We start from the raw sequence: 52,821 nt of genomic DNA on the forward strand, positions 1-52,821 counted from the left end.
GGGGGGGGGATCGCATATCAGCGCCACGCGGTGCTCGGTGGCCTCTGGGTGGACAAGGCGGAAGGTTTGGGTGACCAATTCGCCCAGATCAAAGGCGGCCTTGGTGCCGCCATCCTTGCGTACAAATCCACGCAGGGCACGGATGATATCTGCACCACGATGCGCCTGTGCGTCCAGCTCGGTTAATATCTGGCGCAGCTCTGGGTTTGGGTCTGATTGATCCTCTAGGGTCAGGAGGGCGGCATCGGCGTTTTGGGTGATGGCGGTCAGCGGCTGGTTTAGCTCGTGTGCCAGACCAGAGGCCATCTGGCCCATCATATTCACCCGCGCGAAATGCGATAGCTCTTGGCGTAGGGCGCTGATTTTTTGCTCGGCCTCTTTGTGCTGGGTGATGTCATCGATGCTGGCGATGATATGCAGGGGGTTGCCCTGTGGATCGCGCAGCAGGATTGCGTTTAGCCGCAGCCAGATTTCCCCGCCTGCGTGGTGCAAGAAGCGGTGTTCGTGGTCATAGGCATTGCCTTGGTGCAGGGCGGCGCGCAGGGCGATCTCTTGGGCGGGGGTATCGGGGTGCAGGATATCGCCAAGGCGCATGGCCAGCATTTGGTCGTTGTCATAGCCCAATATATCGCACAGCTGTTGGTTTATGCGGGTGAATTGGCCGGTTTCTGGGTCTATTTGTGCCATGCCCTGTGCGGCCATATCGAATGTCAGGCCGAATTCGCGTTCGAATGTTTTGCGCCGCGTGATCTCTTGGATCAGGGTTTGGTTGGCCTCGCGCAGCTCTGGGTAGGTTTTGCCTAGGGCGTGATCGGCGGGCAGGTCGCCGCGCACCACCTGTGTGGCGCGTTTGGCGAAATTGCGCACGGGGCGGTTAATATATTGTGCCAGCTTTAGCCCTGCGGCGCCGCTGATCATGGCGATAACGGCGGCGATCCAGATGTTGCGGGTGCGGTTGTCTTTGATACCGCCAATGAAATCATCCTCGCGGGCATAGATGGCAATTGTCCATGGCAGGGATTGCCCATGCGCGGGGATCAGGGTCGAGACATAGTTGTCGCCGCTGTGGTGGAAATCTGATTGCACCTCTTGGGTTAGGGCGCCGATATCTGATGGGGTCAGGGTGCCAAAGGCGGTTTGGGCGATGTCATCGGGGATATCGCTGATGCTGACAAAATCTAGATTACCATTGGGGCGTTTTATTTTTATCAGATTGGGGTCTGGGTGGGCGATAACATCGCCGTTGCGATTCAGGATCATCGCCGCCCCTGATGCGCCGATTTTCAGCTGTGCCAGAAATTCCGATAGGGCCTGAATTTCGATATCCACGCCGATCACCCCGCGCAACAGGCCATCGGTGCCGATTACGGGGGTGGCGGTGGTGATGCCCGGGCGTTGTGACGAGAAGAATATATAGGGGTCTGTCCAGATGATATCGCGGCTGGATTTGGCGTGGGTATACCACGGGCGGCCGCGCGGGTCGAATGTGTCATGTGGGTCTGACTGGCGTTTGACCACGTTAAAATCCGCATCGCGCCAAATGTATTCTGTATGTCTGAGGGTATCGGATTGGCGGATGAATTTGGTGCGGTAGGGGGCGGTGGCCTCGGTGCGGCTAACGAAGACGAAATTGCCCTGTTCATCGCCAAAATATACGCCAGAAAATTTAGGCGCCAGCAAGAGCTGCTGGAACAGCAGGGCCTCTAGTTCTTCTGGGTTGTCGCTGGCGATGATTTGGTTTTCGGCCAGCCGCTTGGCCAATTGTGCGGTGCCAAGGGCGGGATCTAGGAAGCCTTTGGAATGTAGGATGGCGTTTTGGCCCAGATCGGACATCTGTGCGCGGGCGTGATCGATCAGCACCCTTTGCGAGGTGAAATAGGACAACAACACCACGGTGAGGACTGCGATAAATTGCAGGCCAGCGAGACAGATTGCAAGCAGTGCGCCGAGCGAGAGTTTCATGCTGTGCCCTGATCTTTCTACGGGGTTATGGGTGGTGAAGAAGTCTAGTGCAGTATCTGTAAAAATTGAATTGGGTAAATTGGTAAATTTGCCTAAGGGGCGGTGGCGGGCAAATACGTATATTTGCCTTGTAGTGCGCGTGGCGGGCGTGGTGGCGGGCAAATACGTATATTTGCCTTGTGGTGCGTGTGGCGGGCGTGGTGGCTGGCAAATACGTATATTTGCCTAGGTAACCCTGCGCATAGAAATTTTGGCGAGGTTGGAACATGGTTACCAAGCGTGGGTTCCGTGCTGTTTACGGGGCCACGACGAAATTTATACATATGGGAGAAGTATAATGTTAAAATCTCTATCAGCTGTTGCTGCTGTTTTGGCCGTAACGGCACCTGCCGCGCATTCAGAAGAGTTTATCACCATCGGTACCGGTGGTGTTACGGGTGTGTATTACCCAACAGGTGGCGCGATTTGTCGTCTGGTGAACAAGGGCCGCAAAGAGCACGGCATCCGCTGTTCTGTGGAATCAACAGGTGGTTCTGTTTACAACATCAACACCATCCGCGAAGGCGAGCTGGAATTTGGTGTGGCCCAATCTGATTGGCAGCACCATGCCTTCCACGGTACATCAAAATTCGAAGAGGCTGGTGCATTCGAGGGTCTGCGCGCAGTATTTTCTGTACACCCAGAGCCGTTTACCGTGGTGGCACGTGCCGATGCAGGCATCGCCAATTTTGATGATCTAAAGGGCAAGCGCGTAAATATCGGCAACCCAGGGTCTGGTCAGCGCGGCACTATGGAAGTATTGCTAGAGGCCAAGGGCTGGACAACCGGTGATTTCGCATTGGCAACAGAGCTGAAGGCCGCCGAGCAATCAGCCGCCCTATGTGATAACCAAATTGATGCCATGGTTTACACCGTTGGTCACCCATCTGGTTCTATCCAAGAGGCCACCACCGCATGTGATTCCGTATTGGTTACCGTTGACGGTGATGCGGTTGCCTCTTTGGTTGGGGATAACCCGTTTTATCGTACCGCCAACATTCCGGGCGGCATGTACCGCGGCAATGATGCGGATACCGCAACATTTGGTGTGGGTGCCACATTTGTAACATCAGACAAAGTATCAGAAGAAGCGGTGTACCAAGTTGTGAAATCAGTGATGGAAAACATCGAAGATTTCCGCAAGCTGCACCCAGCGTTTGCGCATCTTCAGCCTGCGGATATGGCCACAGCTGGTCTATCAGCCCCTCTGCACCCTGGTGCGGCTAAATACTATAAAGAAGCTGGTTTGATCAAATAATCAAATCATGGGGGTGCGCGTTGCGCGCCCCTTTGCCCATGGGGGCATTATTAAAAAAGGGGAGAGGTTATGGCGGAGAATTCAAGTGAGAATCGCCCATTAAGCGAAGAAGAGCTACAGGAACTGGTGGCATCAACGGATGCTGGCGCGCGTGCGCCTGCGGGGTCTGTGGGCATGTTCTTGGCGATTATTGCGGTGGTTTGGTCGGTGTTTCAGGTGATCTTGGCATCACCCTTGGCAAATTATATTTTGCCCGGCGATATTATTAATAATTCACGTCAGATCCATCTGGCCTTTGCAATATTCTTGGCCTTTATGGCCTATCCTGCGCTGAAATCCAGCCCGCGGGATTATATCCCGATCCAAGATTGGGTGATGGCGGGCTTGGGCGCGTTTATCGCGCTGTATGGGTTTTTCTTTTACCAAAAGATCGTAGATGCGGGTGGTTTGGCGGATAACACCGACAAATGGTTTGCGCTGGTTGGTTTGATCCTATTGTTCGAGGCGGCGCGCCGTGCGCTGGGGCCTGCGATGGCGATCATTGCTACGATTTTCTTGTTGTATGTTTTCTTTGGCTCTTCGGAAATTGTGCCTGATGTAATCCGTTGGAAGGGCGCATCATTGAAGAAGGCGATGAGCCATATGTGGATCACATCCGAGGGTGTGTTTGGCATAGCCCTGGGGGTTTCTACCAAATTTGTGTTCTTGTTCGTGTTGTTTGGCGCATTGCTGGATAAGGCCGGTGCGGGGAATTATTTCATCAAGATGGCCTTTGGTGCCTTGGGCCACCTAAAGGGTGGGCCAGCTAAGGCGGCTGTGGTTGGCTCTGCGGCTACTGGGCTGATCTCTGGATCATCTATTGCCAATGTGGTGACCACGGGGACATTCACCATACCGTTGATGAAACGGGTTGGGTTCAGTTCCGAGAAGGCCGGCGCGGTCGAGGTGGCCAGCTCGGTCAACGGGCAGATCATGCCGCCCGTGATGGGGGCTGCGGCGTTCTTGATGGTGGAATATGTGAATATTTCCTATGTCGAGGTGATCACACACGCATTTCTACCCGCCACGATTTCCTACATTGCATTGGTGTACATCGTGCACCTAGAGGCGGTGAAATCCAATATGCCCACCCTTGGCAACCGTGTGGTTTCCATGGGGCGCACCATTGGCGGTATGATGGCGTTTTTCGTAGGTTTTGCGGCCCTGTGTTACGGGGTGCAATATCCGGTGCGCGCGATCATTTCTATGGTGCCTGATGGGTCTGGAATTATTCTGTCCTTGCTGTTGCTGGCCACCTATGTGGGTCTGCTAAAGCTGGCGGCATCGGTGCCAGATCTGGCGGTGGATGATCCAAATGCCAAGGACGTGGAATTGCCCGTGGTTGGCGAGATTTACCGTGCCGGCCTGTATTATCTGTTGCCGATTATCGTCTTGGTCTATTTCCTAATGATCGAGCAGAAATCCCCTGGCCTGTCGGCATTCTGGGCCACATCGCTGTTGTTTGTGATCCTGTTGACGCAACGCCCGCTAAAGGCGCTGTTTCGCGGCGAGGAAAACCCCATTAGCCGCTTTAGCGATGGTGTTGCGGATTTGATCCAAGGCTTGATTGATGGCGCGCGCAACATGATCGGTATTGGTCTGGCCACGGCCACGGCCGGTGTGATTGTGGGTACGGTAACATTAACGGGTGTTGGTCAGGTTATGGCCGATCTGGTGGAATTCCTATCGGGTGGTAATCTGGTGTTGATGCTGGTGATGGTTGGTTTGCTAAGTTTGATTTTGGGCATGGGTCTGCCGACCACGGCGAATTATATCGTGGTGTCATCCTTGATGGCGGGTGTGGTTGTTGAATTGGGGGCGCAATCTGGTTTGATCGTGCCGCTGATTGCGGTGCATCTGTTTGTGTTCTATTTCGGGATTATGGCGGATGTGACCCCGCCTGTGGGGCTGGCCAGTTTTGCGGCGGCCGCTGTTTCTGGTGGGGATGCGATCAAGACGGGGTTTGTGGCGTTTTTCTACAGCCTGCGCACCGTTGCCCTGCCGTTTGTATTCATCTTTAACACCGATCTGTTGTTGATCGATGTGGGCTGGGCGCAGGGGATATTGGTCTTTGTGATTGCCTCGATTGCGATCCTGACCTTTACGGCCGGTACTATGGGCTGGTTTGTGACCAAATCGCGTATCTACGAGAGCGTGGCCTTGGTGTTGATTGCCTTTGTTTTGTTCCGTCCTGATTTTGTGATGAATCGCATTCAGCCGCCGTTCGAGGATATTAAACCTGCGGCATTTTCCGAGGCGCTGGCGGGTGCAGAGGCGGGGGGCGAGATGCGCTTGATCGTTTCTGGGCCTGATTTTGACAGCGGTGAAATCAAGGAAACCACGCTGGTTCTGCCTGTTGCGGGCGATGCATCGGCGCGTCTGGATGCCACGGGGCTGTTGTTGATACCCGAGGGCGATGTGGTGAAAATGGACGAGCCTTCGTTCAGCTCGCCATTTGCGACATCTTTGGGCAGCTTTGATTTCTATGGGGATCAGCCGGTGCAGATCGCATCGGTCAAGGCCCCCGCCGATCAAATGGCCAAGGAATGGGTGTTTATCCCTGCATTGATCCTCTTGGTATTGGTGGGTCTATTACAACGTGCCCGCGTGGGCCGCACAGGAGAGGTATCATGAGCAGTTCAGTTCTGGTTGCAGTCGACATCAGCAACAGCGGCGAAGACGCCAAGGTGATAAAAATTGCCGCCCGTCTGGCCGAGATGGAGGGGGCGAATTTGGATGTGGTGACGGTGGTGCCTGATTTTGGCATGAGCGTTGTTGGCTCTTTCTTTAGCGAGGGGCATCACGACAAGGCACTGGCCGAGGCCAAGGCACGCCTAAAGCAAGAGGTGATCGATGCCTTGGGCACGGGGGGGGATATCAAAATCCGCCATATCGTGGCCACGGGCAATGCTTATGACGAGGTGCTAAAGGTGGCCAAAGAGGCCGGATCGGATTTGATCGTGGTCGGCGCGCATAAGCCTGATTTCAAGGATTATTTGCTGGGTCCGAATGCGGCGCGCATTGTGCGCCACTCGGGCTGTTCGGTTTATGTGGTTCGTTAGGGGCCCCCAATCCCCCTAATGCAGGCGCGGGGGTACACGCCCCCGCGCCTTTTTTATCCGCTGTTGCGTAGACCAGCGGCGATGCCATTGATCGATAGCTGAATGCCGAGCAGGATGTTCTCGTCGTTTTCATTCTCGCGGTACTGGCGTAGCAGATCCACCTGAATATGGTTGATCGGGTCAAAATACGGCGAGCGGTTTTTGATCGAGCGCTCTAACAGCGGGTTGGATTCCAACAGCCGCGTTTGGCCCGTGATTTTGAACAGCATCTCGATGGTCAGCGCATGTTCGGCGCTGATCATGTCAAACACGGTCTTGGCCAGATCTTGATCCGGTACCAAATCCGCATAGCGCCGCGCGATGCCCAGATCGGTTTTGGACAGAACCATATCCATGTTCGACATTTGCGACTGGAAGAATTGCCACTCTTTGAACATGCCTTGAATTTGGGCCAGACCTGCATCGCCATGATCGGCTAGGTATTGGTGCACGGCGGTGCCAAACCCATACCAGCCCGGTACCATCAGGCGGCATTGTGACCAGCTGAAGACCCATGGGATGGCGCGCAGATCTTCGACTGCGCGTGTTTTCTTGCGCGAGGCGGGGCGCGAGCCGATGTTCAGCCCGGCGATTTCATTAATCACGGTGGCATTCCAGAAATAATCCACAAAATTTGGTGTCTCGTAGACCAGCCCGCGATATTTCTTAAACGCATTGGTGGAGATTTCATCCATGGCCGATAGGTAGTCGGGCAATGGATCTGGGCGTGATTTTTGCAGCAGCGATGCCTCTAGGGTGGATGCGGCCAATGTTTCCAGATTGCGCCGCCCCAATTCTGGGTTGGTGTATTTGCTGGAAATGATCTCGCCCTGTTCGGTCAGGCGCAATTGGCCGTTCACGGCGCCATTTGGTTGCGCCAAAATGGCATCATAGCTGGGCCCGCCGCCGCGCCCGACGGTGCCGCCGCGCCCGTGGAACAGGCGCAATTTCACGCCGTGTTTTTGGAACACTTTCACCAGCTCTATCTCGGCCTTGTAGACCTCCCAGCTAGAGGTGATGAAGCCGCCGTCTTTGTTGCTGTCGGAATAGCCCAGCATCACCTCTTGGGTGCCGTCGGTGGCATCGATCAGGCGGCGAAACTGTGGGTTGGACAGCAGCGCATCCATAATGCCAGGACAGGCCTGTAGATCGCCGATGGTTTCAAACAGCGGGATCAGGTGCATGCTGGTGTCGCCATTTGGGCGCACAAGGCCGACCTGTTTTAGGATCACGGCCAATTCCAGCAAATCGGATGCGGATTGTGCATTGGAAATAATCGCGTTCTGGATGCACTGATCGCCAAATTTTGCGCGTAGGGCGGCGGCGGTTTGGAAAATTTCCAATTCTTTGGTGGTGGCATCGTCATAGGTGAAATCGGGGCGCAGCAGCGGGCGGGCGTTTTGCAGCTCGGCTGACAAGAGCGCAATGCGCGCGTCCTCGGAAAGGGATGCATAGTCCGATGTGTTGTCTAGGGCATTGAACAATGCCGCCACCACATCCTGATGCACCGACGAGTTCTGGCGCATATCAAGGCTGGCCAAGTGAAAGCCAAAGCAATCAACCGCGCGCAGCAATTGGTGCAAACGCCCCTGTGCCAACAAGGCAGAGCCGTTGTCGATCAGGGAATCCTTGATGATGTTCAGATCATTGGTGAAATCCTGCGCGGTGGCATAGCCTGATTGCCCCGCGCGCCGTTTGGCGGGGCCATCTAGGGATTTCAGGGTGGCGGACAGGCGGGCCTTGATGGTTTTTAGCGCCTTGCGATAGGGTTCGGTGGCGGTGTGGATAGAGTTATCCTTGGATTGGCCGACCAAGTCTTGCAAAGCATCGGATACATTGATCAGGCGCGAAGACAGCGACAACTCGTCGTTCAGTTTGCCCACCTGTTCGATGTAATAGCCAAGGGCCTTGCGGCTTTGGGTGTTCATGGTGCCCTGCATGACGGTCTTGTCAATAAAGGGGTTGCCGTCGCGATCGCCGCCAATCCATGCGCCGGTTTTAAGGAAGGATGCCAGATTGTGGGCATCCTTGGCACCCATTTGCGTCAGGCTGGTTTCGATTTCGGAATACAGCTTGGGCAGTTCTTTGAAGAAGGTGTAATCGTAATAGGCCAGCCCGTTGGAGACCTCGTCTGACACGGTCAGTTTGGCGGGGCGGATGATATTTGTCTGCCACAGCACCAGAACCGCGCGGCGCAGTTTGGCCTCGACCTCGGCCTGTTCGCTGGGGGACAGCTGGTTGCGGCTGCGTTTGGCCAGCAATTTGGCCATGGCGATTTCGCGGCGCATGGTGGATTGGCGGCGCACCTCGGTTGGGTGGGCGGTCAGCACGGCGCGAACGGTGGAATTGTTAAAGAAGTCCAGCAGGTCCTGCACGCTGGATCCTTCGGTTATGGCGCGCTGGAATGCCTTGGCCAGTGATCCATCGCGGGGGGGGGATTCTGCCAATTCATGGGCGCGGTTGCGGCGGATGTGGTGCTGATCCTCGGCCATATTGGCAAGGTGGGAAAAATAGCTAAAGGCGCGGATCACCACCACGGTTTCCTCTGGGGTCATGCTGGCCAATGTTTTTTCCAGCGATTGTTTGGTATCGGCATTGGCATCGCGCACAAAGGCGATGGAATTGGTGCGGATTTTTTCCACCAATTCGTATGTTTCGGGGCCTGCTTGGGCCTTTACGGTATCGCCCAGCAATTTGCCCAGAAGGCGGATGTCTTCGCGCAGGGGTGCGTCTTTGTCTTGGGTGCTCATGTTTGAACCTTTTTAGTGGGGGGCGATGCGCAGGTGCACGCCGGCGTTTGTGAGGGTCTCTTGGATTTCGGGGGTAGGGGGGCGAGAGGTGATGACCTGCTCGAATGAATTGAGGTCTGCGAAATAGTGCAGGGCGGTGCGGGTGAATTTCTGGTGATCCACCAACAAACAGCTGCTGTGGGCGGCGGCCACCATCAGGCGCTTGGATTGGATCACCTCTTGGTCTTGGTGGAAACATTTGCTGCCGACAATGGCGGATGAGGACACCAGCGCCAGATCAACGCGCAATTCGCGCAGGGCGGCCTCGGTCAGCAGGCCAAAAAATCCGTTGAATTTGCGTGAATAATTCCCGCCCAAGGTGATCAGGTTTATGCCATCCACCTGGGCCAGCTTGGTCACCACCGACAGGTTATTGGTGATCACCGTTAACGGACGGATTGTGGCGAGGTGATCGGCCACCATGCCGGTGGTTGATCCATCATCCAACAGGATGCACATGCCCGGCTCTATCAAGGCGGCGGCGGCCTGTGCGATGCGCTGTTTATCCTGAATGGCGCGCCGCTCGCGATAGCGAAAGCCGCTTTCGAATTGGGCGCTGGGTTCTATGGATGCGCCCCCGCGAATTTTGCGCAACAGGCCTGCGGATTCCAATTCGTCTAGGTCGCGGTGGATTGTCATCTTGGACACCGAGAACGAGGCGGCCAGCTCTTCGACGCTGGCGCGGCTTTGCTCGACCAACAGATCAATGATGCGGTTTTTGCGTTCCTGAGCTTTCATGGGGATTGAATATAACATTTCGCTGTGATTTTCAACATTTTGATGTTATTTTGTGAGATTTTTATGTTCTTTTCGCGACTTAGCCCTGTCGACCTGCGTCATTTTTAGGGTTCAGCGGATCCTGAGGGCGGCATGTGCGCTGTAGGGTTTTGAAAATTTGGGGGATGATTCGGTTTGCGTTTGCACGATATCGTGATGAATGTGGGGAATGTCGTATAGATAGCCCCGCGGCGATAAAAATTGCCAAACCACCCGCTGATACGTACAGTCGATCCAATCCATAGCACAGACAGGCGCACGTATACATCCATGGCACAGATACAGGACATCAATGAATGGATTGTGCGCACGGGTCTGGGCGATAGAAAAGCCTTTAACCTCTTATACGATGCCACCTCGGCGAAACTTTTTGGCGTGTGTCTACGTGTCTTAAATAATCGGGCCGAAGCAGAGGATGCATTGCAAGAGGCATTTATTCGTATTTGGCAAAGGGCGGATCGCTTTGCCGCTAATGACTACAGCCCGATGACATGGTTGATCACCCTGACCCGCAATCTGGCCATAGACCGGCTACGGGCCAGAAAGGCGCCAAGCGAAGATATCAGCGAGCGCGGCGATATTGCCGACACTGGCCCGACGCCAGAACAGGCCGCGCTGGATGCATCAGAGCGCGCCCGGATCGAGCAGTGTCTAGACGAACTAGACGACCCAAAGGCAGGTGCCGTGCGCGGGGCTTATCTGATGGGCGAAACATATGATGCGCTGGCGCAGAAATACGGCGTGCCTGTGAATACGATGCGAACCTGGCTTCGGCGAAGCCTACTAAAGCTAAGAGAGTGTTTGATACGATGAGCGTGGCGGACAAAAATGACCCAGACGACAATGCCCTAGCGGCGGAATATGCGCTGCATCTTCTGTCTGCGCAGGATCGCGCGGCATTCGAGACCCGGATGCGTGAGGATGCGGGGCTGCGTAAATTGGTGCGCGATTGGGACCATCATTTTCACCCGCTGTCTGATGATTTTGCGCCGACGACCCCCCCCGCGCGGCTAAAGGCATCGATCGATGCGGCCCTGTTTGCAGAAACCACAAAACCCAATACGTTTTCTGCGCTGTGGCGTTGGGTTCTGGGGGGGGGCGCAATGGCGGCCATTGCGGGGCTGTTTATTGTTCTGACGTTGTTTAATGACCCGTTAAGCATCACACCTACCCATAGCACCAGCATCAGTACCGCCGATCAATCCATCATCATCACGGCTGAATTTTCCGCAGATCAGGGTGTTTTTGTGGTGCGCCGCCAGCAGGGCGCCCCCGCCGCGGGGCGTGATCACGAGATGTGGCTGATCCCCGAGGGCGCCCCGGTGCCTATCTCATTGGGGGTTATTCCAGATACGGCCGAGGCGCGCATAGAAATCCCACAGGACCTGCGCCATCGGTTAACCGCAGCGGTGTTCGCGATCAGCGACGAGCCGCTGGGTGGGTCACCGACCGGTCAGGCCACAGGCCCGGTTTTGGCGGCGGGGCCGATCGAGATGCTATAGGGCGCGGTTAGGCGCCAGAAACATACCAATTTCTAGCCCGGTCTTTGGGGTGGATGGTAAGGGCCTGTCTGGTGCGACAGTGCCTAGATGTATTGGGCTGTGAAGCGCGCAGCCCGCCCACCATTGTTTATCCAGATTTCGCGGGCCCCAGCGGGGGATGATTCTGGGGGTTGGTGTTATTCTCGGGGTTAAATTCCATATATTATTAATAGAAATCAATGCGGTAGAAAATAATTCAAAAAGAGTGAAACTTTTTTGAATGCGGATACGTGGTTTCATTATCTCCGGGCAAAAAGCCCGGCTGAAATCGAAAGGATATAACAATGACTAAATTCAACTTCCTTGGCACGGTTGCCGCGATCACACTTGCGGCTGGTGCTGCTTTTGCTGAAAACCCTATGGTTGGCGGTGCGGCGATGTATGAGGCCAAGAATATTGTCGAAAACGCCGTTAACTCTGCGGATCACACAACATTGGTTGCTGCGGTAAAGGCGGCTGGTTTGGTAGATGTTTTGCAGTCCGCTGGCCCATTTACGGTGTTTGCCCCGGTGAATGATGCCTTTGCTGCATTGCCAGAGGGCACGGTGGAAACCTTGCTAAAACCAGAAAACAAGGATACATTGACCAAGGTTCTAACCGCGCATGTCGTTGCTGGTGACATCACAGCCAAAGACATCATGAGCAACATCGGCGCAGATGGTTTTTACCACATGCAGACCGTTTCGGGCGATGCGCTCTCTGCCAAAGTAGATGGCAATGCGGTATACATTTTTGACGAAAGCGGTAATGCTGGTCGGGTGACGATTTCGGATGTAAACCAATCTAATGGTGTGATCCACGTTGTAGACAAAGTGTTGTTGCCCAAATAATTAGGTGGCTCCAGCCCCCAAGTGGCCTGTGTGATGGGCGATCAGGCAGGCCAATTTTGAACAAGGAGATTATTATGAAACGTCGCGAATTTATCTATCTGGGCTCTGCTGCTGTATTTTCCAGCGGTGCCTCTGCGGTCTCTGCGGGTACGTTTGAAATCACGCGCAGCCCTGCGCAATGGCGCAAGATGTTGTCCGAGGCCGAGTATCTGGTCATGCGCGAAGAGAAGACCGAGCGCAAATTTTCCAGCCCCCTGAATACCGAAAAACGCGATGGGTTGTATCATTGTAGGGGGTGTGATCTGGCGTTATATTCATCGGATAAAAAATACGACAGCAAAACAGGCTGGCCCAGCTTTTGGGATGTATTGGACAATGCAATTCGTACCAAAAATGACGATACATTGTTCACGCGGCGCACAGAATGCCATTGCCGCAGATGCGGTAGCCACTTGGGTCATATTTTTAACGATGGCCCAAGACCAACCGGCAAGCGCCACTGCCTAAATGGCGTAAGCTTGGTGTTTAAACCGGCATAATGGCGCCTGAACTTTGCCCCTATGGCCGGATGCTGTAGGGGTTTATTAACATAATCACAGTTATTGGGGGTGTTGACGACCCCGATCCGCCAAAATATCCGCCATGCTGGCAATCAGATCCGCCTTTTTCATTGGCTTGCCTAGGTGGGAATCAAACCCCTTGCTTAGATACTCTTCGACCTGTTGTTTCATAGTATTGGCCGTCAGCGCACAAATCGGCACCCGCGGGGTCTTGTGGGTTTTTTCCAATTGGCGAATGGATTGGGTGGCCTCTATACCGCTGACCGCGGGCATATTGATATCCATGAACACAGCATCAAAGGCCCCGTCCTGATAGGCCTGAACAGCCTTGGCGCCATTATCCACCACGACAATATCCAAATCATAAGCCCCCAGCAGCTTTTGAAACACGATTTGGTTGGTGCGGTTGTCCTCTGCCAGCAAAATCCGCCACCGCTGTTGGTTTAATATTGATATCGCGCCTTCTAGAACCTTGGTCGTTTCTTTGGGCTTTGCCGAGATATGCACCGGCATTGTTACGCTAAATTGCGTGCCCTGGCCGACGGTGCTGTGCACAGAAATTGTACCGCCCAGCAAATCGCAGATCTGTTTGGAAATCGACAGGCCCAGCCCCGTGCCGCCATATTTGCGTGCGATCGAGGAATCAACCTGTGAAAATGGCTTGAATAGCCGATGCAGCCGATCCTCTGGGATGCCTTCTCCGGTATCTTTAACATCGATGGTCAACAGAAATTGGCCACCGCCCTGCTGGATCAGATCTACCAGAATTTGCACGCTGCCGGCAGTTGTAAATTTGATCGCATTTGAAACCAAATTCCCCACCACCTGCCGTAGCCGCGTCGCATCCCCCAATATCCATTGATCCACCTGTGCGCCCATGCGCAGAGCCAGCTCTAGGTTTTTTTCGCGCGCCTTGGGGGTGTAGAGCTGTTCCAAAGAGGCGAATAATTTGGCCAAGTGAACGGGCGCCTTTTCGATCTCCATTTGGCCTGCCTCGATCTTGGAAATGTCTAATATGTCATTCAACACAGACATCAGCATCTGCCCAGAGTCCGCTATAATGCCCAGCATTTTAGTTTGCTCGGCACTTATCGGGGTATCCATCAGCGCCTCGGCCATGCCCAGCACCCCGTTTAGGGGGGTTCGGATTTCATGGCTCATGCTGGCCAGAAAAGTGCTCTTGGCGGTACTGGCGGCCCTAGCGGCCTGTAGGGCCACCCCTAAATCTTGGGTGCGGGCATTTACCAGCTCTTCTAGGTTTTCCGCCTGTTGTTGTAGTTTTTGGTTGGCCTCCCACAGCTCACGGCTTTTGCTATCCAGCAGAGATTCGGCCTCTTGGCGTGCGCGGGTGGCGCGCTCGTACCTTCGGCGCGTTACGGTATCTGATTTGGGGGCAACGTTGGCAGGGGGTCTGTTCACTGGGCCATCACAATGTTAAAATCAGAATAGTATTTACCGTTTTCTGTCCGATCTTTGTGGGTGATGGTGGCGGGGGTGCCAAAATGGTCGACACAGGCCTGTATCATGCCTAGGCAAAATGCCACCAAGGGGCGCTCTGATGAATAGATCATCATCAGCTCGCTGTCGCTGATCCTTTCGGTCTTAAAGCTGGGCAGCTCTGCCTCTGGGTACAGTTTGCGCACCTCTACGTGCACCTCGTTTTCGATGGATTCTAGCATGGTAAAGGCATCGTTTTTGCCGGCGAAAAACATCGGATAGCCATCGATAAATTTGGTAAACATCCACTGGCCAAATTTGGATTGCAAATCCTCTACCGGTGCATTCAGCGCCTGACCGAAGGCCTGAACCAGCGTCATCAGCTCGCCACAGGGATAATTGCCCACCGCGGTAAAGGCCCCGCCGGATTCCAGATCGCAAGAATCGATAATCTCATCGACCAACTCTTCGCCTGCAATTGATTCCGCCATTGCGATTAGCTCTACAAAGACAACACCTTTCATATCGGCCTCCATGATTCTAGACGCCCTGATTTTCATGAAATTTTGTAACCAAACCCTTAAATATATCCTAGGGTTGCATCATGGGTGTTGTCACATCCTTGGGGCGTATTTTCACCCCGACCCCATCGTTGCCAGAACCTCTTCCCAGAGGATATTCAATTTCGGCTTTTGGTTTTGCCGTGAACGATAGAGGCGGATTTCTAAGGGTACTGTGAAATCATCCCCCCCCGCCTGTGCAAGGGATTTATCATTCAGCCCACCTTCGCAAACCTTCTGCGGTAGCCACCCCATCCCAAATCCCTCTTGGATCAGGGCCATGACTGAATTTGACAGCGCGTTCTGGCTGACCAATAGGGTCGAGGATGTGCCGCTGTGCACGGCCAAAATCTCGTCGACCACTGGGCGCAAAACAGAGGCAGATCCATAGGAAATAAGCGGCACCCGCGATTTGTCTGCATTGGGCAATTTAAACGTCGGCGCGCCCAATTGATTGGTTTTGGAAACGGGGATCAATACATCCTGTGCAACCGTTACATATTCGAATTGGCCCTTGGAAATAGAGGACAGAAACCCCATCGAGGGATGCCAATAACACAGCATCAAATCACAGCTGTTTTGTTGCATTTTGCTGACGAATTTCCCCGCGGGCCAAGAGACGGAGTCCAGCTCTACGCTCAACATGCCGCGCTCTACAAAGGGCTCGATCAGGGTGCTGTGATAGGTGGTATACAGGGATTGGCTGGCGGCAATGCGCAGGATGTTTTCATCCTCTACCTCGATCACACGGCATTGCTCTAGCGTTTCTTCTAGGGAGGCCAGCATAGATTTGGAATGTTCAAGGAACAGCGCCCCCGCAGGTGTAAGGCTTAGGGGCAGTGTATCGCGATTGATCAACCGCGCACCAACATAGGTTTCCAGTGCGCGAATGCGGCGAGAAAAGGCAGGTTGGCTAACATAGCGGTTCTCTGCCGCACGTGAAAAATTCTGGGTTGATGCCAGAGCAATAAAATCCTTGAGCCAGTTGATTTCCAAAACGTTGCCCTACACCCAATCCAGCGCATCTATTCGCTTTTCCTCGACCGCATGGCAAGCCACGATTGATCCGTCGTCTTTCTGTAGCGGCATTGGTTTTTCCGCGGCGCATCTGTTGTCCGCCAAGGGACAGCGCGAGGCAAAAGGACAACCCGCCGGCAGGTTGATCGGGGTGGGTATTTCGCCCTTTAGGCGGATGTGATTTGGGCGGTCATCTTTTAGCTGGGGCACCGCAGACAACAGCGCCTTGGTATAGGGGTGCTTGGGGTTAGAAAACAGGGTGCGCGTATCCGCCACCTCGCAGATTGATCCCAGATACAGCACGATCACCTTGGTGCCAAAATGCTCGACCACGCTTAGATCATGGGTGATGAACAGATAGGTCAGCCCATGGGCCTCTTGCATCTCTAGCATCAGGTTCAAGACCTGTGCCTGAATAGAAACATCCAGTGCTGATATCGGCTCGTCGGCCACGATAAATTCAGGATCCACCGTAAGGGCGCGCGCTATGGCGATGCGCTGGCGTTGCCCACCAGACAGCTCGTGCGCATAGCGCGCCGACCACGCAGGATCGATGCCCACAGATTTCATCACGGCAATGGCCTTGTCCTGTAGCTCGCCCTTTGACTTGCCGGGGTTATGATAGCGCAGCGGCTCGGCCAGGGTCTGTCCGATGGTCATGCGCGGGTTCAGCGATGCATAGGGGTTTTGGAATATCATCTGGATCTTCTTGCGCAGGGGCAACAGATCCTTGCCGCGCAGCCCATCTATGCGTGCGCCACCATAATGAATTTCGCCGTTGCTGGGGGAAATCAGCCCCGCCACCATGCGCGCCACCGTCGATTTGCCGCATCCGCTTTCGCCAACCACACAGACGGCATCACCCTTGTTCACATCAAAGGTGATGTTGTTCACCGCATGCACCGCGCGGGTTTGGCGCGTGATTTTTCCACCCGAAAATTTCAGGCTCTCTAGCAGACCCTCATCAAGATCAAAACGTTTCTCAAGGCCGCGAACCCTAAGCAGCGGGCCTGTCTCTAAATCCCAGCTCATTGCGCCACCTCCTTTGGCAGATCTCTTTGCAGGCGGTGCACCTCGTGGCAGGCCACTGCGGTATCGCCAAATTGGCTAACCTCTGGGGCGGTGCGTTTGCATTCATCCGTTACATGAGCACAGCGCGTGTGAAATGGACAGCCCGTGGGCATGGCGGATAGGGTCGGCATGGCCCCTGGGATTTGTTTTAGCCGCTGTCCGGGGGGGGTCTGTTGTGGCAAGGCATTGATCAGCCCCTGCGTATAGGGGTGCTGGGGATCATTGATAATAGAACGCGTGGCGCCTGTCTCGATAATGCGCCCCGCATACATCACCATGGTGCGTTCTGTTACCTGAGAAACCACACCCAGATCATGGGTGATCAGGATCAGGCCCACTTGGTTAGATTGGCACATTTCCAGCAACAGCTCCATGATATCGGCCTGAATGGTCACATCCAATGCGGTGGTTGGCTCGTCTGCGATGATCAGTTTGGGATCCAGCAATAGCGCCATGGCGATGATAATACGCTGGCGCATCCCGCCGGACAATTCATGCGGGTATTGGTCTAGGCGCTCGTCTGGCGAGGGGATATAGACCTCTTTCAGCTTCACCAAGGCAATCTGGCGCGCCTCTTCAAAGGATAGGTTGCGGTGTGCGCGCAGGGTTTCCACCATCTGCTGGCCAATGGTCAAGACAGGGTTCAGCGTAACCATAGGATCCTGAAAGATCATCGCCATACGATTTCCGCGCATATCGCGCACCTGCTTGGGCGACATCTGCGTCACATCTTCGCCCTCGAATAAAATCTCGCCACCATCAATAAAGCCGGGCTTGGACAGCAGGTTCATCAGCGCAAATCCGGTGATGGATTTGCCCGCGCCAGATTCCCCCACAATGCCAAGGCGCTCGCCGCGGGCCAGATCAAAGGATATCCCATTTAGGGCCGCCATAGCCCCATCACGGCTGGCAAATTTAACCGTTAGGTCACGTACAGATAACAAAGACATGGATTACCCTTTGTAGAGTTTGGGGTTCAGGACATCGCGCATCCAGTCACCTAGTAAATTAATAACCAGCACCAGCACCACCAGTACCAAGCCCGGGATCGCCGTGATCCACCAGCTGCCCGAGAAGATATAATCAAACCCAGAGGAAATCAGCGAGCCAAGCGAGGGCTGATTGGGCGGCATGCCCAGCCCAAGAAAGCTAAGAGAGGCCTCGGATATAATCGCATTGGCCACCTGTACCGTCGATATCACAAAAATCGGAGATAGCGAATTTGGCAGGATATGGCGCACCATAATCCGCATCGGCCCAAAGCCCATGACACGGGCCGCATCCACATATTCCTTCTTCTTTTCCGCCAGAACCGTGGCGCGCACCGTGCGGGCATATTGCGGCCATTCCGCCACGCCAATAACCCCCACCAGAAACAAAACCGCATAGCGGCTAAAAACCTCTGATCCAAACAGCGCCTGCGTAATGGCCAGAAAGATAATGGCAACCATCAGCGTAGAAAACGACAGCTGGATGTCCGCCAGCCGCATCAACAGGCTATCGGTGCGCCCGCCAACATAGCCCGAGATCAAGCCGATCGATATCCCCAGAAATGCCTGCAGCGCCACCGCACATAGCCCGATGATTATCGACAGGCGTGTGCCGTATAAAATGGTGGACAAGAGATCACGCCCCTGATCATCGGTGCCAAGGCTGAATTCCGGCAAAGATCCATCAATCCACACCGGGGGGTATTCGCTGTTTAGAATATCAATCTGGGATGGGTCATAGGGATTATAGGGCGCCAGCACCGGCGCAAAGAATGCCGCCAATGTGATCAGCCAGAACACCACCATAGATATAATCGCCACCGGATTCCGGCGAAAAGAATAGCCGATATTGCTGTTCCACATCAGCGAAAGGCGCGACGGGGTGGCAAGGGGTGGCGTGCCCGTATCAAAGGTAGAATTGCTCATGCGCCCATCCTCGCCAGATTGATCGTTGGATTCACCAACCCATAGATCAAATCCACAATCGTATTGGTCAGCACAAAGATAAACCCAACCACAATCAGATAGGCCACGATCAGGGGGGTATCCACGCGGTTAACCGCCTCTAGGAACATAGCCCCCATCCCCGGCCAGCTGAAAACGGTCTCGGTTAGGATGGTATATGCCACCATTGTGCCAATCTGCACGCCCCCCACGGTGATCACCGGCAACAGTGTGTTTTTCAGCGCATGCACGAAATATATGCGCCAGGGGGCAATGCCCTTGGCCTGTGCGTAACGGATGTATTCGCTTTGTAAGACATCAATCATCTCTGCGCGGATTAGGCGGATGAACATCGGCAACATGATCGACGACAATGCAATCGAGGGCATGATAATATGCGCCCAGCCGTCCTTGGTGGCAAAATTGGTTTCCCAATACCCAAAGACATGCACAATCTCGCCCCGCCCAAATGAAGGCATCCAGCCCAGTTCAACCGAGAAGAAAAAGATCATCAAAATCGCCGTCAGGAACACCGGAATAGACAGGCCAACAATCGACAGCGATAGAATAATGCGCGTCAGAATAGAATTGGGCCAGATCGCGGTGAAAACACCCAGCGGGATCGACAGCCCAATGATAATAACCGTGGCCCCAAAGACCAATTCCAGCGTCGCGGGCAGCTTCTTTAAAATCACATCCAAAGCGGGCTCTTTAAAGAAATAGGATGTGCCCAGATCACCCTGTAGCGCATTGCCCAGAAAGCGCAGATACTGAACCGCAAATGGGTCATTTAGCCCAAGATCGTCGCGCAATTTCTGGCGCACCTCTTCAGAGACAGATTGCCCCACCAATTCACGCAAAGGATCGCCCAGATTGCCCTGGATCGCAAAGGCGATCAAGGAAATAGCCAACATAACGGCAATGGCCTGAAACACGCGTTTTACAAGATAAGCAAACATTTCTGCTCCGTTTGTGAAGTTCTTATAATCAAGTATAGAGAAAAACAGCGGGCGCGCCCAGTCGCGCACCCGCCCTTGGATCTGTTAAAATCGGGTCTTACTTTGCTACCGTTAGGTCACCAAAGTAGGGGAAATTTAGCGCATTAACGATATCGCCAGCGTTCATGCCCTCTTTGGCACCCCAAGCAAGGTTCTGCCAATGCAGCGGAATATAAGCCGCCTCATCATACAAGATTTGCTCTAGGCGTTGCAGGTGCTCTCTGCGTTTGGCAATATCGGTCTCGGCATTTGCCATATCCATCAGCTTGTCTGCCTCTGGGTTACAATAGTTGCCCGCATTATATTGACCGTTGCCAGATGTTTTATCCGCACAGGCAGACAAGAACTGGTGGAAATTTGCAGAATCTTCGGTATCCGCATGCCAGCCAATCATCATCATATCCGCGGCGCGCGCGTCGAACTCTGGCCAATATTGTGCCTTGGGCAGGGTTTGCAGATCAACTGTGATACCGATTTTGGATAGCATAGAGGCAACCGCCTGCGCGATCTTGTCATCATTCACATAGCGATTGTTGGGTGCCATCATAGAGATAGAGAACCCATCCGCATAGCCAGCCTCGGCCATCAGGGCCTTGGCCTTTTCTACGTCATAGCGTGGCTCAAGATCAGAGATATACCCCAAATAACCCGCAGGCGATGCCTGTGCACCCACGGTGCCAAACCCGCGCATAATGCGATCTACGATGCCGGTGTTGTTTACGGCGTAATCAATCGCCTGACGCACCTTGGGATCCTTAAAGGCCTCTACGCGGTCTTGGTTCATCTGGAATGTGATGATGCGTGTGCCGGGCATGGTGATCAGGTTCACGCCTTCGGCCTTTTCTACGCGGGCCAAATCCGTTGGCGGAACCGGTGCGATGAAATCCACATCCCCAGACAATAGGGCCGCCACGCGCGTTGGGTCTTCTTTGATCGGGGTTAGAATAATCTCGTCTACGTTGCCCTTGGATGCGCTATCCCAGTAGCCATCAAAGCGGTCGAACACCACCTTTACGCCCTGTTCGCGCTCACTCACCACAAAGGGGCCTGTGCCAGAAATATTGCGCGAGGCAAAACTGTCGCCGTGCTTTACGATCTCGGCTTTGTCTTTGCCATCCGCGGTTTGGCCGCTGTAAAATGCGCTGTCCATGGCAAATAGATAGGTGGCCGTGTGCAACACCAGCGGAAATGGCTCGGATGTTTTTAGATCAATGGTATAATCATCAACAACCTCGATATCTGTGAAGGGCGCAAAGATGCCCTTGAAATCTGGGCTTTCTTTCACACGGTCAAATGTCCAGTCCATATCCTTGGCCGTAAAGGCATTGCCCGAATGAAAGGTGACACCCTTGCGCAGCTTAAAGCGCATGGTCGTCGGGTCGATCTGTTCCCAGCTTTCCGCAAGGCGGCTTTCGAATTCCAAATCTTGCGTCCAACGTACCAGAGGGTCAAACACCATGTGATTTAGCTGTAATGTTCCGCCAGACAATTGCTCGTATGGGTCAAGCGATACGGGATCGGCATCATAGGCTACTTTAACGGATATCTCTGCAAATGTCGGGCTAGCAAGGGCGGCAACCAATGCAAGACCTGCGACGCAGTCTTTGAATTTCATCATGGGATTCTCCTAGGTTAATATTAACCAATACACTCGCCCAGCCCGCGAAATTGCGCCAATGCTAATTTTGCATAGCCCCATGCACCCTGTTTACCCGCTAGATGGGACGTAAATCCTGTATTGGCCCCTTGTAGAAACGCCCATCCTGTATTAATAGTTAACATAGCAATTAAAGGCACCGCACAAGCACAGACCCATCACCCAGAGAGGGCAAATATGCAATTCCATCTAAATGGTTTCAAACCTGGCAATTATCAGGTCCCGGATGAGGCTAGAAAACCCTACCCCAATCCCCCAATTCTGGATCTGCCCCGCGAAGTGGATGTGCTGATTATCGGCACCGGCCCCGCCGGATTAACCATGGCACGCCAAATGTCCGAATTCGCTGATATAAAAACCTGTATCGTCGATATGGCGCCCGGCCCGTTGCTGTTTGGGCGCGCCGATGGGATTTCATGCCGCACCATCGAAATCATGGAGGCCTTTAACAGCAGCGAAATGGTGGTCAAGGAAACCTATCAGCTAAAGCAAAACACATTCTGGGAGCCAGACCCCCAAAACCCGCAAAACATCAAACGCACCGAAAAAATCAAAGATGCCCGCGGCGGTCTGTCTGAATTCACCCACGGTATCGTAAACCAAGCCCGCCTGCACGAATTGCTGATTGATGGCATGGCAAATTCAATCACCAATCTGCACCCCCACTACAGCCGTGAACTGTTGGATGTAGAAATTGACGACACCCAAACCCAAGACCTGAAGGCCCATCCAATAACCGCCACCTTTCAACGCACAGATCAGGCAGGCGCGCAAAAACGCGAAACCGTCAAGGCCCGCTTCGTCGTTGGCAGCGATGGCGGCAGAAGCCGCCTGCGCAAAAGCCTAGGCATCACCCTACAGGGCGATAGCGCGGATAAGGCATGGGGGGTGATGGACATCCTGCTGACCACAGATTTCCCAGATATCCGCGTCAAAAGCTTTATCCAATCTCAGGATCATGGGGCGGTCATGACCATCCCGCGCGAGGGCGGCTACCTCTGCCGTTTCTATATTGAATTAGATGCACTGGCCAAAGGCAAGCGCGCCACAGATATCAACCTGAGCGAACAGGACCTGATCGCCAAGGCCCAGAAAATATTCCACCCCTATACATTAGATGTAAAAGAGGTCGCATGGTGGTCTATCTATTCGGTGGGCCAGCGGATCGCAGATCGCTTTGATAACCGCCCGCTGAACAGCCCAGATACCATAATCCCGCGCGCCTTCGTATCCGGCGATGCCTGCCACACCCACAGCCCCAAGGGCGGCTGGGGCCTGAACACCTCCCTGCCAGATACCTTTAACCTAGGCTGGAAAATGGCCGCCGTCCTACAGGGCAAGGCGCATCCAAAACTTCTGGCAACCTACAGCACAGAGCGGCGCAAGGTGGCCCAACAGCTGATCAACGCGGACAAAGAGCTCTCGAAATTGGTCGCCACCCGACCAACAGCCGGCGATGCATCCGAAAAGGCGCGCATCGATACCGCAGAAATCGAGGCCTTCATGAAACGCCAAAGCGGATTCGTCAGCGGCACCTCTATCGAATATGCCCCCTCCTACATCTGCACCGGGCAGGAAAACCAAGAATTGGCCACTGGATTCAAAATCGGCCAGCGGTTCCATTCGGCAATTGCAACGCGCGTGGCAGATGGCCGAAGCCAACACCTAGGCCATCTGGTAAAGGCCGATGGCCGCTGGCGCATCTTCTTGTTTGGCGGTACAGAAAACCCCACCAATGCCGCATCTAGCGCCAATAGGTTTGTCGATTACTTGGCCAATTCCACCGCGTCACCGGTGCTGAAATACACCCCCAAGGGCGGCGATATAGACTCGCTAATCGATACCTATGCCGTATTCCAACAACAGGATCTATCCATGCACGACCTGCCGGATTACCTATGGCCAGCAAAGGGTAAATACGCCCTGCGGGATTACGAAAAGGTTTTCCAAACCCAAGAGGACAACGATCTCTATGATCTGCGCGGTATAGATCGCGATGCGGGCTGTGTTGTGATTGTCAGGCCGGATCAGCATATCGCATCGATCCTGCCAATCACCGCCCATGCCAAGGTTTCAGAGTTCTTTGATACCTTTATGCGCGTGCCAGATTAACCCCCGCGCACCTCACAAACCCCTAACCAGATCGTTACCCACAACAGGCCATTGCTCGGTTAGGATAGCCAAAACGCTCTCCTAGCCCCGAAAGGCCCGCCATGCCCCCTGCCCTAACCCAACAAATGCGCTGGATCAGCGCCGCCCTCCTATCTGCCACGCTGATCACCGCCCCCCTTGGCGCCCAGACCACCACGCCCGATATTTCAGACGTGGCCATCGCCCAGTTCGGCACCCCCCCCGCCGTGCCCACAGGCGCGCTGCCCCGCGCGGTGCGCCGCGCCATAACCACCGCATTTGTAGACAGCATGAAACAGGGCCAATGGGGCCCCGATCAAGACGCCGCCCTACAAACCATCGCCACATCAAAAGATGCGCGCGTGGTTTGGGTGATCAGCGATCTGTTGCGCTTTGTTTCCAGCTATCAGCTAAACGCCGCCCTAACCGAAACCGCCTCTGTGCTGCTGGGTGTGGATATTGCCCCCGGCAACAGCTGGGGTCAGGTTACGGATCATCTGATCGCATGGGATATCCCCGCCCCGCCAAATTACCTAAAGACCAAGCGCGAAATCTACACCACCGTGGTGCCCAGCTGGCAGAAAATATTCACCAAGGGTGATGTGGACTGGCGCCATGTGTCCTGGGGGGGCGTGTTGATCGATGATCGCGCCTTTGGCACCACGGACGAGCCCTGTAATTGCATCCCCGCCGCCGACGACCCCGCCACCACCAGCGCCGATCAGGCCACGTGGCTAGACGAGGATGATATCGTGTTCGGCATAGAGGTAAACGGCGCATTCCGCGCCTATCCCCGCCAAATCATGGAGGTGCGCGAAATGGTCAATGACACCCTTGGCGGGCGCGACCTAGGCATTCCATATTGCACCCTATGTGGATCCGCTCAGGCCTATTTCACCGATCAAATGCCCGCAGGGGTCAAGCGGCCTGTGTTGCGCACATCGGGCCTGTTAATCCGATCCAACAAGGTGATGTATGACCTAAACACCTATTCCGTATTCGATACATTCAAAGGCACGGCGGTAACCGGCCCGCTGGCAAACAAGGGCATTACACTGCCGCAGGCCAGTGTGGTCACCACCACATGGGGTGATTGGAAATCCGCCCACCCAGAAACCACCGTTCTGGCCGAATATCTGGCACTGGGGCGTGATCCTGACTTTAGGAATACGCGCGATGCCGATGGCCCGATTTTCCCCGTGGGGGATGTAGATCCGCGCCTTGGTGTACACGAGGATATCATCGGCGTGGTCGCCAAATCTGGAACACCGGTGGCGTTTCAACGCACCAAGGCGCTGGTGGCATTACAGGCGGGCCAAGAGGTGGGCTTTGAAAACATCCGCCTTGCCCTTGATGCGGGCGGGATCCGCGCCATCGATACAGACGGTCATGATTTAGGCAGCCACCAAGCGTTCTGGTTCGCTTGGTCACAATTTCACCCAACAACACGGCTGTGGTCAAACTAGCCCAGATGCGCGCGCAGGAACCATGCGAATTTCTGATGCACCTGCCCGCGCGCAATGCATAAATCCTCGGTCAATGTATCGCCGGCATCCGCCGCGATCTGCCCCGTGGCGCGCAGGGTTTCTACCAAAACCTCCTGTGCATCCAGCATCATTTGCACCATCTCTACATCCCTAGCGGGGCCTGATTGTTCGGGGATGGTGGCGCGCTTGATCATGCCCGCCAATGTGCCCTCGGCATAGCCCCCCAGCGCGCGAATGCGCTCGGCCAGATCATCCTGCGCCACAAAATGATCTTCGTAAATTTTCTGGAACAGGTCATGTAACGGCCCAAAGGCCATGCCCGTAACATTCCAGTGGAAATTTTGCGCCAGCATAGTGGCAACGGTTGTTTCCGCCACGGTTTGATTCAGGGCGTCATGAATAGAAGAATTAGCGAATGCGGGTGCTGTCTGTGCCATGGTATATGTCCTAAATTGATGAAACAGGTGGCTGGCAATGCTGCTGGCTGCCTAGGGTCCATCATAGCAAATCAGGGGCGAATGTCCAGCAATTTAGAATCATTCTAAATTGAGCATGTAAAATATTCCTGCACAGGAATTAGGCACCGCGCACAAATATCCACCACCACGGCCCGCAGCCGTAATCTCTTCGCGCATTTTCAATAAAAATTTCAGTTTGCTTTTGACTCTCCCCGCGCTGAATAAGAAAAGTTAGAACCGAATAGGGCCGTTACAACGCTGTAATCCGCCCGCCACGTGGCAACGACGCTGCATCCTTATCATCCAACACCCACAATTGGGTCAGGCAAAGGTGTAGATAGCCATGGCTAAACAACGTCTCGTAATCATCGGCAATGGAATGGCCCCAGGGCGCATGCTGGAACACCTCTTCGAGGAAAACCACGCGGCATTCGATGTCACCATTTTTAACGCAGAGCCGCGCGTCAACTATGACCGCATCATGCTGTCCCCCGTGCTGTCAGGCGAAAAATCATTCGAGGATATCATCATCCACGACGATGCATGGTATGCGCAACATAACATCACCCTACACAAGGGCGCCAAGGTTGCCAAAATTGACCGCACCGCCAAAACCGTAACATCAGAAAATGGCATCACCGCCCCCTATGACAAGCTGGTGATCGCCACCGGGTCTGATCCGTTTATCATCCCCTGCCCCGGCCATGATCTAGACGGTGTGTTACCCTACCGCGATCTGGATGATACCGATGCCATGACCGCCGCGGCCAAACAGGGCGGCAACGCGGTGGTGATTGGCGGCGGCCTATTGGGCCTAGAGGCGGCGGCGGGGCTAAACACGCTGGGCATGGATGTTACCGTATTGCACCTGATGCCCACCCTGATGGAACGCCAACTGGACAGCGCCGCGGGCTATCTGCTGGAAAAAGAGCTGGAAAGCCGCGGCATTGATATCCGTTGTAAATCCAACACCAAGCAAATTATCGGCGAGGACGGCCAAGTCACCGGCGTAGAGCTGGAAGATGGCACATTGATCAAATGTGATATCGTGGTCATGGCCGTCGGCATCCGCCCCAATGTCGCACTGGCCAAGGACACAGGCCTAGAGGTGAACCGCGGGATCGTGACCACCAACGGCATGCAAACATCCGATGCAAATATCTATTCCATCGGCGAATGCGCCGAGGTCGGCGGCATGGTCTATGGTCTGGTGGCCCCGCTCTACCAAATGGCCGCCGTGGCGGCCAAACACCTGTGCGGGCCAACCGATGCGCTATTCCAGCACAGCGAAACCCCAACCAAGCTAAAGGTCACGGGCTGTGATCTGTATTCGGTTGGGGATTTTGCCGAGGGCGATGATCGCGAGGATATCGTGCTGCGCGATGCCAATATGGGCACCTACAAGCGGGTGATTATCCAAGACAACAAAGTGATCGGCGCGGTTCTATACGGCGCGGTAGAGGATGGCGGCTGGTACAACGAAATGTTGAAATCAGGCGAAGATATCTCGGATATGCGCGACACCCTGATCTTTGGGCAGGCCTACCAAGGCGGCGGCGAGCTTGACCCGCTGGCCATGGTTGCAGGCATGTCAGATGATGCGGAAATCTGTGGCTGTAACGGTATCACCAAGGGCATGATCACCTCGAAAATTACCAGCATGGGCCTAACCTCGCTGGCCGATGTGCGCGCCCATACCAAGGCCTCCGCCTCCTGTGGCTCTTGTACCGGCCTTGTGGAAAACGTCATGGCCATTACGCTGGGCGATGCATTTAAATTGCCCGAGGTCGAGGGCATGTGTGGCTGTACCCCCCATGATCACGGCACGGTGCGCCGCCTGATAAAATCCCAGGGCCTAAAATCCATCCCCGCCGTGATGCAGGAATTGGAATGGAATACCCCCGAGGGTTGTTCCAAATGCCGCCCCGCGCTAAATTACTATCTGGTGGCCGATTGGCCCGGTGAATACCAAGACGATCAGCAATCCCGTTTTATCAACGAGCGTGTGCACGCCAACATCCAGAAAGACGGCACCTATTCCGTGGTGCCGCGCATGTTTGGCGGCCTAACCACCCCAGACGAGCTGCGCGCCATTGCCGATGTGGCCGATAAATTCGAAATCCCCACGGTCAAGGTCACCGGCGGCCAGCGCATCGATCTGCTGGGCGTGAAAAAGGATGACCTGATCCCGGTATGGGATGATCTGAACAAGGCGGGCATGATTTCTGGTGCCGCCTATGCCAAGGGTCTGCGCACGGTGAAAACATGCGTTGGCACCGATTGGTGCCGCTTTGGCACCCAAGATTCCACAGGCCTAGGGGTCAGATTGGAAAAACTGCTCTGGGGGTCTTGGTCCCCTGCCAAGCTGAAATTGGCCGTCTCGGGATGCCCGCGCAATTGCGCAGAAAGCACCTGCAAAGATATCGGCATTATCTGTGTGGATAGCGGCTACGAGATCCACTACGGCGGCGCGGCTGGCCTGCATATCCAAGGCACAACCAAGCTGGGCAATGTAGAAACCGAAGAAGAGGTTTTGGAATATTGCGCCGCAATGACCCAATATTACCGCGAGACCGGCTACTACCTAGAACGCATCTACAAATGGGCAGATCGCTTGGGCTATGACCATATTAAATCCGTGATCTACGACGACCCAGTGGCCCGCAAAGACTATTACGAACGGTTCCTCCATTCGCAAAAATTCGCACAGGTTGACCCATGGGCAGAGCGCGTGAAAGGCGCAGAGGCCCACGAATTTACCCCCATGGCCGACCTAACCCCCAGAGAGGCAGCAGAATAATGAACATTCAAAACACCCAATGGGTCACCATCGGCGCGCTAAACGATATCCCACGCCAAGGCGCGCGCCGCGTTATCGCCGGCCCCAAAACCATCGCCATCTTCCGCACCACCCAAGACGAGGTCTATGCCCTAGAGGATAAATGCCCCTTCAAGGATGGTCCCCTAAGCGAGGGCATCGTGCACGGCAAGACCGTATCCTGCCCCATTACAAACTGGGTGATCTCGCTGGAAACAGGCGCCGCACAGGGCGCCGATCAGGGCCAAACACAGGTCTTTCCCATCAAACTAGAGGGCCAAACCATACAGCTGGGCCTGTAAAACCCTGCGCCACAATCGTGCCACAGGGCGCGCGGGCCGCTCCTAAATCTCTGTGGCGGGCAGAATTTTGCCCGTGCATTCACCAAACCCCACGCGGAAACCATCCCCCATGGCCGCACCGCGCAATGTCAGGCGATCCCCATCTTCTAGAAAGGCTCGCTCGGTGCCGCAATCCAATGTGATCGGCTCTTTGCCACCCCAAGAGATTTCCAACAACGATCCGCGCTGATCCTTCTGTGGCCCAGAAATCGTGCCCGACCCCAGCAAATCCCCCACCCGCATCGGACAGCCCGATGTGGTGTGATGGCACAGCTGTTGCGCAGCAGAATAATACATCTCTTTGTAATTGGTGCGCGCAATCACGCTCTCGCCCTGACCCTCGGGGGTTAGACCCACGCTTAGGTCAATATCATAGAGCATCGGGCGCGGCTCGTGTAGATGCGCCAGCAATGCGCGGCTGCGGGTTGGCGTAGATGTGCGAAAGGGTTCTAGCGCCGCGCGCGTCACAATCCACGGCGATATGCTGGTGGCGGTTGCCTTGGCCTGAAATGGGCCAAGGGGCTGGTATTCCCACGCCTGAATATCACGCGCAGACCAATCATTCAGCAAAACATAGCCAAAGATCATCTGATCTGCATCCTCGACCGACACCATGCCACTAGACGGCTGGCCCACAATCGCCCCCATCTCTAGCTCCAGATCAAAGCGGCGCGATTTGCCAAAATGCGGCAAATCCTGATGCGGCGGCTTCAGCTGGCCCCAAGGGCGGGTTACATCGGTGCCAGATACCACCACAGATGAGGCCCGCCCATTATAACCGATGGGCATAGACAACCAATTCGGCGGCAAAGCATTTTCAGGGCCACGAAACATGGTGCCCACGTTTTCTGCGTGATGACGCCCCGCATAGAAATCGGTAAACTCGCTGACCTCGATCGGCATCAACATCTGCGCATCTGCCTGTGGCACCAAATGCGGGGATACCGCATCGCGCTGCGCCGCATCGGACAATAATTCGGTAATCCGCGCCCGCAAGCCATCCCACACATCCGACCCCGCCGCCATCACGCCGTTCCACGATGGGGCGGCGAATAATGCCGGGTCTTGCCCGTGATCCACCGCAGCGATATCCAAAATCTGATCGCCAATGGCCACCCCCATGCGCGCGCCATTTCCCGCATCAAAGACCCCGTAAGGTAGGTTCTGAATCGGAAAATCCGTATCGCCATTGGCCGAAGCGACCCAAGATTGCTGTGCCATATTATTTAACCCCTGCTGTGCCATCAAATTTCTTCTCTATACTGTCCCAACAATCGATATAATCGTCCTGTAGGGGCGCGGTTTCTGCCGCGAATTTCGTTAGGTGCTGCGGAAAGCGGGTCTCGAACATAAACGACATGGTGTTTTCCAGCTTCTCTGGCCCTAAATTCGCATTTGATGCCTTGTCAAAGGCCACCTGATCTGGCCCATGGGGCAACATCATATTATGCAAAGACATCCCCCCCGGCACAAAGCCATTTGGCTTGGCATCATATTGCCCGTAAATATTGCCCATCAATTCTGACATGATGTTCTTGTGATACCACGGCGGGCGGAATGTATCCTCGGCCACCATCCAGCGATCGCGAAACAACACAAAATCGATATTCGCCGTGCCCTCTTGGCCAGAAGGTGCGCTTAGCACGGTGAAAATCGACGGATCAGGATGATCAAACAGGATCGCCCCCACCGGGCAATAGGTGCGCAGATCGTATTTATAGGGCGCATAGTTGCCATGCCACGCCACCACATCCAGCGGCGATTGGTTGATCTTGGTTTCGTGGAATTGCCCACACCACTTGATGGTTAGGGTAGAGGCCACCTCGCGATCCTCGAATGCCGCCACGCTGGCCTTGAAATCGCGCGGGTTGGCCATGGCATTAGCACCAATGGGGCCACGGGCGGGCAGCTCGAATTTCTGGCCATAGTTTTCGCAGACAAAGCCGCGGCAAGGCCCCGCCAGAACCTCGACACGATATACCAAACCGCGCGGGATAATCGCGATTTCCTGCGGGGCCACATCCAGAACGCCCAGCTCTGTATAAAACCGCAAGCGCCCCTGTTGGGGCACCACCAGCAATTCGCTGTCGGCAGAATAGAAATACTCGTCGACCATGCTCTGGGTCACCAAATACACATGCGAGGCCATGCCGACCTGTGTGTTCACATCCCCCGCGGTGGTCATGGTGCGCATGCCCGTTAGCCACGTTAGATCCTGTGCCCCTGCCTCGATCGGATCCCAGCGGTACTGGCCTAGGCTGGTTACATCCGCGTGGATATCAGGGGCGGATCGCCACAGCGGCAAATCGATGCGGCTGTAACGGGCCGAATGTTTTACGGATGGGCGAATGCGGTAACACCATGTGCGTTCTGGGATATGGGCCGTAAAGGCGGTGCCTGACAGCTGTTCGCCGTATAGCCCATAATTGCACTTTTGCGGGCTGTTCATGCCCTGGGGCAATGCCCCGTCTAGGGCCTCGGTTTCAAAATCATTGCCAAACCCGGGCATATAGCCTGCGTGGGGGCCGGGGGTGCTGGGGGCGCGGCGCATACCATCGCGCAGGGGATACTCGCTCATCATCTACTCCGGTTCTGGGGTTGGTATAATATTCATTGCATTTGCAACGATGTCAAGAAATTTGTTGCATCTGCAACCAATCAGGCGCCATAATCCCCAAAACCAAGGACGCACTATGCCCAAGCCCCCCGCCTTTGATCTGGATAGCTTCCTGCCCTATCGCCTGTCTGTTGTGGCCCAGCGGTTGTCGGATAATCTGGCCCGCCACTACCGCGCCGAATTCGGGATTTCCACGCCAGAATGGCGCATTCTGGCACATCTGGCGCAATCCGATGGCGTATCAGTGCGTGATATAGAACAGCGCATAGATATGGAAAAATCCAAGGCCAGCCGCGCCGCCAGCAAATTGGTGGCCAAGGGGCTGGTGACCAAAACCGCCAATGCGGATGATCGCCGCCTGTTGCACCTAACCCTAACCCCCAAAGGGCAGACATTGCTGGCCGCGCTGCTGCCCCGCGCCGAAGCATTTCAGGCCGATCTACGCAAAGCCTTGGGCGCGGATGCCGATGCCCTGATGCGGGCACTGGATAACATTTTAAAAATCGACACCCCCTAGGGGGCTACAGCGTAACCGCCTGTCCTGTGGTGGCGGATTCCTGCGCCGCTAGGCCAATGGCCACGGCCCATGCGCCATCTGCCAATGTCACCTCTGGCTCTTGTTGGCCCAACACCACGCGCTGAAAACCCTCGTGCTGGTAAAAGGTCGATCCATTGTGATCCCCTGCATCCAATAGTTTTTCATCTACGGGGATCATCTCGGTCTGCGGGCCCTTGGGGTTGCGCGGGCTGATCACCAATTTCGAAACCGGTGCCGCACCTAATTCCACAGGCCAGAATCGCCCCGGCCCGGGCACAAAACATTCAATCTTGCCCTCTGGGCCAATGGCGCTGACATGCTCTTGATATTCCGCGCCCTCGGCAAACATAGATAATTCCAGCATGGCGCGCATGCCATTGGCAAAATCCACAATCACATAGCCACAATCCCAGATGTCAGATGTTTCGCCACCATAGACCTCGTCCAGATGGTTCACCTCTTGGCCCGCGCTGGCCATCACCCGCACGGGGTCAGATTTCGTAACCAAGCGCATCAAATCAAAAAAGTGACAGCATTTTTCCACCAAGGTGCCACCCGATTGCGCGTTAAAGCGATTCCAATCGCCTACTTTTGGCAAAAACGCAAAGCGGTGTTCGCGAATGGTCAGCATCTTTACCCCGCCCGTGCTGGCATCCACACGATCCAATAGCGCCGCAATCGGCGGCATATAGCGGTATTCCATCGCCACCCAAATCGGGGCGGCGTGGTTTTCGCCAATGGCGCGCACCCGCGCCGCATCACCCGCATCGGTATACAGCGGCTTTTCCACCAATATCGGCAGATCACATTTGGCGCTGATCTGTTCCAGCTGATCCACATGCACATGATTGGGGCTAACAATCACCAAGCAATCCAAATCCGCAATCGCCAGCAAATCATCCAGCGCATCAACCATCACCGCATCTGGGGCCAGCCCAGTGGCAATTGCCCGCATCTCTGGGTCTGGCTCATATATCGCGGCAACCTTGGTATCGGTTAGCAGCTGGATGTTCTTGATGTGCTCTTGGCCCATCATACCACATCCGATAATGCCGTAGTGAAGTGTCATAGGGTATCCTTATTTAAGACGCGAAACATAGGCGGCCACATCTGGATCGAACCAATTGCGCGAATATTCCACGGGGTTTGCATGTTGATCCCAAGCGATTCGCTCTACGAATCCGACCACATCGCCGGCCTTGGGGGAAAATTGATCTACCGTCCATCCCGGAACAGGCGCGGCGGATATGCTGTCTTCGGCCCGCGCGATCCACAGGCCCAGCTTGGATTTATAAAAATGATAGAGGCTTTCGGATACCTCGGATGTATCGATGCGATCCGCACAGGCCCCATCCAGCCAAATCTCCTCTAGTGCTGCGGGAATATTGCCCAGCAAACGCAATCGGCGAAACCGAAATGCGCGGGTAGATGTGCCAAACGCCGGCAGGTCATCGGGCTTGTCCATATGCGCCACAGACAGGGTCTGGGCGGTGGGCAATCCCCCCCCACCCTTTAGTTCTAGGCGAAAAAACGCATAGATGCTGTCGGCGCCATCCACATGGCGAATATAATTCCCCGACCCTTGGCGCCGCTCGATTAACCCGCGCGTCACCAACAGCGCCAGCGCCTTGCGCAGGGTGCCAACGGCCACGCCAATATCGGCGGCCATGGCGCGCTCTGGGGGCAGGCGATCGCCCACCAACAGATGCCCCGCCTCGATATCACGGGCGATCATCTCGGAAATTTGCACATAGGCAGGCAATGCCCCATGGGCGGAATCATCGGCCAGCATTTCCCCTCCCAAAAAAATTGATACACCATTGATTTATAATTTGATGCCTGATTAACTATTCCCAAGCAAGAGGAAATTTCCATGACCATCGTTCCCATCACATCCGCCGACCTAGACGCCGCCGAGGTCTCTTGGTTCTCGGCACTCTGTTCGGATGACTATCAATATCTGGGCGTGCCCGATGGCGCGTTGCGCTCGTCATGGGATCATTGCTCGGCCATCCTAAAACGCGCCGAGGAAAACGGATTTGGCAATATCCTGTGCCCATCATCCTATCAGGTGGGCCAAGATACCCTGTCATTTGTGGCCGGTGGTGCGCCAATTACCGACAAGATCAACATGCTGGCGGCGGTGCGCTGTGGCGAAATGCAGCCCATCATGCTGGCGCGCACCTTGGCCACGCTGGATCACATGCTACAGGGCCGCCTGACGGTGAATATCATCAGCTCTGATTTCCCCGGTCAAAAAGAAGACAGCAGCTACCGCTACCAACGCTCGCGCGAGGTGGTGGAAATCCTGCGCCAAGCATGGACACAGGATGAAATCAACTTCGACGGTCAGATTTACAATTTCAGCGGCGTCAAAACCGATCCCGTAAAACCATTCCAACAAAACGGCGGGCCGCTGTTGTATTTCGGCGGCTATTCCCCCGATGCAATCGATCTATGCGCCGAACATTGTGATGTTTACCTGATGTGGCCAGAAACCAAAGAGGATCTGGCCGATCGCATGAAAACAGTGGCCGCCAAGGCCAGCGAATATAACCGCACGCTGGATTACGGCCTGCGGGTGCATATGATCGTGCGCGATACCGAACAAGAGGCGCGCGAATACGCCCAAGAATTGGTGTCCAAGCTACAGGACGACAAAGGCGAAGAAATCCGCAAGCGCGCATTGGACGCGGGATCGCTGGGCGTATCGCGTCAGGCCCGCAACCGCGATTTGGCCGATATGGATGGGTTCATTGAACCCCACCTCTGGACAGGCGTTGGCCGCGCGCGCTCTGGGTGTGGTGCCGCATTGGTTGGATCCGCAGATCAAATCCTATCAGAAATCGAAAATTACAAAAAAATGGGCATGCGCGCCTTCATCTTCTCGGGCTATCCCCACCTAGAAGAATGCGATTATGTCGGCAAGCTGATCCTGCCCGAAATGAAAACATGCTCTCTGCCCCATGAATACGGGCGGGTACCCTCAACCACACCAAATACGCCCCTGGGCAATGGAAAGCGCACGTAATGCAAAAATTGAATATCACCGAAAACCTAGACATGAGCCGCATCATCTATGGCATGTGGCGCCTAGGGGATGACACAAACACCAGCGCGAAACACGTTCAGGCCAAGATCGAGACCTGCCTAGAACAAGGGATCACCACATTCGATCAGGCCGATATTTACGGCGATTACGCCAGCGAAGAAATCCTAGGCGCCGCCCTGAAACAGGCGCCGCAATTGCGCGACAGCATGCAGATCATCACCAAATGCGATATCATGCTGACATCGGATAAATACCCAAATCGCCGCGTGAAATATTACGATACATCCGCCGCGCATATCACCGCATCTGTGGAAAATTCCCTGCGCGTGATGAATATCGACCAAATCGATATGCTGTTGCTACACCGCCCTGATCCACTGATGGATGCCGCAGAAACAGGCGCGGCGCTGGATGATCTGATCACCTCGGGCAAGATAAAATCCGCAGGCGTTTCCAATTTCAAACCCCATGATTGCTCGCTGTTGCTGACCTTCATGAACCAACCGCTGGTTGCCAATCAAATAGAGCTAAGCCTGCTGGAAAACAGCGCGCTGACCAATGGCGATCTGGCCTTTATGCAGGAATGCGGCATCGCACCCATGGCGTGGTCTGCACTGGCAGGGGGGGCGCTATTCGCACCTGAAAACGCCACCCTTTTGGATAATCTGGCGCGTATCGGCGCCGATCACGGCATCGATGCATCTGCGGTGGCGGTGGCATGGTTGCTGGCACACCCCGCTAAAATCATGCCGGTGCTGGGCACCAATAATCTGGATCGCATCGCCAAGCTATCCGATGCCACACGCATGGATATGGACCGCGAAACATGGTTCGAATTGTACGAAATCGCCAATGGACACGAGGTAGCCTAATGACCCACCACGCCCCGACCAGTTTTGCACCCGATGCGGATGACCCGCGCCAATTGCGCGATGCATTTGCAAAATTCGCCACGGGCGTTTGCGTGATCACCACGCGCGGGGCCACTGGCCCCATTGGCATTACGGTAAACAGCTTTGCCTCGGTGTCGCTGGATCCTGCACTGGTGCTGTGGTCTTTGGCCAAATCCAGCAACAGATTCGGGGTTTTCGCACAGGCCACCCATTGCGCCATCCATATTCTGGCGGCGGATCAGATGCAGGGGTGCATGGATTTCACCAAACGGGCCGATGCCTTTGATAATTTTAAGACCGAGTATAATACCCACGGCGTACCGGTTATTCAGGACTGCCTAGCCAGCTTTGAATGCAGCGCACATGCTGTGCATGATGGAGGAGATCATAGCATATTTGTGTCCAAGGTAGACCGTGTCACCACCACCAAGGAAAACCACATGAAAGAGCCATTGGTTTTCTTCAACAAGGCCTTTGGTCAATTTGACACAGAGGCGCGCCAATAACATCAACATCGTAATTTCATAGGGAGGAAACAATGAAATATTCAACCAAAATGCTGGCAACCGCCGGCACCATCCTTGCAGGATCCATCGCGGCACATGCCGACGAGGTGACATTCCTGTGCTACCAAGATGGCAACGAATGCGAGGTCTTTGCCGGCATGGCAGATGCCTTTACCGCCAAAACCGGCCACACCGTTAAAATCGACACCGTTGGCTATGACGTGATCCGCGATCAGCTGGAAAACCAGCTGCAAACCGGCTCTGCCCCTGATGTGGCACGCGTAACCAATCTGGGCGGCCTAAATCAATACTACCTAGACCTTACCCCCCACGTAGATACCGCATACTGGGAAGAAAACTACAGCGCCACATTGCCATGGTTCCGCCAACCGGGCGGCGAAGATGCGGGCATCTATGGCTGGATGACACAGCTAACCGTGACCGGCCCATACGTAAACGTATCCATGTTCGAAGACGCAGGCGTTGATATGCCTGGTGCGGGTGCGACATGGGATGATTGGGCCAATGCCCTGCGCGAGGTGAAAGAAACCCTTGGCATCACCGCTGGATTGGCCATGGATCGCACCGCCCACCGCATGGCCGGCCCCGCATTTTCATATGGCGCGAAATTCTTCGATGACACAGGCACACCGATCTTGGTCGACGAAGGTTTTCGCAAATTCGCAGAGACATTTGTTGGCTGGCACAAAGAGGGCCTGATGCCCGCAGAAGGATGGCCCGCAGGGTCTGGCACACAGTATAAAAATGCCGCACCCCTGTTCCTAAGTGGCGAAGTAGCGATGCATATGTCAGGGTCTTGGATGATCAACAACTATGCCGAAAACATCAAAGATTTTGATTGGAAAGTGGTCCCCGCCCCCTGTGGCGATGGCGGCTGTGGCGCAATGCCCGGCGGTGCCGGCGTGGTTGCCTTTAAATCCAGCAAAAGCCCAGAAGCAGCCGCAATGTGGGTGGATTTCCTAGCACAAACAGAAAACACCGAGGCCTTCGCGGCCGCCACCCGCAACATCCCAGCCCACGCTGGCTTGCAGGCATCTGGTGTTGATTACGGTGATGCATCCCCCGTGGTTGCCGCATCTCTGTCTGTATTCGCGGCAAACGCTGGCGAGGCTGCTAAATCCACACCCCAAGCCTATACATTCCAAGGCTATAACAAAAACCACGTGATCTACGGTATCGTTCCCGATTACCTGACCAAGGCAATCACTGGCGAAATCACCTTGGATGCGGCCCTAGAGGCAATTGATGCGGATGTTGCCGCAAAAATCGCCGAATAAACGCACACGCGACCACAGGCCAGCAAAGGGTTCTGACTATGCTAGAAGCACTCTCAAATGCATTCTCCGGCAATAGCTGGCCTGTGGCATTTATAATATACTTGGTCTTAGGCTGGGTTCTGGTGCGTCCCAAGGGGCGCATCGGCGGCCAGCTGATGTCCGCACTGGGCTGGCCCATCGAAATCGCACAGCGCCTATCGGGTGCCACGGGCCTGCCCTATATTTTCCTGCTGCCCAATATGATTATCTTTGGGCTGTTCACCTTCTCGCCCCTGTTTATCAACATCGGTTTTTCGGTGACCGAGGGCCAAAGCATCCTGTTTGAAAACCGCCCCTATGCGGGGCTGGATAACGCGCGCCGCCTACTGGCGGAAACGCAAATCGACACAGGGGCGCTAAACCGCGAGGATGATAAATTCCTACAGGCGGTGGCGGATACCTTTATCTTTGTGATCTTTCAGGTGCCGATCATGGTGTTTTTCGCACTGTGCACCGCATTGGCCCTAAACCGCGAAATCATCGGCCGCGCCTTCTGGCGCTCGGTGTTTTTCTACCCCGTGATGCTCTCGCCCGTGGTGGTGGGATTCCTGTGGACATTGATCCTAAAACGCCAAGGCGTTCTGTCGATAACCCTGATGAATTGGGGCATAATCGATGAACCCATCCAATGGTTAACAGACCCCAGCTGGACAATGTTCTGGTCGGTGGCGGTCTACACATGGGCACACCTAGGGTTTTATATGCTGATCCTGCTGGCGGGCCTACAGGCGATCCCCAAGGATCTATACGAGGCCGCCCGCATGGACGGCACCAACGAATGGCGCATGTTGCGCCGCATCACCCTGCCCTTGCTGATGCCCACGCTCTTGGTGGTCACCATCCTGTCACTGGTCAAGGCATTTCAGGCCTTCGAGGAACTCTATGCGCTGAATGTGCGCTGGATTTCACTGGTGGCCTATATTTTCGAAACATCGGGCCTGCGCGGCCAACCTACGGCCAATGGTCTGGGCATTGCGGCCACGGCATCGCTGTTGGTGGCCTTGGTGCTGATCCTGCTGTCGCTGTTGCAAATCTATCTGACCTCGAGGCAAAGTAAATGAGCGCTGTTTGGCAATTTTTGGGCCGCCGCCAAGGCCACGATAAACTCTCTGCGGTGGATTGGATCGTCTATATCTACCTGTTCTTCGGCTTCCTGATCATCGCCCTGCCCGTGGGCTGGATCGCGCTGAATTCCGTGAAATCCGCGTTTCAATTGGAAAAACAAGACCTGTCAATCCTGCCCAGCGATTTCAATCGCGTGGCCCGCGCCACCGTCTATTCCGATCAGGGCCGCGAGATTTTCATCATCAACGACCTGCCGGATTGGGTGCTAAATTGGAAAGACCTGCGCCCAGAGGAACGCGCGGCGCGAAACGTGCCAGAATTCCTAGCCAGCTATGAGGGACGCGCATTCTATGCCCTGCGTTCACACCTAGGACAGGTACCAACACAGGTGCGCGCCCTGATCGCGGCGCAAAATATGCCGGAATGGTTGCTGCGCTACCCATCAATGTCCGCAACCGCGCGCCAAGACGTGGATATCGAGGCCGCCCTCGCAGGGCGCAGCGCGGACGAGCGCCGCCTGCTGGGCGAATTCCTAGGTCTTGCCCCCTATGAACCCAACCGCATGATCAGCCAAATTCTGGTCACCGCCCCGCACCCAGAAACGGGCGTTGTGCAAAACTATGCCGTGCCGAAATTCGACCCAAGCCGCCCGTTTTTGGCCGCGCGCGATGCCACCAATGCCACATCCGGCGTGATCCGCATCCCCACAGAAACCGCCACCGCCACGCGCACGATCAACCCCTCTTGGGGCAACTATATCGAACCGCTGTCGGGCAAGGCCTTTGGGGTGAATGTAAATTTTGCCGCCTGTTTCACCAATTCGGTGCTGGTTACGCTGATCGCCACGCTTCTGACCCTGCTGATCAATTCAATGGCCGCGTTTTCCCTATCTAAATACAAATTCCGCGGGCAGACGATGTTCTTTGTGATCATTCTGGCCACGCTGATGGTGCCCCCCACCATCACCTTGGTTGGGGTGTTTAAGGCGATTAACGCAACCGGCCTGTCTGGCTCTATCTGGGGGGTTATTATCCCAGGTGCGGCCACGCCTGCGGGGGTTTTCCTGTTGCGTCAATACATGTTGACCATCCCAGACGAGCTGATCGAGGCCGCCCGCATGGACGCCGCATCGGAATGGAAGGTCTACTGGCGCATTATCCTGCCGCTGGCCCTGCCCGCATTGGCCGCATTGGGCATCCTGTCGGTGATCTGGCGCTGGAATGACCTAATCCTGCCCATGGTGGCCATCGCCACCACCAAAGAGGCCTATACAATTCAGCTGTGCCTGTTGGAATTCCGCGGCGAGCACCTGTCACAGGAACACTACCGCTTGGCAATGACAATGGTCAGCCTTATCCCCACCACTCTGGTCTTCGTATTCTTGCAAAAACACATCACAACCGGTGTGGCGAATACAGGGCTTAAATAGGACGAACCCATGAGCGATTTAAAACTAGATAACCTGCATAAATCCTACGGCGCCACCAAGGTGATCCATGGCATCGATATGCAAATCGACAGCGGCGATTTCTGCGTCTTTGTGGGGCCATCGGGCTGTGGTAAATCCACGCTGTTGCGCATGATCGCGGGGCTGGAATCCGTAACCAGCGGTACCGTATCGATCGAGGGCCAGCCGGTGAATCACGTCCCCGCCGCACAGCGCGGTCTGGCGATGGTATTCCAATCCTATGCGCTCTACCCGCATATGTCGGTGCGCCAAAACCTGTCATTCGGTCTAGAAAACCTGCATATGCCCAAACAAGAGGTGCAAGAGCGCATCAACGAGGCCGCCCGCATGTTGCAGATCGAGGAATTGATGGATCGCAAGCCCGGCCAACTGTCGGGGGGGCAACGCCAGCGCATCGCCATAGGCCGCGCCGTGGTGCGCGAACCTAAAATCTTCTTGTTCGATGAACCCCTATCAAACCTAGATGCGGAATTGCGCGTGGCCATGCGCGCGGAAATCTCTGATCTGCATTCCCGCCTTGGCAATACCATGATCTATGTGACCCATGATCAGGTCGAGGCCATGACCATGGCCGATAAAATCGCCGTGCTGCGCAAAGGTCTGGTCGAGCAATTCGGCCGCCCGCTGGACCTGTTCAACTACCCCGCCAACCGCTTCGTGGCTGGCTTTATCGGCTCACCGGCCATGAATTTTGCCGATGGGGTGATCAAGGGCGCGTCGGTTGTTCTAAACGCCGGCGGCACCATCCCGCTGCCCCAGGGCCGCTTTGACACTACAGATGGCCAACAGGTCACCTTCGGCATCCGCGCCAGCCACCTATCGCTGGATGAAAACGGCCCCATAAAGCTGTCGGTCAAAACCGTCGAACAACTGGGCACCGAAAGCTATGTCTACGGCCAGCTAGACGACGGCACAGATTTCGCCCTGCACCAATTGGGCCAAGTAGATGTGCAACAAGGCACCGTGATCAACCTAGCCCCCACATTAGATCACAGCCACCTGTTCGACACAGACAGCGGCCTAACCCAGCGCATCGACACAGCCCCCACCTAAGGCGCGGCGCATTAATCCCCCCGCACCGCACGCTCCAGGCGGGCGGGGGTGTATCCCCCACACTTGCCAAAACCATACCCCCGCGCTATATCGCCCCCATACCGGTCGAAGCCCTACCCGGTCATCAAAACAGGAAACATTATGAAAACCCTCGTTATATGCTCTGGTGGGCTGGATTCCGTATCCCTTGCCTATAAAACCGCCGCCGAAGGCGCGCTGACGCGGCTGGTGTCCTTTGACTATGGCCAACGCCACCGTAAAGAGCTGGATTATGCCGCCCGTGCGGCCGCGGCGCTGAAGGTACCCCACCAGATTATCGATATGCGCAGCATTGGCGCCGCGCTTACCGGATCGGCCCTGACATCTGATATCGACGTGCCAGATGGCCACTATGCCGAGGAAACCATGAAAATCACCGTGGTGCCCAATCGCAATGCAATCATGCTCAGCATCGCATTCGGCATTGCCGCGGCCAATGGCGACCAGGCCGTGGCAACCGCCGTGCACGGGGGCGATCATTTCATCTATCCCGATTGCCGCCCCTCCTTCACAACGGCGTTTAATACCATGCAACGCGAGGCGCTGGACGGCTATGCGGATGTCTGGCTGGTAACACCCTATGTGAATGTGCCCAAATCCGATATCGTGGTGGATGGCGCGCGCCACAACACCCCGTTTGCAGATACGTGGTCCTGCTACAAGGGGGGCGATCTGCACTGCGGGCGCTGTGGCACCTGTGTCGAGCGGCGCGAGGCCTTCCACATTGCAGGCATCCCTGATCCCACCGAATACGCCGACCCGGAATTCTGGGAAACGGCCGTAAATCTGATGGGGGATAAATAATGTTTCACATCACCAAGGAATTCCACTTTTCTGCATCGCATCAGCTAACCCACCTAGCCGATGATCACCAATGTGCGCGCCTGCATGGGCATAACTACATCGTAACGGTGGAATTGGCCGCGCCTGCGCTGAACAACGATGGTTTCGTGCGCGACTATCACGAGCTAAAGCCGCTAAAGGACTATATCGATAACAGCTTCGATCATCGCCACCTGAACGATATCCTAGACGGCCACTCTACCGCAGAAAACATGGCATATCATTTCTACGAATGGTGCGCGGCCCGCTGGCCCGAAACCGCCGCCGTCACCGTATCAGAAACCCCCAAAACCACCGCCACATACCGCCCATGAACGCACCCCTGCGCATCGCCGAGATTTTCGGCCCCACAATCCAAGGCGAAGGCGCGCTGATCGGCGAGGCCACCGTTTTTGTGCGCGCGGGCGGCTGTGATTACCGATGCGTCTGGTGCGATAGCCTGCATGCGGTCGATAGCGAAAACCGCCACCAATGGGCCAAAATGACCCCCCAACAGGTCTGGGACCGCGTGCATGACCTCTCGGGCGGTGTGCCCCTAACGGTGTCCATATCAGGCGGAAACCCTGCAATCCAAGATTTTGCCCCCCTGATCGATCTAGGCCACGCACAGGGCTATCGCTTTGCCTGCGAAACCCAAGGATCGATCGCCAAGCCATGGTTTGCAGATCTGGATATGCTGGTGCTTAGCCCCAAACCCCCCAGCAGCAAGGAATTCGTTGATTGGGCGGCATTTGATGCCTGTATTGCCGCCGCAGGGGCGGCCAATACGGTGCTAAAAATCGTGATATTCGACGACACAGATTACCAGTGGGCGCGGGATGTGGCCACGCGCTACCCTGCCCTGCCCCTGTTTATTCAACCCGGCAACCCCGAGGTCGACCCAAGCCAACCCGTTGATCTGAATGCCGCCACCGCGCGGCTGGAATGGCTGGTCAATAAAGCCAGCACAGATCGCTGGTTCACCCCTAGAATTCTCCCCCAGCTGCATGTGCTGATCTGGGGTAACAAACGCGGAGTCTGACATGAGCGATGATATCTACAAGAATTTAAAACAGCTGGGCGGGGATACCATCCAGCCCACCAGCCCAGAGGCGGCCGAGCTAGAGCGCGTGCAAAACCCGCAAAGTGATATCTCGTACAACGTGCGCTTTACCGCACCCGAATTCACATCCCTATGCCCCATGACAGGCCAGCCCGATTTCGCGCATCTGGTCATCGATTATGTGCCCGGAGACTGGCTGGTCGAGAGCAAATCGCTAAAGCTGTTCCTGACATCCTTTCGCAATCACGGGGCATTCCACGAGGATTGCACCATTTCCATCGCCCGCCGCCTGAATGATTTCTTGGCGCCCAAATGGCTGCGCATCGGCGGCTATTGGTACCCTCGCGGTGGCATCCCGATTGATGTGTTTTGGCAAACCGGCGAAATGCCCCGCGATGTATGGATCCCAGACCAAGGCGTGCCCCCCTACCGCGGCCGCGGCTAGACCCCTGCCCTAGTCGGCGTCAAAACACCCCGGCACCATACCCTCCCAGAATTCAAAAATCGCGCGCGCATTCAACGCCGACCCCCAAGAATTGCGCGCGAAATCATCGCGCGACAAATCATCGGATAATTGGCTGGAAAACAGCGCCCTATCTGCGCCGCGCTGTGTGGGATTACGCGCCGCGACCAATTCCGCCACAATGGCAAATTTGCGCACCCGCTCGCGGCGATCTGCATGGCGGGCATCCTCGGCGCGGGCCTGTGCCTGATCGGCCTGTTTGCGCGCCGCCCCTGCGGCTATGGCGCGATCCGAGGGCGGTGGGGCCTTGGGCCTTTGGGCCAGCTTATAATCATCACGAATGGCGGCGGTAAGATATCCCAGCGATGATTTGGCCTTGCGGTTGGCCACATAGCTCAGCTTTTCTGCGATATATTCATCACCATGTTCGGCGATCCATTGGCGGGCCAGCCGATCTGATACGCCTTGGGCCAACAATGCCTCATAGACCTTGCTGGCGCGCAAACCATCGCTGTCGTCGATGTTAAACATCGCCAGTTGCGGGTTTTCGGCGATCTTGAATCGGATGTCGCTGATCGCGCGGCCCTTTTTGCGAAACTCTGGCACAATGGAAATATCAGATGTTTTGCACACCTCGGCCACGGCGGGTTTTATGATCTTGGCATTCAGGTGCTTAAAGCTCTCGTAGTAACTGCTGCCCTCAACCCCCATCAACTTGCGAAAGGTTTCAAGGCTCCACCATCCCGTGCTACCGGTGCGCACGAAACGATAACAGTTTTCATAGAGCGCCAGCCCATGGCCGCTGGAAAAGTTGCGCTGAATATTTACATTGATCAGCGCATATATCTTGGGGTCATGCAATTTTTGCGCCAAAACGGGGCTATAGGCATATTCGCACACGCCCCCCTTTAGCTTAGCATAAGAGAGCAGCGCGCTAACCCCCCATTCCTGCTTGCCGTCCTCGTCCAGCATATCCCATTCGGCCACGGTCTCGGCCAGCGATTTCAGGCTGGCGCGCAGGGTATCCATATCGTTGGAATTATACCCCACAATCATCGCCAATGTCTTGGCATCAATGGAATGGCTGGCGCTGGTTTGGAGGGTGTCATAGGCATTCAACAACAGCACATTGGACAGCTTGCGTTGCAACAGAGACAGCTTGCCCGATATGTGAATCGCGCCCACATGCTTTTTAACCGTCTCGCGGCGCAATGCCCCGCTGAGCTGTTCTGAATCTGTGCCTGTCTGTGCCATCATCTGCCGTGATTCTGCCTTTGGCATAGGGTGACACAAAAGGTACCCAAGATCAATTAACGTTGGGTTCTTTGGGTAAATTCCGCCGGCCCCGCAGACGGGTACCTTTCAATCATCAGGCGGCGATACAGGATTTTGAAGGACAGAATAGCCCCCAAATTCGCACGAAAACAGCCCAGATTGGTCGATTTATTGCCCAAAAACAGCCCCCTGCGAATCGGAACCCTTGATCCCGTATTCAGGTACCCATAGCCCCGTATCCGGGTACCCTTGCACCCGAGAATCGGTACCCTTGCGCCTGTATACAGGTCCCCAAGGAGGCGTAACACATTGAAAAAAAATAATTTTTCTAAGCTAAACCTCTTAAATACATTAAACTCATTAAACAGTTTATTGCGTGTTCTTTCTTTTTGTTTATTGGGTTTCGTCGCGAAACTTGGCCAAGGCTGGGAAAAACCTACAAACAATATTTGGTTCTTTGAATAATGTACGCTATTATCCCTGATATCTGAAAAAATACCAAACATCTGATGGGATGCGCGATTTGACCAAGCAACAAACACCCCTGCCCCCCTATATGAACCTTAGCCCAGAGGCCGCGGCCAGCAAGCTCCCCGATCCTATCGACACTGCGCGATTCGCAAAAGCGGCATCTTTCTGCGCGCAGGGGCGCGCTGATCTAGCACAGCGCGGCTATGCGCCTGATGGCAAAAAACACCTGCGCAAATTTTCCACATGGGAGGTGACCAAATACCTGATCCCGGTGGCGCCCGCTCATTTGCGCCGTGTGCTAAAGGCCAATCCAGATTTGCCCCAAGGCGAGGGCGAGGGTGGGTCTAAGTGGTTTACCCTAGACGAAGTTCTAACCCTGCGCAGTCATTTCGCAACCGAGGGCATCAGCACCAAAGAATACCTGCCCTATCGGCCCAAAGGCCAGCCCGCCAAGGTGGCTGCAGTTGCCAATTTCAAGGGCGGCGTGGGCAAGACCAGCACGGCCGCACATCTGGCCATGTCCGCTGCGCTGGATGGCTATAAGGTTTTGGTGATCGATCTGGACAGTCAGGGGTCAATGACCAGCATTCTGGGTGGGGATGTGCCTGATGAGTGGTCCACCGTGTTTCCGCTAATCGCTAAGGATTATGCCAAATCTGTACAGGCCGAAAATCTGGTGCGCGCCGCGGCTGGCCAGCCTGAAATCCCGCTGGATGAAACCCTGACCGAAGCGCTAGAGGTTTCGCCGCGAAACGTTATCCAATCTACCCATTGGCCAAATATCGATCTGATCGGCGCCCAGCTGAATTTGTACTGGGCCGAGTTTCAAATTCCGGTCTGGCGTATGGGTCTACGCTCTTGGGCGCTGTGGGATGGGTTACAAAACTTCCTAACCGACGAGGGCATACTGGATGAATACGATCTGGTTTTGCTGGATACACCGCCTGCCCTTGGGTACCTAACCATCAATGCGCTGGCGGCGGCGGATATCTTGCTGGTGCCACTGGGTGCGTCGTTTCTAGAATTCGATAGCACAGGGCGCTTCTTTGATATGTTATACACCACTTTCGCGTCTATTGAGGAAGGCGAGAATGCTGGCTTGCGGGCGGCGGGATTGCCAGAGATGAAGTTCGAGTGGGATGTGGTGCGCGCCATTGTCACACGGTTTGATGCCAGCCAACAGACCGACATGGCCAATGTTATCCAGGCCTATTTCGGGGATTTTATGAATGCCTACCGGCAGGATTATACCGCACTTGTTGGGCAGGCTGGCGAACAGGTGAATGGTATTTACGAGGCGGATTACCGCGATTTTAACCGCGATACCTATGTGCGGGGTCGTGAAGCATTCGATCGAACCTATGCGGAATTCAAAGAGCTGTTGATCGGCTCTTGGTGGCGCGATGAACAAATGAGCGAGGACAACAATGGCGAAACGTAGACGGCTAACAGCCCCCGACCCCAAGGCCCTAGAAGAGCTGGAAACAGGTTTCGCCGCGAAACCTCCGATAGGCTTGGAAACCAAGGCCATGGCCCCCATCGCCAAGGTCGCAGGCGAAGCCGCCGCACTGGCAGACCCAACCCCCCCAGAGAGCCGCGCCGCCGCCCTAAGCGATCAGGCCGATGCAGAACGCTATCGCCGCGCTGCTGCGCAGGGGTTGGTGATCGAGGATATCGAAATCAGCTTGATCAATGTGGATCACATCCAACGCGATCGGATTACCGATACCGAAGAGGCCCGCTCCGAGCTGCTTGCCTCTTTGCGCGCCAATGGTCAGCGCACCCCGATCGAGGTGGTGAAAACCGAAGAGGGCTATGGGTTGATTTCCGGCTGGCGGCGCCTGTCGGCGATGATCGATTTGGATTACACCCACATCAATGCGTTGATCCGTGCCGATGAAGACCGCCCCGAAATCTATCTAAACATGATCGAGGAAAACGAAATCCGCGCCAGCCTCAGCCATTATGAGCGCGGCCGCATCGCCGTTCTGGCCACCACACAGGGGGTGTTCACCAGTATCGAGGGCGCGGTTAATCATCTGTTCGCCGCCGCCAGCAAGGCCAAGCGCAGCAAGATTCGCAAATTCGCATTCCTGCACGAGGCGCTGGGGGATCTCTTGGAATTCCCCACAGCCTTGACCGAGAAAACCGGTCTAGCCATCGCAGCGGCTGTGGATGAAAAATCCAATCTCAACCGCTTTCGCGCAACGCTTAGCTATTACGACCGCCGCACCGAGGCGGAAGAGGCCAGTGCCATCAAAAAGGCCCTAATAGAAACCAAACCCAAAGTGGCAGATGCCAGCAAAGGCGGGCGCCCTAGCACGCGCAAATCTCTGCCCAACCGCACGGCCAAAACCGGCGGCATTGTTACAGCCGTGGTTACCGAACAGGGGTTTGCCGTAGAGGTAAAGCACCGCGAAGTGCCCCAATATTTGGTCGAGGCAGTACAACGCGAAATAGCGCGGATGCTGGATGAGGCCTAGGTCAATGTTAGATCAACCAAACCCGCAACCATAGGGCGCGAGGGCATTCGCCAGAAGGGGCGGGCGCATGTCTGGGAAAGCTTCGAGGATCAACAAGGAGCTAAACCGCCAGGGCCGCCGCGCTGATCACATGTAACACATTGATAATAAATGATTTAATTCAATCGTTACGGGGGCTATAGTGGTCTGGCCGGCTCTAAGGGCTGCTGAGCGCCCTTTGCTTGCATTGGGTGTAAGGGCGTCAACTTGCTTGCCTACACCGCTCAGCGGGGCTCTGTCGCTGCGTCAGGGTTGAAATAGGGCAGGGGCTTAGGTCTATTTGGTTTGACCTACATGCAAAGGATCGGCCATGAGCATCCCCAATTCAATCCCAGCGGCCTTTGATCTGCAACTTGCCTATCAGCATCAGCGGCGTAAAACCTTTGGTTATGCACAGCGGCGGGACGTTTTGCGCCGTCTATCCGCGGAAATCCGTGCCCGCGAGCCCCAGATAATCGCGGCACTTCAGGCGGATTTTGGCAAACCAGCAAGCGAGACCATTCTGTCCGAAATTCTGGTGGTGCAACAGGATATCAAACATACCCTGCGCCATCTGCGCCGCTGGATGCGGCCGCGCCGTGTGGTGCCGACGCTGATCGGGTTTGGGACATCTGCGCGGGTGGAATATCAGGCCCGGGGGCAATGCTTGATTATTGCGCCGTGGAATTATCCGTTTAATCTGGCCTTTGGGCCATTGGTGTCCTGTATTGCGGCGGGCAATAGCGCCATTGTTAAGCCTTCGGAGATGACCCCGGCCACATCGGCGCTGATCGGTGAAATAGTGGCGGCGGTGTTCCCCCCAGAATTGGTCACGGTGATCGAGGGCGGTATCCCGGAATCAACCGAGCTGTTGGCATTGCCCTTTGATCACATCTTTTTCACAGGCAGCCCCGCGGTGGGCCAGATTGTGATGGCGGCGGCGGCGAAAACGCTGGCCTCGGTTACGCTGGAATTGGGTGGTAAATCCCCCACGATCATCGGGCCGGATGCGGATATCAAACAGGCGGCGAAATGGGTTGCCTTTGGCAAATTTTCTAACGGGGGGCAGACCTGTATTGCGCCTGATCATCTGTATGTGCATGAAACGCGCCGCGCCGAATTTATCACAGAGCTTGGTGCGCGCATTGCATCGGCCTACGCCGATGGCCCCACCAGCCCGCATCTGGCGCGTATGGTCAATGCGGCGCATGCGGATCGGGTTTGGGGTCTGGTGCAGGATGCCCGTGCCAAGGGCGCCGCGTTGGATGTGGATGGTATGCGGGCGGGGGATGCCATTGGCCCGACGGTTCTGGGGGGGATCACGCCGGATATGGATATTGATGGGGCCGAGATATTCGGCCCTGTGTTACCAATAATGGGCTACAGTGATATCGATACAGTGATTGCCCAGATCACTGCGCGCCCAAAGCCGCTGGCCCTGTATATATTTGCACAGGACAAGGCCTTGGTGCGGCGTGTTTTAGATCAGACCAGCTCTGGCGGGGTAGGGGTGAATTTGACCATGGCGCAATATTCGCACAATAACCTGCCCTTTGGCGGGGTGAATAATTCGGGCATCGGCAATGCCCATGGGATGTATGGATTCCGCGCCTTTAGCCATGAGCGGGCGGTTCTGCGCAATCGCTTTTCGCTGATCCCGCTGATTTTTCCACCCTATACAGGGCGGGTCAGGCGGCTGATCGGGGTGGTGCGCCGCGTGCTAGGCTAGGGCCGCGCCGATGGCGTGGGACAGTTTGGTCACCACCTCGTCAATTTGGGTATCACTGATGATAAAGGGTGGCGCCAGCAGGACGTGATCGCCGCGTTGGCCATCGCGCGTGCCGGGCATGGGATAGCAAATCAGCCCCGCCTCTAGTGCGTGTTTCTTGATCCTGCCGGCAATGCCGCGTGCGGGGTCAAAGGGGGTCTTGGTTGTGCGATCCTTGACCAACTCTATCCCCGCAAACAGCCCACGCCCGCGGATATCGCCGATATGCGGGTGATCGCCGAATTCTGCCACCAGCGCGGTGTGTAATTTAGCGCCCATAGCCTGTACGCGCCTTGGCAGGTCGTTCTCGATGATTTCAGAGACCACCGCCAGCGCCGCCGCGGCCGCAACGGGGTGGCCTACATAGGTATGGCCGTGCTGGAAAAACCCTGTGCCGGTTTCTATGGCGCTGTAAATCTCTGCCGAGCACAGCATGGCGCCGATGGGTTGATAGCCCGCGCCCAGCCCCTTGGCTATGGTTAGGATATCGGGGGCAACGGCGTCATGATCACAGGCAAACAGATGCCCTGTGCGCCCCATGCCGCACATCACCTCGTCTAGGATCAGGTGCACGCCGTATAGATCGCATATTTCGCGGATGCGTTTGAAATATCCCGCCACCGCCGGCACCGCGCCCAAGGTGGCGCCAACCACTGGTTCGGCCACAAAGGCCATGACCGTATCCGGCCCTAGGCGCAGGATTTCATCCTCTAGTTCCTGTGCTGCGCGCAGGGCGTATTGGGCGGCGGTTTCGCCGTCTTGGCGTAGGATATATTCATAGCAGGGGGAAATATGGCTGATGTTGATCAGCAATGGGTCAAACTGTGCGCGCCGCCATGCGTTGCCCCCTGTGGCCAATGCGCCAAGGGTGTTGCCGTGATAGCTCTGTTGGCGGGCGATGATGTGTTTTCGTGCGCTTTGGCCGCGTTCTAGGTGTGCTTGGCGTGACAGTTTTAGCGCGGCCTCTATGGCCTCGGATCCGCCAGAGACCAGATAGACCCGATCCAGCGGGGCAGGGGCGTGTTTTATCAGCAGATCGGCCAGCTGTTCTGCGGGCTGGGAATGCATGAACCCCGTGTGGGCAAAGGCCAGTGTTTGCACCTGGTCCTGTATGGCCTTGATCACGCGCGCATTGCTGTGGCCAAGGCAGGATACGGCCGCGCCGCCAGAGCCATCGAAATAGCGTTTACCGTTGGTATCGATCAGGTAGCAACCCTCGCCAGAGGCGGCCATGGGCAGGGTGGATTTGCTGTGGCGGGGGAAAATGTGGCTCATTGGTTTTCTCGGGCTAGGTAGGTGGAGAGCGATTCTGCGTTATCGGCGAAAACCGTGCCATCGCAGGCGTGGTGATTGTTTTCAAAACCGATGCGGATATCGCCGCCTGCCTGTGCGGCGGCGCGTAGGCAGGTGTGTTCGTATTGGCCAAAGGCACAGGCCGCCCAGATCAGGTTCTGGGCCTGAATTTGATCTAGAAACTGGGCCAAATGTTTGGGTCTGGCCAATTGGGGTGGGTCATACTGGCCCAGCACGAAAATCACGCTGTTTTGGGGGGCATGCACCATTCCCTGTGCGCGCCATTCTAACAATTGCGCAAGGCACTGAGGGGTGTAGAGGATATGTTGAACATCTGTGCCTGTTTCGGCGCAGATGTCATAGGCGCGCGCCGCCTGTTTTGCATCGCGGGCCATTTCGCGCACCGCGATGCTGGCGCTATTGGGGCGCAGGGTCTCTAGGCAATGCACTTGGGCTGTTACGTTGTATATGCCGCCGCTTTCGGTGGTGATTTGCACGGGCATGGTGGGGATTTTCTGCGCCATTTCGGCCAATGCTTCGCGGTAGAGGCCCACATCTAGGCTGTGGCGGCCATTTGGTTGGCGCACATGCAGGTGCAGTTCATCGGCGCCCAAGGCGTGGCATTTTTGGGCGGTTTCCAGTGTTTGTGCGATGGTGACGGGCAGGGCAGGGTGGTCTGATTTTTGCAATCTGGCGCCATTGGGGGCGAGGGTGATTTTAGGCTGGGTCATCATTGGTCACCAGATTATAGCGCAGGGCAATCACCACCAGTTCGGTCACGGAATTCACGTGCATTTTTTCCAGGATTCGGGCGCGGTGGTGATCCACGGTGCGCGGGCTGATGTCGAGCGTGCGGCCCACGTCCTTGCTGGAGATACTGGCGGAATTGGCGATCATCAGGCGGGCGATTTCCTGTTCGCGGTCTGTTAGGCGCGCCCAGCGATCCTGTCTGATCTTGGCTTGGCGGGTGCTGTCTTGGTATAGGCGGGCCTGTTCAAATGCGGAGGTGATGCAATTGATCAGGGTTTGCTGGCGGAAGGGTTTTTCCAGGAAATCCACCGCGCCTGCCTTGATCGCGGTTACGGATTCGGCGATGCCGCCGTGGCCTGTGATGAAGATGATGGGGATGTGGTGGCCGGCATCAATCAGGTGGCGCTGTAATTCCAGACCGTTCATATCGTTCATGCCGTAATCCAGCAGCAAACAGCCCTGTGTATCGCCATCATAGCTGGCCAGAAATTCCGCCGCCGAGGCGAAGGAGACCACCGAGAAGTTGCGTTTGTGCAGGGCGCGCGACAGGGATGTGCGGATATCGGCATCATCATCCACCAAGTAAACGGTTAGGTCGGTATCAGGCATTGGGCACCTCTGGGGCTATGGGCAGGGTAAAACAGAACCGCGACGAGGGAGTTTTGTGGTCATCCAACCACAGCCGCCCGCCATTGCTTTCGACGATGGATCGGCTGAAGGATAGGCCAAGGCCCATGCCATCTGGTTTGCTGGTTTCGAATTGTGCGAATAGATCGATGCTGGTGTCCACGCCGCCGCCGGTATCCTCGACCTGCACCAGCAGATCGCTGTCTGCTATGCGGGTGGTTACGGTTATTTGGCGGGTTTTGGGCTGGGTCTGGGCGATGGCCTGAATGGCGTTGCGCATCAGGTTCACCATCACCTGGGCAATTTGCACGCGGTTGGCCAGCGCGGGCGGTAGGGGGGGGGGATCGCATATCAGCGCCACGCGGTGCTCGGTGGCCTCTGGGTGGACAAGGCGGAAGGTTTGGGTGACCAATTCG

Annotated in this window: 48 protein-coding genes; 26 read left to right on the forward strand and 22 right to left on the reverse strand. The window is 55.5% G+C overall.

Annotation, left to right across the window (positions count from 1 at the left end; translation table 11 throughout):
* The coding region (locus tag QQL62_RS13085; protein ID WP_284380093.1) for a cache domain-containing protein at nucleotides 1–1,962 on the reverse strand (1,962 nt) is incomplete at its 3' end.
* A gap of 337 nt (nucleotides 1,963–2,299) precedes the next feature.
* Here QQL62_RS13085 and QQL62_RS13090 point away from each other — a divergent pair.
* The 3 genes from QQL62_RS13090 (at nucleotide 2,300) to QQL62_RS13100 (ending at nucleotide 6,360) form a co-directional block, all read left to right on the forward strand.
* The gene (locus QQL62_RS13090; protein ID WP_284380094.1) at nucleotides 2,300–3,259 is read left to right on the forward strand and encodes a TAXI family TRAP transporter solute-binding subunit; all 960 of its coding nucleotides are present in this window, start codon (nucleotides 2,300–2,302) and stop codon (nucleotides 3,257–3,259) included.
* A 69-nt stretch (nucleotides 3,260–3,328) separates the two neighbouring features.
* Nucleotides 3,329–5,932 carry a TRAP transporter permease gene (locus QQL62_RS13095; protein ID WP_284380096.1) on the forward strand — a complete coding sequence of 868 codons (2,604 nt, stop codon included), beginning with the start codon at nucleotides 3,329–3,331 and terminating at the stop codon, nucleotides 5,930–5,932.
* Nucleotides 5,929–6,360 (forward strand): universal stress protein, encoded by a 432-nt coding sequence (locus QQL62_RS13100; RefSeq protein ID WP_284380099.1) that lies wholly within the window; start codon nucleotides 5,929–5,931, stop codon nucleotides 6,358–6,360. Before QQL62_RS13095 ends, QQL62_RS13100 begins: the two co-directional genes overlap by 4 nt.
* A 53-nt stretch (nucleotides 6,361–6,413) precedes the next feature.
* On the opposite strand, the gene ppc is transcribed toward QQL62_RS13100, so the two are convergent.
* Complete coding sequence (gene ppc / locus QQL62_RS13105) at nucleotides 6,414–9,149, reverse strand: phosphoenolpyruvate carboxylase (RefSeq protein ID WP_284380101.1); 2,736 nt, start codon at nucleotides 9,147–9,149, stop codon at nucleotides 6,414–6,416.
* Nucleotides 9,150–9,161: 12 nt separating this feature from the next.
* On the reverse strand, nucleotides 9,162–9,944 hold the full coding sequence (locus QQL62_RS13110; protein ID WP_284380102.1) for a DeoR/GlpR family DNA-binding transcription regulator: 783 nt from the start codon (nucleotides 9,942–9,944) through the stop codon (nucleotides 9,162–9,164).
* A gap of 291 nt (nucleotides 9,945–10,235) precedes the next feature.
* Between QQL62_RS13110 and QQL62_RS13115 the strand changes: the two genes are divergently transcribed.
* From QQL62_RS13115 to msrB, 4 genes are all read left to right on the forward strand, one after another.
* Nucleotides 10,236–10,778, forward strand: a complete 543-nt coding sequence (locus QQL62_RS13115) for a sigma-70 family RNA polymerase sigma factor (RefSeq protein ID WP_284380104.1) — start codon at nucleotides 10,236–10,238, stop codon at nucleotides 10,776–10,778.
* Nucleotides 10,763–11,467: an anti-sigma factor gene (locus QQL62_RS13120; RefSeq protein WP_284380106.1), complete on the forward strand. Its 705-nt coding sequence runs from the start codon at nucleotides 10,763–10,765 to the stop codon at nucleotides 11,465–11,467. Before QQL62_RS13115 ends, QQL62_RS13120 begins: the two co-directional genes overlap by 16 nt.
* A 323-nt stretch (nucleotides 11,468–11,790) precedes the next feature.
* Entirely contained in the window at nucleotides 11,791–12,336 is a 546-nt protein-coding gene (locus QQL62_RS13125; RefSeq protein ID WP_284380108.1) for a fasciclin domain-containing protein, read from the forward strand.
* A 74-nt stretch (nucleotides 12,337–12,410) separates the two neighbouring features.
* Nucleotides 12,411–12,875, forward strand: coding sequence for a peptide-methionine (R)-S-oxide reductase MsrB (gene msrB, locus QQL62_RS13130; protein ID WP_284380110.1), 465 nt, complete (start codon nucleotides 12,411–12,413; stop codon nucleotides 12,873–12,875).
* Between the two features lie 60 nt (nucleotides 12,876–12,935).
* On the opposite strand, the gene QQL62_RS13135 is transcribed toward msrB, so the two are convergent.
* From QQL62_RS13135 to QQL62_RS13175, 9 genes are all read right to left on the reverse strand, one after another.
* Nucleotides 12,936–14,315: an ATP-binding protein gene (locus QQL62_RS13135; RefSeq protein WP_284380112.1), complete on the reverse strand. Its 1,380-nt coding sequence runs from the start codon at nucleotides 14,313–14,315 to the stop codon at nucleotides 12,936–12,938.
* Nucleotides 14,312–14,857 carry a heme NO-binding domain-containing protein gene (locus tag QQL62_RS13140; RefSeq protein ID WP_284380114.1) on the reverse strand — a complete coding sequence of 182 codons (546 nt, stop codon included), beginning with the start codon at nucleotides 14,855–14,857 and terminating at the stop codon, nucleotides 14,312–14,314. Before QQL62_RS13140 ends, QQL62_RS13135 begins: the two co-directional genes overlap by 4 nt.
* Nucleotides 14,858–14,968: 111 nt before the next feature.
* A complete protein-coding gene (locus tag QQL62_RS13145; protein WP_284380116.1) occupies nucleotides 14,969–15,889 on the reverse strand; it encodes a LysR family transcriptional regulator in 921 nt (306 codons plus the stop codon).
* Between the two features lie 9 nt (nucleotides 15,890–15,898).
* A complete protein-coding gene (locus QQL62_RS13150; protein WP_284380118.1) occupies nucleotides 15,899–16,942 on the reverse strand; it encodes an ABC transporter ATP-binding protein in 1,044 nt (347 codons plus the stop codon).
* Entirely contained in the window at nucleotides 16,939–17,931 is a 993-nt protein-coding gene (locus QQL62_RS13155) for an ABC transporter ATP-binding protein (RefSeq protein ID WP_284380122.1), read from the reverse strand. Before QQL62_RS13155 ends, QQL62_RS13150 begins: the two co-directional genes overlap by 4 nt.
* Before the next feature lie 3 nt (nucleotides 17,932–17,934).
* The gene (locus tag QQL62_RS13160; protein ID WP_431355785.1) at nucleotides 17,935–18,834 is read right to left on the reverse strand and encodes an ABC transporter permease; all 900 of its coding nucleotides are present in this window, start codon (nucleotides 18,832–18,834) and stop codon (nucleotides 17,935–17,937) included.
* 59 nt (nucleotides 18,835–18,893) lie between these two features.
* The gene (locus tag QQL62_RS13165) at nucleotides 18,894–19,874 is read right to left on the reverse strand and encodes an ABC transporter permease (protein ID WP_284380127.1); all 981 of its coding nucleotides are present in this window, start codon (nucleotides 19,872–19,874) and stop codon (nucleotides 18,894–18,896) included.
* Nucleotides 19,875–19,971: 97 nt separating this feature from the next.
* Nucleotides 19,972–21,531 (reverse strand): ABC transporter substrate-binding protein, encoded by a 1,560-nt coding sequence (locus QQL62_RS13170; protein WP_431355784.1) that lies wholly within the window; start codon nucleotides 21,529–21,531, stop codon nucleotides 19,972–19,974.
* Nucleotides 21,532–21,551: 20 nt separating this feature from the next.
* The gene (locus tag QQL62_RS13175) at nucleotides 21,552–21,695 is read right to left on the reverse strand and encodes a hypothetical protein (RefSeq protein WP_284380129.1); all 144 of its coding nucleotides are present in this window, start codon (nucleotides 21,693–21,695) and stop codon (nucleotides 21,552–21,554) included.
* Nucleotides 21,696–21,747: 52 nt separating this feature from the next.
* On the opposite strand from QQL62_RS13175, the gene QQL62_RS13180 reads away from it, so the two are divergent.
* On the forward strand, nucleotides 21,748–23,682 hold the full coding sequence (locus QQL62_RS13180) for an FAD-dependent monooxygenase (RefSeq protein WP_284380132.1): 1,935 nt from the start codon (nucleotides 21,748–21,750) through the stop codon (nucleotides 23,680–23,682).
* Nucleotides 23,683–23,783: 101 nt separating this feature from the next.
* Nucleotides 23,784–25,166 carry a DUF3179 domain-containing (seleno)protein gene (locus tag QQL62_RS13185; RefSeq protein ID WP_284380135.1) on the forward strand — a complete coding sequence of 461 codons (1,383 nt, stop codon included), beginning with the start codon at nucleotides 23,784–23,786 and terminating at the stop codon, nucleotides 25,164–25,166.
* On the opposite strand, the gene QQL62_RS13190 is transcribed toward QQL62_RS13185, so the two are convergent.
* Nucleotides 25,163–25,624, reverse strand: a complete 462-nt coding sequence (locus tag QQL62_RS13190; protein WP_284380138.1) for a Dps family protein — start codon at nucleotides 25,622–25,624, stop codon at nucleotides 25,163–25,165. The two genes, QQL62_RS13185 and QQL62_RS13190, sit on opposite strands and share 4 nt — an antisense overlap.
* Nucleotides 25,625–25,988: 364 nt before the next feature.
* Here QQL62_RS13190 and nirB point away from each other — a divergent pair, with 364 nt between their 5' ends.
* On the forward strand, nucleotides 25,989–28,445 hold the full coding sequence (nirB, locus tag QQL62_RS13195) for a nitrite reductase large subunit NirB (protein ID WP_284380140.1): 2,457 nt from the start codon (nucleotides 25,989–25,991) through the stop codon (nucleotides 28,443–28,445).
* Nucleotides 28,445–28,765, forward strand: a complete 321-nt coding sequence (gene nirD / locus QQL62_RS13200; protein ID WP_284380143.1) for a nitrite reductase small subunit NirD — start codon at nucleotides 28,445–28,447, stop codon at nucleotides 28,763–28,765. Before nirB ends, nirD begins: the two co-directional genes overlap by 1 nt.
* 42 nt (nucleotides 28,766–28,807) lie before the next feature.
* On the opposite strand, the gene fahA is transcribed toward nirD, so the two are convergent.
* Nucleotides 28,808–30,025 carry a fumarylacetoacetase gene (gene fahA / locus QQL62_RS13205; RefSeq protein WP_284380146.1) on the reverse strand — a complete coding sequence of 406 codons (1,218 nt, stop codon included), beginning with the start codon at nucleotides 30,023–30,025 and terminating at the stop codon, nucleotides 28,808–28,810.
* A gap of 1 nt (nucleotide 30,026) precedes the next feature.
* Nucleotides 30,027–31,382 (reverse strand): homogentisate 1,2-dioxygenase, encoded by a 1,356-nt coding sequence (gene hmgA, locus QQL62_RS13210; RefSeq protein WP_284380148.1) that lies wholly within the window; start codon nucleotides 31,380–31,382, stop codon nucleotides 30,027–30,029.
* Nucleotides 31,383–31,497: 115 nt separating this feature from the next.
* Between hmgA and QQL62_RS13215 the strand changes: the two genes are divergently transcribed.
* Complete coding sequence (locus QQL62_RS13215; RefSeq protein ID WP_284380149.1) at nucleotides 31,498–31,938, forward strand: MarR family winged helix-turn-helix transcriptional regulator; 441 nt, start codon at nucleotides 31,498–31,500, stop codon at nucleotides 31,936–31,938.
* Nucleotides 31,939–31,942: 4 nt separating this feature from the next.
* On the opposite strand, the gene QQL62_RS13220 is transcribed toward QQL62_RS13215, so the two are convergent.
* Together QQL62_RS13220 and QQL62_RS13225 are read right to left on the reverse strand one after the other, a co-directional pair.
* Complete coding sequence (locus QQL62_RS13220) at nucleotides 31,943–33,028, reverse strand: Gfo/Idh/MocA family protein (RefSeq protein WP_284380152.1); 1,086 nt, start codon at nucleotides 33,026–33,028, stop codon at nucleotides 31,943–31,945.
* 9 nt (nucleotides 33,029–33,037) lie between these two features.
* Complete coding sequence (locus QQL62_RS13225; protein WP_284380154.1) at nucleotides 33,038–33,751, reverse strand: GntR family transcriptional regulator; 714 nt, start codon at nucleotides 33,749–33,751, stop codon at nucleotides 33,038–33,040.
* Nucleotides 33,752–33,832: 81 nt separating this feature from the next.
* Here QQL62_RS13225 and QQL62_RS13230 point away from each other — a divergent pair, with 81 nt between their 5' ends.
* From QQL62_RS13230 to queF, 11 genes are all read left to right on the forward strand, one after another.
* Nucleotides 33,833–34,990 (forward strand): LLM class flavin-dependent oxidoreductase, encoded by a 1,158-nt coding sequence (locus QQL62_RS13230; protein WP_284380155.1) that lies wholly within the window; start codon nucleotides 33,833–33,835, stop codon nucleotides 34,988–34,990.
* Complete coding sequence (locus QQL62_RS13235) at nucleotides 34,990–35,883, forward strand: aldo/keto reductase (protein ID WP_284380158.1); 894 nt, start codon at nucleotides 34,990–34,992, stop codon at nucleotides 35,881–35,883. The genes QQL62_RS13230 and QQL62_RS13235 overlap by 1 nt, the downstream gene beginning before the upstream one ends.
* Nucleotides 35,883–36,410, forward strand: coding sequence for a flavin reductase family protein (locus QQL62_RS13240; RefSeq protein ID WP_284380160.1), 528 nt, complete (start codon nucleotides 35,883–35,885; stop codon nucleotides 36,408–36,410). Before QQL62_RS13235 ends, QQL62_RS13240 begins: the two co-directional genes overlap by 1 nt.
* Nucleotides 36,411–36,442: 32 nt before the next feature.
* Nucleotides 36,443–37,708 carry an ABC transporter substrate-binding protein gene (locus tag QQL62_RS13245; protein WP_284380162.1) on the forward strand — a complete coding sequence of 422 codons (1,266 nt, stop codon included), beginning with the start codon at nucleotides 36,443–36,445 and terminating at the stop codon, nucleotides 37,706–37,708.
* A gap of 38 nt (nucleotides 37,709–37,746) precedes the next feature.
* Nucleotides 37,747–38,808 (forward strand): carbohydrate ABC transporter permease, encoded by a 1,062-nt coding sequence (locus tag QQL62_RS13250; protein WP_284380164.1) that lies wholly within the window; start codon nucleotides 37,747–37,749, stop codon nucleotides 38,806–38,808.
* On the forward strand, nucleotides 38,805–40,241 hold the full coding sequence (locus tag QQL62_RS13255; RefSeq protein ID WP_284380167.1) for a carbohydrate ABC transporter permease: 1,437 nt from the start codon (nucleotides 38,805–38,807) through the stop codon (nucleotides 40,239–40,241). Before QQL62_RS13250 ends, QQL62_RS13255 begins: the two co-directional genes overlap by 4 nt.
* 9 nt (nucleotides 40,242–40,250) lie before the next feature.
* Nucleotides 40,251–41,333 (forward strand): ABC transporter ATP-binding protein, encoded by a 1,083-nt coding sequence (locus tag QQL62_RS13260; RefSeq protein WP_284380173.1) that lies wholly within the window; start codon nucleotides 40,251–40,253, stop codon nucleotides 41,331–41,333.
* Between the two features lie 141 nt (nucleotides 41,334–41,474).
* Nucleotides 41,475–42,176 carry a 7-cyano-7-deazaguanine synthase QueC gene (gene queC / locus QQL62_RS13265; RefSeq protein ID WP_284380175.1) on the forward strand — a complete coding sequence of 234 codons (702 nt, stop codon included), beginning with the start codon at nucleotides 41,475–41,477 and terminating at the stop codon, nucleotides 42,174–42,176.
* Entirely contained in the window at nucleotides 42,176–42,529 is a 354-nt protein-coding gene (gene queD, locus QQL62_RS13270) for a 6-carboxytetrahydropterin synthase QueD (protein ID WP_284380177.1), read from the forward strand. Before queC ends, queD begins: the two co-directional genes overlap by 1 nt.
* Nucleotides 42,526–43,236 (forward strand): 7-carboxy-7-deazaguanine synthase QueE, encoded by a 711-nt coding sequence (queE, locus tag QQL62_RS13275; protein WP_284380180.1) that lies wholly within the window; start codon nucleotides 42,526–42,528, stop codon nucleotides 43,234–43,236. Before queD ends, queE begins: the two co-directional genes overlap by 4 nt.
* 1 nt (nucleotide 43,237) lies before the next feature.
* Entirely contained in the window at nucleotides 43,238–43,702 is a 465-nt protein-coding gene (queF, locus tag QQL62_RS13280) for a preQ(1) synthase (protein ID WP_284380183.1), read from the forward strand.
* 9 nt (nucleotides 43,703–43,711) lie between these two features.
* Here the strand turns inward: queF and QQL62_RS13285 are convergent, their stop codons facing one another.
* Entirely contained in the window at nucleotides 43,712–44,974 is a 1,263-nt protein-coding gene (locus tag QQL62_RS13285) for a replication initiation protein (RefSeq protein ID WP_284380201.1), read from the reverse strand.
* Between the two features lie 577 nt (nucleotides 44,975–45,551).
* On the opposite strand from QQL62_RS13285, the gene QQL62_RS13290 reads away from it, so the two are divergent.
* The 3 genes from QQL62_RS13290 (at nucleotide 45,552) to QQL62_RS13300 (ending at nucleotide 49,696) form a co-directional block, all read left to right on the forward strand.
* The gene (locus tag QQL62_RS13290; protein ID WP_284380203.1) at nucleotides 45,552–46,907 is read left to right on the forward strand and encodes an AAA family ATPase; all 1,356 of its coding nucleotides are present in this window, start codon (nucleotides 45,552–45,554) and stop codon (nucleotides 46,905–46,907) included.
* The gene (locus QQL62_RS13295) at nucleotides 46,894–47,949 is read left to right on the forward strand and encodes a ParB/RepB/Spo0J family partition protein (protein WP_284380186.1); all 1,056 of its coding nucleotides are present in this window, start codon (nucleotides 46,894–46,896) and stop codon (nucleotides 47,947–47,949) included. The genes QQL62_RS13290 and QQL62_RS13295 overlap by 14 nt, the downstream gene beginning before the upstream one ends.
* Nucleotides 47,950–48,298: 349 nt before the next feature.
* Nucleotides 48,299–49,696, forward strand: a complete 1,398-nt coding sequence (locus QQL62_RS13300) for an aldehyde dehydrogenase family protein (RefSeq protein ID WP_284380188.1) — start codon at nucleotides 48,299–48,301, stop codon at nucleotides 49,694–49,696.
* On the opposite strand, the gene QQL62_RS13305 is transcribed toward QQL62_RS13300, so the two are convergent.
* The 4 genes from QQL62_RS13305 to QQL62_RS13320 all read right to left on the reverse strand — a co-directional run.
* The gene (locus QQL62_RS13305; RefSeq protein WP_284380190.1) at nucleotides 49,688–51,010 is read right to left on the reverse strand and encodes an aspartate aminotransferase family protein; all 1,323 of its coding nucleotides are present in this window, start codon (nucleotides 51,008–51,010) and stop codon (nucleotides 49,688–49,690) included. The two genes, QQL62_RS13300 and QQL62_RS13305, sit on opposite strands and share 9 nt — an antisense overlap.
* Nucleotides 51,007–51,759, reverse strand: a complete 753-nt coding sequence (locus QQL62_RS13310; protein WP_284380191.1) for a beta-keto acid cleavage family enzyme — start codon at nucleotides 51,757–51,759, stop codon at nucleotides 51,007–51,009. The genes QQL62_RS13305 and QQL62_RS13310 overlap by 4 nt, the downstream gene beginning before the upstream one ends.
* Complete coding sequence (locus tag QQL62_RS13315; RefSeq protein WP_284380193.1) at nucleotides 51,746–52,387, reverse strand: response regulator transcription factor; 642 nt, start codon at nucleotides 52,385–52,387, stop codon at nucleotides 51,746–51,748. Before QQL62_RS13315 ends, QQL62_RS13310 begins: the two co-directional genes overlap by 14 nt.
* Nucleotides 52,380–52,821, reverse strand: a 442-nt coding sequence (locus tag QQL62_RS13320) for an ATP-binding protein (protein WP_284380196.1), incomplete at its 5' end; no start/stop codon positions are given. The genes QQL62_RS13315 and QQL62_RS13320, both read right to left, overlap by 8 nt.

Source organism: Amylibacter marinus, from assembly GCF_030160015.1.
In the GTDB taxonomy this organism is placed as follows: domain Bacteria; phylum Pseudomonadota; class Alphaproteobacteria; order Rhodobacterales; family Rhodobacteraceae; genus Amylibacter; species Amylibacter marinus.

What these genes read in the sequence shown, in the direction of transcription:
- QQL62_RS13260 (WP_284380173.1), top strand. Translation starts at nt 40,251, where the DNA reads ATGAGCGATTTAAAACTAGATAACCTGCATAAATCCTACGGCGCCACC.
- QQL62_RS13115 (WP_284380104.1), top strand. Translation starts at nt 10,236, where the DNA reads ATGGCACAGATACAGGACATCAATGAATGGATTGTGCGCACGGGTCTG.
- QQL62_RS13240 (WP_284380160.1), top strand. Translation starts at nt 35,883, where the DNA reads ATGACCCACCACGCCCCGACCAGTTTTGCACCCGATGCGGATGACCCG.
- QQL62_RS13160 (WP_431355785.1), bottom strand. Translation starts at nt 18,834, where the DNA reads ATGTGGAACAGCAATATCGGCTATTCTTTTCGCCGGAATCCGGTGGCG.
- QQL62_RS13180 (WP_284380132.1), top strand. Translation starts at nt 21,748, where the DNA reads ATGCAATTCCATCTAAATGGTTTCAAACCTGGCAATTATCAGGTCCCG.
- QQL62_RS13165 (WP_284380127.1), bottom strand. Translation starts at nt 19,874, where the DNA reads ATGTTTGCTTATCTTGTAAAACGCGTGTTTCAGGCCATTGCCGTTATG.
- QQL62_RS13215 (WP_284380149.1), top strand. Translation starts at nt 31,498, where the DNA reads ATGCCCAAGCCCCCCGCCTTTGATCTGGATAGCTTCCTGCCCTATCGC.
- QQL62_RS13140 (WP_284380114.1), bottom strand. Translation starts at nt 14,857, where the DNA reads ATGAAAGGTGTTGTCTTTGTAGAGCTAATCGCAATGGCGGAATCAATT.
- QQL62_RS13175 (WP_284380129.1), bottom strand. Translation starts at nt 21,695, where the DNA reads ATGTTAACTATTAATACAGGATGGGCGTTTCTACAAGGGGCCAATACA.
- QQL62_RS13255 (WP_284380167.1), top strand. Translation starts at nt 38,805, where the DNA reads ATGAGCGCTGTTTGGCAATTTTTGGGCCGCCGCCAAGGCCACGATAAA.
- queD (WP_284380177.1), top strand. Translation starts at nt 42,176, where the DNA reads ATGTTTCACATCACCAAGGAATTCCACTTTTCTGCATCGCATCAGCTA.
- QQL62_RS13245 (WP_284380162.1), top strand. Translation starts at nt 36,443, where the DNA reads ATGAAATATTCAACCAAAATGCTGGCAACCGCCGGCACCATCCTTGCA.
- QQL62_RS13310 (WP_284380191.1), bottom strand. Translation starts at nt 51,759, where the DNA reads ATGACCCAGCCTAAAATCACCCTCGCCCCCAATGGCGCCAGATTGCAA.
- nirB (WP_284380140.1), top strand. Translation starts at nt 25,989, where the DNA reads ATGGCTAAACAACGTCTCGTAATCATCGGCAATGGAATGGCCCCAGGG.
- QQL62_RS13155 (WP_284380122.1), bottom strand. Translation starts at nt 17,931, where the DNA reads ATGTCTTTGTTATCTGTACGTGACCTAACGGTTAAATTTGCCAGCCGT.
- QQL62_RS13230 (WP_284380155.1), top strand. Translation starts at nt 33,833, where the DNA reads ATGACCATCGTTCCCATCACATCCGCCGACCTAGACGCCGCCGAGGTC.
- QQL62_RS13290 (WP_284380203.1), top strand. Translation starts at nt 45,552, where the DNA reads ATGAACCTTAGCCCAGAGGCCGCGGCCAGCAAGCTCCCCGATCCTATC.
- msrB (WP_284380110.1), top strand. Translation starts at nt 12,411, where the DNA reads ATGAAACGTCGCGAATTTATCTATCTGGGCTCTGCTGCTGTATTTTCC.
- QQL62_RS13220 (WP_284380152.1), bottom strand. Translation starts at nt 33,028, where the DNA reads ATGACACTTCACTACGGCATTATCGGATGTGGTATGATGGGCCAAGAG.
- QQL62_RS13305 (WP_284380190.1), bottom strand. Translation starts at nt 51,010, where the DNA reads ATGAGCCACATTTTCCCCCGCCACAGCAAATCCACCCTGCCCATGGCC.
- QQL62_RS13150 (WP_284380118.1), bottom strand. Translation starts at nt 16,942, where the DNA reads ATGAGCTGGGATTTAGAGACAGGCCCGCTGCTTAGGGTTCGCGGCCTT.
- QQL62_RS13250 (WP_284380164.1), top strand. Translation starts at nt 37,747, where the DNA reads ATGCTAGAAGCACTCTCAAATGCATTCTCCGGCAATAGCTGGCCTGTG.
- queE (WP_284380180.1), top strand. Translation starts at nt 42,526, where the DNA reads ATGAACGCACCCCTGCGCATCGCCGAGATTTTCGGCCCCACAATCCAA.
- hmgA (WP_284380148.1), bottom strand. Translation starts at nt 31,382, where the DNA reads ATGAGCGAGTATCCCCTGCGCGATGGTATGCGCCGCGCCCCCAGCACC.
- QQL62_RS13100 (WP_284380099.1), top strand. Translation starts at nt 5,929, where the DNA reads ATGAGCAGTTCAGTTCTGGTTGCAGTCGACATCAGCAACAGCGGCGAA.
- QQL62_RS13185 (WP_284380135.1), top strand. Translation starts at nt 23,784, where the DNA reads ATGCCCCCTGCCCTAACCCAACAAATGCGCTGGATCAGCGCCGCCCTC.
- queF (WP_284380183.1), top strand. Translation starts at nt 43,238, where the DNA reads ATGAGCGATGATATCTACAAGAATTTAAAACAGCTGGGCGGGGATACC.
- QQL62_RS13295 (WP_284380186.1), top strand. Translation starts at nt 46,894, where the DNA reads ATGGCGAAACGTAGACGGCTAACAGCCCCCGACCCCAAGGCCCTAGAA.
- QQL62_RS13125 (WP_284380108.1), top strand. Translation starts at nt 11,791, where the DNA reads ATGACTAAATTCAACTTCCTTGGCACGGTTGCCGCGATCACACTTGCG.
- QQL62_RS13170 (WP_431355784.1), bottom strand. Translation starts at nt 21,531, where the DNA reads ATGATGAAATTCAAAGACTGCGTCGCAGGTCTTGCATTGGTTGCCGCC.
- QQL62_RS13300 (WP_284380188.1), top strand. Translation starts at nt 48,299, where the DNA reads ATGAGCATCCCCAATTCAATCCCAGCGGCCTTTGATCTGCAACTTGCC.
- fahA (WP_284380146.1), bottom strand. Translation starts at nt 30,025, where the DNA reads ATGGCACAGCAATCTTGGGTCGCTTCGGCCAATGGCGATACGGATTTT.
- nirD (WP_284380143.1), top strand. Translation starts at nt 28,445, where the DNA reads ATGAACATTCAAAACACCCAATGGGTCACCATCGGCGCGCTAAACGAT.
- QQL62_RS13190 (WP_284380138.1), bottom strand. Translation starts at nt 25,624, where the DNA reads ATGGCACAGACAGCACCCGCATTCGCTAATTCTTCTATTCATGACGCC.
- queC (WP_284380175.1), top strand. Translation starts at nt 41,475, where the DNA reads ATGAAAACCCTCGTTATATGCTCTGGTGGGCTGGATTCCGTATCCCTT.
- QQL62_RS13110 (WP_284380102.1), bottom strand. Translation starts at nt 9,944, where the DNA reads ATGTTATATTCAATCCCCATGAAAGCTCAGGAACGCAAAAACCGCATC.
- QQL62_RS13235 (WP_284380158.1), top strand. Translation starts at nt 34,990, where the DNA reads ATGCAAAAATTGAATATCACCGAAAACCTAGACATGAGCCGCATCATC.
- QQL62_RS13095 (WP_284380096.1), top strand. Translation starts at nt 3,329, where the DNA reads ATGGCGGAGAATTCAAGTGAGAATCGCCCATTAAGCGAAGAAGAGCTA.
- QQL62_RS13315 (WP_284380193.1), bottom strand. Translation starts at nt 52,387, where the DNA reads ATGCCTGATACCGACCTAACCGTTTACTTGGTGGATGATGATGCCGAT.
- ppc (WP_284380101.1), bottom strand. Translation starts at nt 9,149, where the DNA reads ATGAGCACCCAAGACAAAGACGCACCCCTGCGCGAAGACATCCGCCTT.
- QQL62_RS13090 (WP_284380094.1), top strand. Translation starts at nt 2,300, where the DNA reads ATGTTAAAATCTCTATCAGCTGTTGCTGCTGTTTTGGCCGTAACGGCA.
- QQL62_RS13225 (WP_284380154.1), bottom strand. Translation starts at nt 33,751, where the DNA reads ATGCTGGCCGATGATTCCGCCCATGGGGCATTGCCTGCCTATGTGCAA.
- QQL62_RS13285 (WP_284380201.1), bottom strand. Translation starts at nt 44,974, where the DNA reads ATGGCACAGACAGGCACAGATTCAGAACAGCTCAGCGGGGCATTGCGC.